Source organism: Paraburkholderia sacchari (assembly GCF_000785435.2).
GTDB classification, from domain to species: Bacteria; Pseudomonadota; Gammaproteobacteria; order Burkholderiales; family Burkholderiaceae; genus Paraburkholderia; species Paraburkholderia sacchari.
Genome location: NZ_JTDB02000002.1, coordinates 1,194,128 through 1,234,625 on the forward strand (window position 1 = coordinate 1,194,128; position 40,498 = coordinate 1,234,625).

42 protein-coding genes (1 of these 42 only partly in view) are annotated in these 40,498 nt (G+C 67.4%); 20 read left to right on the forward strand and 22 right to left on the reverse strand.

Going from position 1 to position 40,498, the window contains the following annotated elements; genetic code table 11:
• From rlmH to upp, 7 genes are all read right to left on the reverse strand, one after another.
• Positions 1-455: the 5' portion of a 23S rRNA (pseudouridine(1915)-N(3))-methyltransferase RlmH gene (gene rlmH, locus NH14_RS12030; protein ID WP_035527573.1), read on the reverse strand. It extends 16 nt beyond the left edge of the window; 455 of the gene's 471 nt are visible here — the first part of the coding sequence; the start codon lies at positions 453-455; the stop codon falls past the left edge of the window.
• Between the two features lie 111 nt (positions 456-566).
• Positions 567-1,034, reverse strand: coding sequence for a ribosome silencing factor (gene rsfS, locus NH14_RS12035; protein WP_035527188.1), 468 nt, complete (start codon positions 1,032-1,034; stop codon positions 567-569).
• A gap of 2 nt (positions 1,035-1,036) precedes the next feature.
• Positions 1,037-1,867 (reverse strand): nicotinate-nucleotide adenylyltransferase, encoded by an 831-nt coding sequence (locus NH14_RS12040; protein WP_052148078.1) that lies wholly within the window; start codon positions 1,865-1,867, stop codon positions 1,037-1,039.
• Positions 1,868-1,871: 4 nt separating this feature from the next.
• Positions 1,872-2,858 carry an oxygen-dependent coproporphyrinogen oxidase gene (gene hemF / locus NH14_RS12045; RefSeq protein ID WP_152617159.1) on the reverse strand — a complete coding sequence of 329 codons (987 nt, stop codon included), beginning with the start codon at positions 2,856-2,858 and terminating at the stop codon, positions 1,872-1,874.
• 356 nt (positions 2,859-3,214) lie between these two features.
• Positions 3,215-4,489 (reverse strand): phosphoribosylamine--glycine ligase, encoded by a 1,275-nt coding sequence (gene purD / locus NH14_RS12050; RefSeq protein ID WP_035527180.1) that lies wholly within the window; start codon positions 4,487-4,489, stop codon positions 3,215-3,217.
• A gap of 174 nt (positions 4,490-4,663) precedes the next feature.
• A complete protein-coding gene (locus NH14_RS12055; RefSeq protein WP_035527176.1) occupies positions 4,664-5,392 on the reverse strand; it encodes a YebC/PmpR family DNA-binding transcriptional regulator in 729 nt (242 codons plus the stop codon).
• A 482-nt stretch (positions 5,393-5,874) separates the two neighbouring features.
• A complete protein-coding gene (gene upp, locus NH14_RS12060; protein WP_035527173.1) occupies positions 5,875-6,525 on the reverse strand; it encodes a uracil phosphoribosyltransferase in 651 nt (216 codons plus the stop codon).
• Between the two features lie 334 nt (positions 6,526-6,859).
• Here upp and NH14_RS12065 point away from each other — a divergent pair, with 334 nt between their 5' ends.
• The 14 genes from NH14_RS12065 (at position 6,860) to NH14_RS12130 (ending at position 22,304) form a co-directional block, all read left to right on the forward strand.
• Positions 6,860-7,639 carry an SDR family oxidoreductase gene (locus tag NH14_RS12065; RefSeq protein WP_035527170.1) on the forward strand — a complete coding sequence of 260 codons (780 nt, stop codon included), beginning with the start codon at positions 6,860-6,862 and terminating at the stop codon, positions 7,637-7,639.
• Between the two features lie 80 nt (positions 7,640-7,719).
• Complete coding sequence (locus NH14_RS12070) at positions 7,720-8,109, forward strand: methylglyoxal synthase (protein ID WP_035527167.1); 390 nt, start codon at positions 7,720-7,722, stop codon at positions 8,107-8,109.
• 72 nt (positions 8,110-8,181) lie between these two features.
• On the forward strand, positions 8,182-9,156 hold the full coding sequence (locus tag NH14_RS12075; RefSeq protein WP_035527163.1) for a quinone oxidoreductase family protein: 975 nt from the start codon (positions 8,182-8,184) through the stop codon (positions 9,154-9,156).
• Positions 9,157-9,315: 159 nt separating this feature from the next.
• Entirely contained in the window at positions 9,316-9,441 is a 126-nt protein-coding gene (locus tag NH14_RS12080; RefSeq protein WP_035527161.1) for a hypothetical protein, read from the forward strand.
• A complete protein-coding gene (locus NH14_RS12085; RefSeq protein WP_152617158.1) occupies positions 9,438-9,530 on the forward strand; it encodes a potassium-transporting ATPase subunit F in 93 nt (30 codons plus the stop codon). The genes NH14_RS12080 and NH14_RS12085 overlap by 4 nt, the downstream gene beginning before the upstream one ends.
• The gene (gene kdpA / locus NH14_RS12090) at positions 9,527-11,341 is read left to right on the forward strand and encodes a potassium-transporting ATPase subunit KdpA (protein ID WP_035527159.1); all 1,815 of its coding nucleotides are present in this window, start codon (positions 9,527-9,529) and stop codon (positions 11,339-11,341) included. The genes NH14_RS12085 and kdpA overlap by 4 nt, the downstream gene beginning before the upstream one ends.
• Positions 11,342-11,357: 16 nt before the next feature.
• Entirely contained in the window at positions 11,358-13,469 is a 2,112-nt protein-coding gene (gene kdpB, locus NH14_RS12095) for a potassium-transporting ATPase subunit KdpB (protein ID WP_084225455.1), read from the forward strand.
• Positions 13,470-13,503: 34 nt separating this feature from the next.
• Positions 13,504-14,082, forward strand: coding sequence for a potassium-transporting ATPase subunit KdpC (gene kdpC, locus NH14_RS12100; RefSeq protein ID WP_035527154.1), 579 nt, complete (start codon positions 13,504-13,506; stop codon positions 14,080-14,082).
• Positions 14,083-14,197: 115 nt separating this feature from the next.
• Positions 14,198-17,029: a DUF4118 domain-containing protein gene (locus tag NH14_RS12105; protein WP_052148077.1), complete on the forward strand. Its 2,832-nt coding sequence runs from the start codon at positions 14,198-14,200 to the stop codon at positions 17,027-17,029.
• Positions 17,022-17,720, forward strand: a complete 699-nt coding sequence (kdpE, locus tag NH14_RS12110) for a two-component system response regulator KdpE (RefSeq protein WP_035527152.1) — start codon at positions 17,022-17,024, stop codon at positions 17,718-17,720. The genes NH14_RS12105 and kdpE overlap by 8 nt, the downstream gene beginning before the upstream one ends.
• A gap of 134 nt (positions 17,721-17,854) precedes the next feature.
• Complete coding sequence (locus NH14_RS12115) at positions 17,855-18,175, forward strand: DMT family transporter (protein ID WP_035527150.1); 321 nt, start codon at positions 17,855-17,857, stop codon at positions 18,173-18,175.
• Between the two features lie 185 nt (positions 18,176-18,360).
• On the forward strand, positions 18,361-18,975 hold the full coding sequence (locus NH14_RS12120; RefSeq protein ID WP_035527147.1) for a DUF4126 domain-containing protein: 615 nt from the start codon (positions 18,361-18,363) through the stop codon (positions 18,973-18,975).
• A 197-nt stretch (positions 18,976-19,172) separates the two neighbouring features.
• Complete coding sequence (locus NH14_RS12125) at positions 19,173-21,704, forward strand: ABC transporter permease (RefSeq protein ID WP_035527560.1); 2,532 nt, start codon at positions 19,173-19,175, stop codon at positions 21,702-21,704.
• A gap of 90 nt (positions 21,705-21,794) precedes the next feature.
• The gene (locus tag NH14_RS12130; RefSeq protein WP_052148076.1) at positions 21,795-22,304 is read left to right on the forward strand and encodes a MarR family winged helix-turn-helix transcriptional regulator; all 510 of its coding nucleotides are present in this window, start codon (positions 21,795-21,797) and stop codon (positions 22,302-22,304) included.
• 16 nt (positions 22,305-22,320) lie between these two features.
• On the opposite strand, the gene NH14_RS12135 is transcribed toward NH14_RS12130, so the two are convergent.
• The 5 genes from NH14_RS12135 to NH14_RS12155 form a co-directional block, all read right to left on the reverse strand.
• On the reverse strand, positions 22,321-23,073 hold the full coding sequence (locus NH14_RS12135; protein ID WP_237179585.1) for an SDR family NAD(P)-dependent oxidoreductase: 753 nt from the start codon (positions 23,071-23,073) through the stop codon (positions 22,321-22,323).
• Position 23,074: 1 nt separating this feature from the next.
• A complete protein-coding gene (locus NH14_RS12140; protein ID WP_407947137.1) occupies positions 23,075-24,733 on the reverse strand; it encodes an AMP-binding protein in 1,659 nt (552 codons plus the stop codon).
• An 8-nt stretch (positions 24,734-24,741) separates the two neighbouring features.
• Positions 24,742-25,230, reverse strand: coding sequence for an aromatic-ring-hydroxylating dioxygenase subunit beta (locus NH14_RS12145; RefSeq protein ID WP_035527145.1), 489 nt, complete (start codon positions 25,228-25,230; stop codon positions 24,742-24,744).
• A gap of 17 nt (positions 25,231-25,247) precedes the next feature.
• Positions 25,248-26,567 (reverse strand): aromatic ring-hydroxylating dioxygenase subunit alpha, encoded by a 1,320-nt coding sequence (locus tag NH14_RS12150; protein WP_035527142.1) that lies wholly within the window; start codon positions 26,565-26,567, stop codon positions 25,248-25,250.
• Positions 26,568-26,653: 86 nt separating this feature from the next.
• Positions 26,654-27,652: a PDR/VanB family oxidoreductase gene (locus NH14_RS12155; RefSeq protein ID WP_035527138.1), complete on the reverse strand. Its 999-nt coding sequence runs from the start codon at positions 27,650-27,652 to the stop codon at positions 26,654-26,656.
• 234 nt (positions 27,653-27,886) lie between these two features.
• Here NH14_RS12155 and NH14_RS12160 point away from each other — a divergent pair, with 234 nt between their 5' ends.
• The 5 genes from NH14_RS12160 to NH14_RS12180 all read left to right on the forward strand — a co-directional run bounded on the left by NH14_RS12160 (position 27,887) and on the right by NH14_RS12180 (position 31,427).
• Positions 27,887-29,056, forward strand: a complete 1,170-nt coding sequence (locus NH14_RS12160; RefSeq protein WP_035527135.1) for a thiolase family protein — start codon at positions 27,887-27,889, stop codon at positions 29,054-29,056.
• Entirely contained in the window at positions 29,053-29,364 is a 312-nt protein-coding gene (locus NH14_RS12165) for a Zn-ribbon domain-containing OB-fold protein (RefSeq protein WP_035527132.1), read from the forward strand. Before NH14_RS12160 ends, NH14_RS12165 begins: the two co-directional genes overlap by 4 nt.
• 153 nt (positions 29,365-29,517) lie before the next feature.
• A complete protein-coding gene (locus tag NH14_RS12170; protein WP_035527129.1) occupies positions 29,518-29,928 on the forward strand; it encodes a group II truncated hemoglobin in 411 nt (136 codons plus the stop codon).
• Positions 29,929-30,066: 138 nt separating this feature from the next.
• Positions 30,067-30,810, forward strand: coding sequence for an alanyl-tRNA editing protein (locus NH14_RS12175; RefSeq protein ID WP_035527126.1), 744 nt, complete (start codon positions 30,067-30,069; stop codon positions 30,808-30,810).
• Positions 30,807-31,427, forward strand: a complete 621-nt coding sequence (locus NH14_RS12180) for a DUF924 family protein (protein WP_035527123.1) — start codon at positions 30,807-30,809, stop codon at positions 31,425-31,427. Before NH14_RS12175 ends, NH14_RS12180 begins: the two co-directional genes overlap by 4 nt.
• Positions 31,428-31,443: 16 nt before the next feature.
• Here the strand turns inward: NH14_RS12180 and NH14_RS12185 are convergent, their stop codons facing one another.
• The 10 genes from NH14_RS12185 to NH14_RS12230 form a co-directional block, all read right to left on the reverse strand.
• Positions 31,444-32,190 (reverse strand): SDR family oxidoreductase, encoded by a 747-nt coding sequence (locus NH14_RS12185; protein ID WP_035527121.1) that lies wholly within the window; start codon positions 32,188-32,190, stop codon positions 31,444-31,446.
• A gap of 71 nt (positions 32,191-32,261) precedes the next feature.
• Entirely contained in the window at positions 32,262-32,846 is a 585-nt protein-coding gene (locus NH14_RS12190) for an LOG family protein (RefSeq protein ID WP_035527118.1), read from the reverse strand.
• A complete protein-coding gene (locus tag NH14_RS12195) occupies positions 32,843-33,601 on the reverse strand; it encodes a TetR/AcrR family transcriptional regulator (RefSeq protein ID WP_035527115.1) in 759 nt (252 codons plus the stop codon). The genes NH14_RS12190 and NH14_RS12195 overlap by 4 nt, the downstream gene beginning before the upstream one ends.
• Positions 33,602-33,802: 201 nt before the next feature.
• Positions 33,803-34,375: a diacylglycerol kinase gene (locus tag NH14_RS12200; RefSeq protein WP_035527550.1), complete on the reverse strand. Its 573-nt coding sequence runs from the start codon at positions 34,373-34,375 to the stop codon at positions 33,803-33,805.
• Positions 34,376-34,558: 183 nt separating this feature from the next.
• Positions 34,559-35,590, reverse strand: a complete 1,032-nt coding sequence (locus NH14_RS12205; protein WP_035527112.1) for a glycosyltransferase family 4 protein — start codon at positions 35,588-35,590, stop codon at positions 34,559-34,561.
• A gap of 87 nt (positions 35,591-35,677) precedes the next feature.
• Positions 35,678-36,631 carry a UDP-2,3-diacylglucosamine diphosphatase gene (locus NH14_RS12210; protein WP_035527109.1) on the reverse strand — a complete coding sequence of 318 codons (954 nt, stop codon included), beginning with the start codon at positions 36,629-36,631 and terminating at the stop codon, positions 35,678-35,680.
• 225 nt (positions 36,632-36,856) lie between these two features.
• On the reverse strand, positions 36,857-37,348 hold the full coding sequence (locus NH14_RS12215) for an RDD family protein (RefSeq protein ID WP_035527547.1): 492 nt from the start codon (positions 37,346-37,348) through the stop codon (positions 36,857-36,859).
• A gap of 221 nt (positions 37,349-37,569) precedes the next feature.
• On the reverse strand, positions 37,570-38,376 hold the full coding sequence (locus tag NH14_RS12220; protein WP_035527106.1) for a DUF3106 domain-containing protein: 807 nt from the start codon (positions 38,374-38,376) through the stop codon (positions 37,570-37,572).
• A 17-nt stretch (positions 38,377-38,393) separates the two neighbouring features.
• Entirely contained in the window at positions 38,394-38,831 is a 438-nt protein-coding gene (locus tag NH14_RS12225) for a DUF3619 family protein (protein ID WP_035527103.1), read from the reverse strand.
• Positions 38,828-39,391: an RNA polymerase sigma factor gene (locus tag NH14_RS12230; RefSeq protein WP_035527100.1), complete on the reverse strand. Its 564-nt coding sequence runs from the start codon at positions 39,389-39,391 to the stop codon at positions 38,828-38,830. Before NH14_RS12230 ends, NH14_RS12225 begins: the two co-directional genes overlap by 4 nt.
• A 425-nt stretch (positions 39,392-39,816) precedes the next feature.
• Here NH14_RS12230 and NH14_RS12235 point away from each other — a divergent pair.
• Positions 39,817-40,498 (forward strand): thiamine pyrophosphate-binding protein (locus tag NH14_RS12235; protein WP_269151822.1); only part of this gene is annotated, 682 nt, incomplete at its 3' end.

Sequence of the window (40,498 nt, forward strand, 5' to 3'; positions counted from 1 at the left end):
GGGTGATTCTGCGTGATGGTCCACGCGCGGTAAAGTTGCTCGGCAAGCAGCACGCGCACCATCGCATGGGGCAGCGTGAGCGAGGACAGGCGCAGCAGCGTGTCGGCGCGCGCCTTGATCTGCGGATCGAGCCCGTCCGCGCCGCCGATCAGGAACGCCACGTCGCGCCCGTCCTGCTGCCATCCGGGCAGCGCCTGGGCGAGCTGCATCGTGGTCCAGTCCTTGCCGCGCTCGTCTAGCGCGACGATGCGCGCGTTCTTCGGCAACGCGGCTTCGATGCGGGTGCGCTCGGCGGCCATCACGCTTTCGGCGGAACGCCCCGACGAGCGCTGCTCGGGCTTCACCTCGCGCAACTCGATGCGCAACTCGGGCGGCATGCGCTTCGTGTATTCCTCGAAGCCAACGGCCACCCAGTCCGGCATCTTGTGCCCAACGGCGACGATATGCAATTTCATGGTGCTAAACGAATCCGTGTGGCACATGTGACGCGCTTGGGAGATCGCTGCGTGCTCAACGTGCTCATCGACGTGTTGAGCGCGCGCGTTCCCTTCGCGTGGATGGCGGATTTACTTCGCGCTGCGACGCGATGCGGCCTTGCGCGCGGGCTTCTTCACGGCGGCCAGGTCGACTTCTTCGTCGTCTTCGTCGTCGATCGGCTCGCTCGGGCGCGCGCCCGTGAATCCCGTGTTGGCCGCGAGCTTCACGCGCACCGGCTTGTCGCCCCAGATTTCTTCGAGGTTGTAGTACTGGCGCAGCGCGGGCTGCAGGATGTGGACGACCGCGTCGCCGCAATCCACCAGCACCCATTCGCCGATGTCCTCGCCTTCGGTGCTGACGATGTCGCCGCCGGCTTCCTTGACCTTCTCGCGCACGCTGTTGGCGAGCGCCTTGGTCTGGCGGTTCGAGGTGCCGCTCGCGACGATCACGCGATCGAACAGCTCGGTCAGATGGCTGGTGTTGAAGACACGAATGTCCTGTGCCTTGACGTCTTCCAGACCGTCGACGATGGCGCGTTGAAGTTTGCGGATGTCCATATTTACCCGTGTTGCCTGTACAAATGATGTTGAAGGATATAGTCCCACACTGCCGTGGGGACCTTGTCCGCGGCGCTGCCGCCGCGTGGTTCAGTCGTTGCGGGCGCGGCTGTGTGCGCCGTTGTGTGCCCCGTTTTGTGCCCGGTCGCGGGCGCCTTGGCCTGTGCCGCCTGCGTTGTTTGCGCCGCCACCCGCGCGCCCAGTTCGCGCCGGATTTCAGTAGCCGAAATATCGAGCGCGAGCGTTGCGTCGATCAGCAGATGCCCGCAGCGCGTGGCCGCGAGCGTGGCGGCGCTGGCGCGCCGCGCGGCCACTTCCGCCGTCACGGCGTCCGGCAGCGCCGTGAAGTCGAAGCCGGGCCGGCTCGCCACGCCCAGATGCGCGAGCGCGAACAGCTCGCGCCATGCGTGCCAGGAATCGAGGTGCACCAGCTGATCGGCGCCCATCAGCAGCGTGAGCGCAGCCTGCGCGTTGCTTTCGCTGCGTGCGCGCCAGCGGCGCAGCGTCTCTACCGTATAGGTGGGGCCGTCGTGCTCGATCTCGTCGGTGTCTACGCTCACCGTTACGCCCGGCAGCACGAGCGAGGCCGCTGCCGCGCGCGTCATCGCGAGGCGATGTTCTGCGGCGCTCACTTCGGGTTTCTGCCAGGGCTGGCCGGCGGGCAGCAGGATCAGCTCGGTCAAGCCGAGCACGCGCGCGAAATGGCGCGCGAGCGCGAGATGGCCCTCGTGAATCGGATCGAAGGTGCCGCCGAGCACACCCACACGGCGCGCGAGCGCGTGAGAGGGCGCGCCGGCTGGCGCACTCGCGGAGGCGGTCGGGGCTTGCGTCACGGTGTCAGATCCAGTCGCGCACCGGCAGGAAGTCGGTGTACAGGCGCGCTTCCGGCGTGCCCGGTTGCGGCTGCCAGTCGTAGCGCCAGTTCGCGGAGGGCGGCATCGACATGAGGATCGACTCGCTGCGCCCGCCGCTTTGCAGGCCGAAGTGCGTGCCGCGGTCCCAGACCAGATTGAACTCGACGTAGCGGCCGCGCCGGTACGCCTGGAATTCGCGTTCGGCTTCGCCATAAGGCGTGGCGCGGCGCTTTTCGATGATCGGCAAATACGCTTTCAGGAAGCCGTCGCCCACGCTGCGCAGCATCGCGAACGCCTGGTCGAAGCCGCCTTCGGCGTAGTCGTCGAAGAAGATGCCGCCCACGCCGCGCGCCTCGTTGCGGTGCTTGAGGAAGAAATATTCGTCGCACCAGCGCTTGAAGCGCGGGTAGAGATCCGCGCCGTAGGGCGCGAGCGCGTCGCGGCAGACGCGGTGGAAATGCTGCGCGTCTTCCTCGAAGCCGTAATAGGGCGTGAGGTCCATGCCGCCGCCGAACCAGAACACCGGCGCTTCGCCCGCTTTCGTGGCGAGCAACATGCGCACGTTCATGTGCACGGTCGGGCAGTACGGATTGCGCGGATGCAGCACGAGCGAGACGCCCATCGCCTCGAAGCCGCGCCCGTTGAGTTCGGGGCGCGCGGCCGTGGCCGAGGGCGGCAAGGCGTCGCCCGCGACGTCGGAAAAGCCGATGCCGCCGCGCTCGAAGAACTGGCCGCCTTCGAGAATGCGCGTGCAGCCGCCCCCGCGCAGTTTCTCGCCGGGTTCGCGCTGCCATGTGTCGGTGGCGAAGGGCGTGCCGTCGAAGGCGCCGAGCGTGTCGGCGATCCGCGTCTGCAGGCCCGAGAGCCAGGCGCGCACGGCGGCGCTGTCGTGGGTTGCGCCAGCGGTTGCGCCTGCGGGCGTCACGGGGGTAGAGCCGGGGGTAGAGCCGTTTTGAGTCGGTTCGGTCATCGGTGGGCGGGCGAGGCGGCGGGGCCGGAACTGCGCCAGGATTGGTTCGGAATCGGGGTGCGGGTCGCGCGGTGCGGCCGCTAGCGGCAAGCTTACGCCGTTCGGCGCGGCTTCGCGGTTATGCCGCCCATGCCGCGGCCGCTCGTTGTGCCGCCTGGGGGCGGGCCGGCGCTGCGGCGCTTCGCCTTGCCCGCGCTGCGGGCAAGGGCCGGTTTGCCCGCTGTCGCCGGCCGGCGTGCGCTGGCTTCATGGCGACGCGCCATGGCGAGCGCGCCGCCATGCGGCAAGGCACCCGCCACGCATGCCCGGCCAACACTGGCCAGGCCGCGTCGAGCGCCTTTTCTGCGCCTGGGACCTTACTGCTTGCGCCCTGCGGCGCGATAGCCGATGTCGTGGCGATACTGCATGCCGTCGAACGAGATGCGGTTCACGGTCTCGTAAGCCACCTTCTGCGCGCTGCGCACGGAATCGGCGAGGCCCACCACGCACAGCACACGGCCGCCCGAGGTCACGAGCTTGCCGTCCACGAACTGCGTGCCCGCATGGAACGTGACCGAATCGGCGGTCTCGGCGGGGATGTCGTTGATGCGGTCGCCCTTGCGCGGCGTGTCCGGGTAGTTGTGCGCGGCCAGCACGACGCCGAGTGCGGTGCGGCGGTCCCATTCGAGCTCGACCTGGTCGAGCGAGCCGGCAATCGCATGCTCCACGACCTTCGAGAAGTCGCCCTTCAGGCGCGCCATGATCGGCTGCGTTTCCGGATCGCCCATGCGGCAGTTGAATTCGAGCGTCTTCGGGTTGCCCTGCGCGTCGATCATCAGGCCCGCGTAGAGGAAGCCCGTGTAGCGGATGCCTTCCTTCTCCATGCCCGCCACGGTCGGCAGGATGATTTCGCGCATCACGCGCGCGTGCAGCTGCGGCGTGACGATGGGCGCGGGCGAGTAGGCGCCCATGCCGCCCGTGTTCGGGCCCTGATCGCCGTCTTGCAGGCGCTTGTGGTCCTGGCTCGAGGCGAGCGCGAGCACGTGCTTGCCGTCCACCATGACGATGAAGCTCGCTTCCTCGCCCGCGAGGAATTCCTCGATCACCACGCGCGCGCCGGCGTCGCCGAGCTTGTTGTCGGCGAGCATCATGTCGATGGCCTGATGCGCTTCTTCCAGCGACATCGCCACCACCACGCCCTTGCCCGCGGCGAGGCCGTCGGCCTTGATCACGATGGGCGCGCCGTTTTTCTCGACATAGGCGTGCGCGGCCGTGGCGTCCGAGAACGTCTCGTAGGCGGCCGTGGGGATGTTGTGGCGCTTCATGAACGCCTTCGCGAAGTCCTTCGAGCTTTCGAGCTGAGCGGCTTCCTTCGTGGGGCCGAACACCTTCAGGCCGCGCTGGCGGAATACGTTGACGATGCCGGCCGCGAGCGGCGCTTCCGGCCCGACCACGGTGAGGGCGACCTGTTCGCGCTCGGCGAAATCGGCGAGCTCGTTGATGTCCGTGATGTCGACGTTGGCGAGCCGCTCGTCCTGCGCGGTGCCGCCGTTGCCCGGTGCGACGTAGACGAGCTGGACGCGCGGCGCCTGCGCGAGCTTCCACGCCAGCGCATGTTCGCGGCCGCCAGAACCGACGACGAGTAACTTCATGTAAATCCCCGAAAGACCAGAACCAGAAACAGTTGCGGCCGGCGCTTCGATGCGCCGGCCGTGAAGGCGTTGGTGCCGCGAACCGCGGAACCGCGGAACCGCGGAACCGCGACTCAAGCGCGCCCGAGCGTGGCGCGGCCGGTCAGCCGCAGCGCCCGCTCGCGCCAAAGCCGCTTATTCCTCGTCGATCGACGCGTTGGTGTACACCTCCTGGACATCGTCCAGGTTTTCGAGCGCGTCGAGCAGCTTTTGCATCTTCACCGCGTCGTCGCCCGTGAATTCGACTTCCGTTTGCGGCTTCATCGTGACTTCGGCCATTTCGGCCTTGAAGCCCGCGCCTTCGAGCGCGTCCTTCACCTTCTGGAAGTCGTTGGGCTGGCAGATCACCTCGATGCTGCCGTCCTCGTTCGTGACGACGTCGTCGGCGCCCGCTTCGAGCGCGGCGTCCATCAGCTTGTCCTCCGGCGTGCCGGGGGCGAAGAGGAACTGGCCGACGTGATCGAACATGAACGACACCGAGCCGTCCGTGCCCATGTTGCCGCCGAACTTCGAGAACGCGTGGCGCACTTCCGCGACGGTGCGGGTGCGGTTGTCGGTCATGGTGTCGACGATCACCGCCGCGCCGCCGATGCCGTAGCCTTCGTAGCGGATTTCCTCGTAGTTCGCGCCGTCGACGCCGCCCACGCCGCGCTGGATCGCGCGGTTGATGTTGTCCTTGGGCATGTTGGCGTCGTAGGCCTTGTCCACGGCCAGGCGCAGGCGCGGGTTCGAGTCGATCTCGCCGCCGCCCATGCGCGCCGCAACCTGGATTTCCTTGATGAGCCGCGTCCAGACCTTGCCGCGCTTCGCGTCAGCAGCTGCCTTCTTGTGCTTGATGTTGGCCCATTTCGAATGACCCGCCATACCTTTCTCCGTCGCACGCTTCACGCGTGCATGGTGCAGTTGTCGTTACCGCAGTTTTCAATACGATGCCGGGGCCGGCGTGGCGCGCTCGTTTGTGCGCGGCCCATGCTTGCGTGCCGGTGTGCCCATCCGCGATTGTCTGTCCGTCCGATGCCTCGACCGCAGCCGGCTTGTCGCGCGCGCGGCCGGGCTTGCCGGTGGCGCTTTGTGCGGGACGTGCGCCGGGGGCGCGTCGGCGCATTGGGGCGCGCTTCGCGAAGTCCAGGGGACTTTTGGGGACAGTCAGGCAGACCCGGTCGGGAAGAGGTGAATTTTATCACGCCGGGAGCGCTCGGCCTCACCCCTCGATGGTCTGGATGCGCCGGAGCGCGGATTTTTCGCGCGCGCGAACGGCTGCGAAGAGGGGAGGCAAAGGGGGGGCGGCGAAGATGGACCGAGGAGGACCGAAGCGTGGCGGCCAGGACGCCGCCCCCCAAGCGGCATCAGTTCTTGGTGCCGAACAGACGGTCGCCGGCGTCGCCGAGACCCGGGACGATATAAGCGTGCTCGTTCAGGTGCGTGTCGAGCGAGGCCACGTAGAGCCGCACGTCCGGATGCGCCTGCTGGAACACCTCGACGCCTTCGGGCGCGGCCACCAGCGCGAGGAAGCGGATGCGCTCGCCGGGCACGCCGCGGCGCTTGAGCACGTCGATTGCGTGCGCGGCCGAGTAGCCGGTCGCAACCATCGGGTCGCACAGGATGAAGGTGCGGTCCTCGAGGTCGGGCAGGCGCACGAGGTACTCGACCGGGCGGTGGTCGTCGGCGCGATAGACGCCGATGTGGCCCACGCGTGCCGACGGGATCAGTTCGAGCAGCCCGTCGGACATGCCTACGCCCGCGCGCAGCACCGGCACGATCGCGAGCTTCTTGCCGGCGATCACTGGCGCGTCGATCTCGACGAGCGGAGTTTGCACGCGGCGCGTCGTGACCGGCAGCTCGCGCGTGATTTCGTAGCCCATCAGTAGCGTGATCTCGCGCAGCAGCTCGCGGAACGTGCGCGTGGACGTGTCCTTGTCGCGCATGTGGCTGAGCTTGTGCTGGATCAGCGGGTGATCGAGGATGAAGAGATTCGGAAAGCGGCTGTCCTGTTTCATGGCGGGGCGCACGAGGCTGCAAGGGGTGTTGGGGTGTCGGCCGCGGCGCTGCCGGCTGCCTGGTTCCGGCGGGGCTCGCGCGAGCGCTGGGCCGCGCTACAGGCGCAAGTATACGAGAACCGGGCAAGAACAGGAGCGCGATTGAGGCCGCGCTGGGGCCACCCTGGGGCCACGGCGGGCCAGTCCGCGCTACCCGCGGCTCGCAGCGTCCCACGCGCGCCGCCCGATTCTTCTAGAATCGCAAAATTGGGCGCGCGGGCCGCCGCCATTGCGCGGCGGCTTCGCAACCACGCGCCGTCACCGATTCGTCACGCCAATCACAAGGACCGTAAAGATGGACATGGGCATCGCAGGACGCAGCGCGCTGGTGTGCGCCGCAAGCAAGGGACTGGGGCGCGGTTGCGCCGAGGCGCTCGCGGCTGAGGGCGTGAACGTGACGATCGTCGCGCGCACGGCGCAAACGCTCGAGGAAACCGCCGCGCGGATTCGCGCAAATACCGGCGTCGAGGTCAAGGCCGTGGCCTGCGACATCACCACCGAGGCCGGCCGCGCCGCCGCGCTCGCCGCCTGCCCGTCGCCGGACATCCTCGTGAACAATGCGGGCGGCCCGCCGCCGGGAGACTTTCGCACCTACACGCACGAAGCCTGGCTCGCCGCGCTCGAAGCGAACATGCTCACGCCGATCGCGCTGATCCAGGCCACCATCGACGCCATGAGCCAGCGTGGCTTCGGGCGCATCGTCAACATCACGAGTTCCTCGGTGAAGGCGCCTATCGACGTGCTCGGCCTCTCGAACGGCGCACGCTCGGGCCTCACGGGCTTCGTCGCGGGCGTCGCGCGCCAGGTCGCGGGCACGGGCGTGACGATCAACAACCTGTTGCCGGGCTCGTTCGACACCGACCGCATCCAGGCCACCAACGTCGCGCAATCGAAGGCGAGCAATTTGTCGCTCGAGGAAGTGCGCGCGCGCCGCGTGAAAGCGATTCCGGCAGGCCGCTTCGGCACGCCCGAGGAATTCGGCCGCGCCTGTGCGTTCCTGTGCAGCGTCCATGCGGGCTATATCACAGGACAAAACTGGCTGATCGACGGCGGTGCGTATCCGGGAACGTTCTGATCCGGTACGTTCTGTTCGGCGCGCAGCCGCGCGCACGACACACGCAAACCTCATCGAAACAAGAAACAAGGAAGAAGGCCATGCCCACCCGCGTCGCGCTGATCGCGCACGACCACAAGAAGGACGACATCATCAGGCTCACCGGCGAGTACGTCGACACGCTGCGCCGCTGCGAGCTGCTCGCGACCGGCACGACGGGCGGACGCATCGCGGCGGCGCATGGCCTGAACGTCGAGCGCATGCTCTCGGGCCCGCACGGCGGCGACCTGCAGATCGGCGCGCAACTCGCCGAAGGCAATGTCGACGTGGTGATCTTCCTGCGCGATCCCATGACCCCGCAGCCGCACGAGCCCGACATCAACGCGCTCGTGCGTGCCTGCGACGTGCACGACGTACCGTGCGCGACCAACATCTCGACGGCACGCATGATCCTCGACGTGCTCACGCTACGTCTGAAAGACGAGATCTGAGCGCCGCGCGCTGGGCGCGAGCCCCAGACTCACTGGACTGACTCGCAGTACTCACAGAACGAAGGAGGCAGCATGACCAAGGCAATCCGTTACGAGAAGACCGGCGGCCCCGAAGTGATGAAGTGGGTGGACGTCACGGTGGGCGAGCCGGGCGAGGGCGAGATCCGCGTGAAGCAGAGCGCCTGCGGGCTCAATTACATCGACGTGTACTTCCGCAGCGGGCTCTATCCGCAGCCGCTGCCGGCCGGTCTCGGCATGGAGGCTGCGGGCGAAGTCGTGGCCGTGGGCCCGGGCGTCGCGCTCGTGAAGCCCGGCGATCGCGTGGCGTATGTCGCGCGTCCGCCGGGTGCGTATGCGCAGGAGCGCGTGCTGCGCGCGGATCAGGTGATCCGCCTGCCCGACGCGATCAGCGACGAGCAGGCCGCCTCCATCATGCTGCAAGGCCTGACCGCGCAATATCTGCTGCGCCGCACGTACCGCGTGAAGGCGGGCGACACGATCCTGATCCAGGCCGCCGCGGGCGGCGTGGGCCTCATCGTGTGCCAGTGGGCCAAGGCGCTGGGCGCGACCGTGATCGGCACGGTGGGCTCGGACGAGAAGGCCGAAGTCGCGAAGGCGCATGGCTGCGATTACCCGATCGTCTATACGGGCGAGGACTTCACCGCGCGCGTGCGCGAGATCACGAACGGCGCGGGCGTGCCCGTGGTGTACGACTCGATCGGCAAGGACACTTATACGAAGTCGCTCGACTGCCTGGCTCCCCTCGGCCTGTTCGTGAGTTTCGGCAATGCGTCGGGGCCGCTGCCGCCCATCGATTCGTCGGAGTTCGCGGGGCGCGGCTCGCTGTTCTTCACGCGTCCGACGCTCTTCACCTACATCGCGAAGCGTGCCGATTATGAGGCGATGAGCGCCGAGTTGTTCGAAGTGGTCGCCTCGGGCAAGGTCAAGACCTCGATCAACCAGCGCTATGCGCTGCAGGACGTGGGCCAGGCTCACGCCGATCTCGAAGCGCGCCGCACGACCGGCTCGACCATTCTGCTGCCGTAATTTAGCGGCATTCACCTGACGGGGGCGCGCGTGCCTGCCATGCGCGCCCCCGTCCGCGTTTACGTGATTTTTATACGCGCACCAAAACCTTTGATCCGGATTTAATGCAATAACCACTACCTTACGGCCATCCGTCATCCGTGAATGGAGAACACGACAATGGATGTGCTGTATATCGGGGGGCTGGCGGTCTTCGCCGCGCTCACTTACGCGTTGATCGCCGGCTGCGGGAAGCTCATGCAGTACCGCCGCGCGGATCGGGGCGATACGGGGGCGCGCTCATGACCTGGATTTTCTGGCTAGCGGGGGCGGCGACACTGTTGCTGTTCGTTTATCTCTTCAATGCGCTGCTGCGCGCGGAGGAGATCGAATGAACGCCAACAATCTGCTGCAAGCGGGGATTTTCATCGTCGTCCTGCTCGCGCTCGCGGTGCCGGTCGCGGGCTATATCACGCGCGTGCTCGATGGGCGCTCGCGCGTCGTGCGTCTGTTCGCACCGCTCGAGAATCTGCTTTACCGCATCGCCGGTGTCGACCCGAGCGCCGAGATGAGCTGGAAGCGCTACGCGCTCGCCACACTCTCGTTCAACGTGCTGGGCGTGGGTTTTCTTTACGTGCTGCTGCGCATTCAAGGCTGGCTGCCCGATAACCTCGGCAATCCGCAGCGCTTGGGCGCGATGACGGCGGACGGCGCGTTCAACACCGCCGTGAGCTTCGTCACCAACACGAACTGGCAGGACTACACGCCCGAGCAGACCGTGAGCTATCTCACGCAGATGCTCGGCTTGACGGTGCAGAACTTCCTCTCGGCGGCCACCGGCATCGTCGTGGTGATCGCGCTGATTCGCGGCTTTGCGCGCCACTCGGCGCAAACCATCGGCAACTTCTGGGTCGACCTCACGCGCACGACGCTCTACATCCTCGTGCCGATGGCGGCGATCGTCGCGGCGTTGCTGATGAGCCAGGGCATGATCCAGAACTTCAAGTCGTATCAGGACGTGCCGACGCTCCAGACCACCACCTATGCGGCGCCGAAGCTCGACGCGCAGGGGAATCCGGTCAAGGACGCGAAGGGCAATCCCGTCACCGTCGATACGAAAGCAACCACGCAGACGCTTGCCATGGGCCCGGTCGCCTCGCAGGTCGCGATCAAGATGCTCGGCACCAACGGCGGCGGCTTCTTCAATGCGAACTCGGCGCATCCGTACGAGAATCCCACGCCGTTCTCGAACTTCGTCGAAATGTTGGCGATCCTGATCATTCCGGCGGCGTTGTGTCTCGTGTTCGGCAACGTCGTGGGCGACCGCAGGCAGGGCGTGGCGGTGCTCGCGGTGATGGGAATCGCGTTCGCCGTCGCGGTGGGCGTCGAGCTCTCGGCGGAGCAGGCGGGCAATCCGCTGCTCGCATCGCTGAACGTCGATCAGCACGCGAGCGCGCTGCAAGCCGGCGGCAACATGGAAGGCAAGGAAACGCGTTTCAGCATCGCGCAGACGGGCATCTTCGTCGTGGCGACCACGGCGGCTTCGTGCGGCGCCGTGAATGCGATGCACGACTCGCTCACGCCGCTCGGCGGCCTCGTGCCGATGCTCTTCATCCAGCTTGGCGAGGTGATCTTCGGCGGGGTGGGCTCGGGCCTCTACGGCATGCTCGTGTTCGCGCTTCTGGCGGTGTTCGTGGCGGGCCTGATGATCGGGCGCACGCCCGAGTACGTGGGCAAGAAGATCGAGTCGTTCGAGATGAAGATGGTTGCCATCGTCGTGCTGCTCACGCCGATGCTGGTGCTGCTCGGCACCTCGATCGCCGTGCTGGCCGACGCGGGCAAGGCCGGCATCGCCAACCCCGGCGCGCATGGCTTCTCCGAAATCCTCTACGCGTTCAGCTCCGCCGCGAACAACAACGGCAGCGCGTTCGCGGGCCTCACGGTCAACACGCCGTTCTACAACTCGCTGCTCGGCATCGCGATGTGGTTCGGCCGCTTCGGCACCATCGTGCCGGTGCTCGCCATCGCGGGCTCGCTCGCGGCCAAGAAGCGCATTGCCGTGACGGGCGGCACGTTGCCCACGCATGGGCCGCTTTTTGTCGTGCTGCTGCTCGGCACCGTGCTGCTGGTGGGCGCGCTCACCTATGTGCCGGCGCTCGCGCTCGGCCCCGGTGTGGAGCATCTGATCATGATGGGCGTGCATTGAACGGGAACATCATCAAATGACACAACATAGTGCAACACGATCCATGTTCGATCCGGCGCTCGTGCGTCCGGCTATCGTGGACTCGTTCAGGAAACTCAATCCGCGCACCCAGTTGCGCAACCCGGTGATGTTCTGCGTCTACGTGGGCAGCGTGCTCACGACGATCCTCTGGGTCGCGGCGCTGATGGGCCAGGCCGAGGCGCCCGCGGGCTTCATTCTCGCGATCGCGCTGTGGCTGTGGTTCACGGTGCTGTTCGCGAACTTCGCCGAGGCGCTCGCCGAAGGGCGCTCGAAGGCGCAGGCCGCATCGCTGCGCCAGGCCAAGCGCGATGTGATGGCCAAGAAGCTCAACGAGCCGCATCCGAAGGCGCCCATCCGCATCATGACCGCGACCGATTTGCGGCGCGGCGACGTGGTGCTGGTCGAGACCGGCGACACCATTCCCGCGGACGGCGAGGTGATCGACGGCGTGGCCTCGGTGGACGAATCGGCGATTACGGGCGAATCGGCGCCGGTGATCCGCGAATCGGGCGGCGACTTTTCGTCGGTCACGGGCGGCACGCGCGTGCTCTCGGACTGGATCGTCGTGCGCGTGACGGCCAACCCCGGCGAGGCGTTTCTCGACCGCATGATCGCGATGGTCGAGGGCGCCAAGCGCCAGAAGACGCCCAACGAGATCGCGCTCACGATTCTGCTCGTCGCGCTGACCATCGTGCTGCTGCTCGCGACGGCGACGCTGTTGCCGTTCTCGATGTTCTCGGTGGAAGCCGCGAAGATGGGCCACGTGGTCACGATCACGGTGCTCGTCGCGCTGCTCGTGTGCCTGATTCCGACCACCATCGGCGGGCTGCTTTCGGCGATCGGCGTGGCGGGCATGAGCCGCATGATGCAGGCCAACGTGATCGCCACCTCGGGCCGCGCGGTGGAAGCCGCCGGCGACGTGGACGTGCTGCTGCTCGACAAGACCGGCACGATCACACTCGGCAATCGTCAGGCGTCGGCGTTCGTGCCCGCGCCCGGCGTGACCGAGGAAGCGCTCGCGGACGCCGCGCAACTCGCCTCGCTCGCCGACGAAACGCCCGAGGGCCGCAGCATCGTGGTGCTCGCGAAGCAGCGTTTCAACATTCGCCAGCGCGACATGGGCTCGCTGCACGCGGTGTTCCTCGCCTTCAGCGCGCAAACTCGCATGAGCGGCGTCGACCTCTCGCCCGAAGGCACGGCGCCCGGCACGCATGCCCGCGAGATTCGCAAGGGCGCAGCCGATGCGGTCAAGCAATACGTCGCGGCCCACGGCGGCCGTTTCCCCTCGGAAGTCGACACGGCTGTGGACGACATCGCGCGCCGCGGCAGCACGCCGCTCGTGGTCGCGGAGATGCACGACAAGGTCGCGCGCGTGCTCGGCGTGATCGAATTGAAGGACGTGGTGAAGGGCGGCATCAAGGAGCGTTTTGCCGAACTGCGCAAGATGGGCATCAAGACCGTGATGGTGACGGGCGACAACCGCCTGACCGCCGCCGCTATTGCCGCCGAAGCCGGCGTGGACGATTTCCTCGCGCAAGCGACGCCCGAGACCAAGCTCGCGACAATTCGCGAGCACCAGGCCCAGGGCAAGCTCGTGGCGATGACCGGCGACGGCACCAACGATGCACCGGCGCTCGCCCAGGCCGACGTGGCGGTCGCGATGAACACCGGCACCCAGGCCGCGAAGGAAGCGGGCAACATGGTCGACCTCGACTCGAACCCGACCAAGCTCATCGAGATCGTGGAGATCGGCAAGCAGATGCTCATGACGCGCGGCTCGCTCACGACCTTCTCGATCGCCAACGACGTCGCCAAGTACTTCGCGATCATTCCGGCGGCGTTCGCGACGACCTATCCGCAACTGTGCGTGCTCGATGTCATGCATCTGAGCTCGCCGTCGTCTGCGATTCTTTCGGCCGTGATCTTCAACGCGCTCATCATCGTGATGCTGATACCGCTCGCGCTCAAGGGCGTGAAGTACCGGCCGCTAGGCGCCGCGACGCTGCTGCGCCGCAATCTGCTGGTCTACGGCCTCGGTGGCATTCTCCTGCCGTTCCCATGCATCAAGCTGATCGACATGGTGCTCACCGCATTCGGCTGGGTTTGACAGTCGCGTGTTATCTGATGAACAGGAATCCAGAATGAAAGCGCAATTTCGACCTCTCATCGTGATCTTCGCCGTGCTCGCCGCGATCACGGGTCTCGTGTATCCCGCCGTGATGACCGCGTTCGGCCAGGCCGTGTTTCATCGCCAGGTGAACGGCAGTCTTGTCGAGGTGAACGGCAAGGTGGTGGGCAGCAAGCTGATCGGCCAGCAGTTCGACGCGCCCCAGTACTTCTGGGGCCGTCTCTCGGCCACCGCGCCGAATCCGTACAACGCGACGAGCTCGGGCGGCTCGAACCTGGGCCCGACCAACCCGGCGCTCGCCGACGAAGTCAAAGGCCGCATCGCAGCGCTCAAGGCTGCGGGCACCGATGTTTCTCTGCCGATCCCCGCCGATCTCGTGACCTCGTCGGCGAGCGGGCTCGATCCCGAGATCTCGCCGGCCGCCGCCGCGTACCAGGTAGCGCGCGTGGCCAGGGCGCGCCACCTGAGCACGAACGACGTGCAAGCGCTCGTGGACCGCTATACCCAGGGCCGCCAGTTCGGCGTGCTCGGCGAGCCGCGCGTGAACGTGCTCGAACTGAACCTCGCGCTCGACAGCAAGGCGGCGAGCTGAGCCATTGCGCGACGCCGAAGGCTGAAGGCTGAAGGCTGAAGGCGACCAGGTACGGCTGTTTGCTTATTCACGGCCGCGGTGAGACGATCTTCCATGAACCCTCCATGAAATCCGCATGAACCGCCCCGATCCCGACGAACTCCTCGACCGGCTCCAGCGCGACGAAGAAAAACGCCGCCGCGGCAAGCTGAAGATTTTCTTTGGCGCGTCGGCGGGCGTCGGCAAGACCTACGCGATGCTCCAGGCCGCGCGCCGCCGCAAGGAAGAGGGCGTGGACGTGGTGGTCGGCGTCGTCGAGACCCATGGGCGCAGCGAGACCGCCGCGCTCACGAGCGGCCTCGAAGAGCTGCCGCGCCAGCGCATTGCTTACCGCGGGCGTACGCTCGAAGAGTTCGATCTGGACGCCGCACTCGAGCGCAAGCCGCAACTCGTGCTGGTCGACGAACTCGCGCATTCGAACGTGCAGGGCGCGCGCCACATGAAGCGCTGGCAGGACGTGTACGAACTGCTCGATGCGGGCATCGACGTCTACACGACCGTCAACGTCCAGCACCTCGATAGCCTCAATGACGTGGTGGGCCAGATCACCGGCATCCGCGTCTGGGAGACGGTGCCCGACCGTGTGTTCGACGGCGCCGACGAAGTCACGCTCGTCGACCTGCCCGCCGAGGAACTGCTCGACCGCATGCGCGACGGCAAGGTGTACATGCCCGCGCAGGCCGAGCGCGCGGTGCGCAATTTCTTCCGCAAGGGCAACCTGATCGCGCTGCGCGAACTGGCGCTGCGCCGCACGGCCGACCGCGTCGACGCGCAGATGCACGAGTACCGCGCCGACCGCTCGATCCAGCATGTGTGGCAGGCGCGCGAGCGGCTGCTCGTGTGCGTGGGCCCGGGCCCCGAGGCGAGCGCGCTGGTGCGCGCGTCGGCGCGGCTCGCGGCGAGCCTGAAGGCCGACTGGATCGCTGTGTACGTAGAGACGCCCAGGCTTCAGCGCCTGCCCGACGAAGTGCGTCAGCGCACGCTCGGTGCGCTCAAGCTTGCCTCCGAACTGGGCGCGGAAACCGCCACGCTCGCCGGCGAGGACGCGGCCGTCACGCTCGCGGGCTATGCGCGGCTGCGCAACGTCTCGAAGCTCGTGGCGGGCGCTCCGGCGCGCAGCGGCGCATCGTGGTGGCGCTGGCTGCGCCGGCCGTTCGGCGAGCGCCTGGCCGTTAAGGCCGAGGATGTCGACCTGACCCTGGTGCGCGCGAGCGCCGCCGACAACGACCGGCTTGCAGGCACGCAGCGTGAGGCGTCGGCCGCTGCGCGCGCCGCCAACGCCTGGCGCGCGGCCATCTCCAGCGGCGCGGCGAACCGCTCGCCGCCGCGCGCCTACGCGGCGGCGCTGCTGATCTGCGCGTCCATCACGGTGCTCGCGAGCACCGTGATGGACCGCATCGCGCTCGCCAATCTCGTGATGCTGTATCTGCTCGGCGTGATTTTCACGGCGACGAAACTCGGGCGCGGCCCCGGCGTGCTGCTGTCGTTCGCGAGCGTGGCCGCCTACGACTTTTTCTTCGTGCCGCCGCGCCTGTCGTTCTCGGTGAGCGACACGCAGTACCTGCTGACCTTCGTGGGCATGCTGCTCACCTCGCTCGTCATCAGCCATCTCACTTCGAGCCTGCGCCGCGAGGCGAGCGTCGCCCAGCGGCGCGAGCAGCGCACAGGCGCGATGTACGCGATGGCGCGCGAGCTGGCGGCCGCGCTCACCACCGAGCAGATCGTGGCGATCGGCAGCCGCCATGTGAGCGAAGTGTTCGGCGCGCGCGTGGCGATGCTGCTTCCGGACAGCGCCGACAAGGTCCAGCAGAAGATCGAGGACCCCGATCCGCAGATCATGCTCGAGCCGGGGAGTCTCGACATCGACGTGGGCCAGTGGGTCTATGACCAGCAAAAGCCCGCGGGCCACGGCACCGACACGCTGCCCGCGGCGGCGGCGCGCTACCTGCCGCTCAAGGCGCCGATGCGCACGCGCGGCGTGCTGGCCGTGGTCACGCGCGACGCGCGCGAGTTGCAGGTGCCCGAGCAGCAGCGCATGCTCGACGCGTTCGCCGCGCAGATCGCGCTCGCGCTCGAACGCGTGCACTACGTGGAGATCGCGCGCGACGCGCTCGTCAACATGGAGTCCGAACGATTGCGCAACTCGCTGCTCTCGGCGATTTCGCACGACCTGCGCACGCCGCTCACGGCCATCGTCGGTTTTTCGTCGATGCTCGCGCAGACGCACGAGCCCGATGCGAGCGGCACGCCCGCCGACGAACGGAATGCACGCTCGGGCGAGCTCATCGAGGCGATCCACGACGAAGCGCTGCGCATGACCGGCATCGTCACGAATCTGCTCGACATGGCGCGCCTGCAGGCGGGCAGCCTCAAGCTCAACCGGCAATGGACGCTGCTCGAGGAAACCGTGGGCGCGGCGCTGGCCGCGTGCCGCCGCGTGCTGGTGCGGCACCCGGTCCAGGTGCAGCTCGAAGAGGGTTTGCCCTTGCTGCAGCTCGACGCCGTGCTCATGGAGCGGCTCTTCTCGAACCTGCTGGAAAACGCCGCCAAGTACACGCCGCCCGACACGCCGCTCACGATCGCGGCGCGCCGCATCGAGCAGAACGGTCAGCCGTTCGTGCGCGTGAGCATCGACGACAGTGGCCCGGGCTTGCCGCACAACATGGGCGAGCGCGTATTCGAGAAGTTCACGCGCGGCGAGAAGGAATCGGCCAAGCCCGGCATCGGCCTCGGGCTGGCGATCTGCCGGGCGATCGTGGAGGCGCACGACGGTACAATCGGCGCAACCAATCGCGTGGCCGCCGATGGCCACGTCGAAGGCGCGTCGTTCTGGTTCGCGCTGCCGGTGCAGACGCCGCCGCCGTTGCCGACCGATGAACCCGCCGATCTCAAGCCCGCCCATGAGTGATCCGAGCCTCGCCGTTGTCCTGATCGAAGACGAAAAGCAGATCCGCCGCTTCGTGCGCGCATCGCTGGAGGGAGAGGGCATTACCGTCTACGACGCCGAAACCGGCAAGCAGGGGCTCGTCGAGGCGGCGACGCGCAAGCCCGACCTCGTGATCGTCGATCTGGGCCTGCCCGATACGGATGGGCTCGACGTGATCCGCGAGCTGCGTGGCTGGAGCGATTTGCCGGTGATCGTGCTGTCGGCGCGCACGCAGGAGAGCGAGAAGGTTGCCGCGCTCGACGCCGGCGCCGACGATTACCTCACCAAGCCGTTTGGCGTCTCCGAGCTGCTCGCGCGTATTCGCGCGCATCTGCGCCGGCGTAACCGGGGTGGCGCGAACGAAGCGCCACAAGTGAGCTTCGGCGCGGTGACCGTCGACTTGGGCCTGCGGCAGGTGACGCGCGATGGCGCGCCCGTGCACCTCACGCCGATCGAGTACCGCCTGCTCGCGACGCTCGTGCGCGACGCGGGCCGCGTGTTGACCCACCGGCAATTGCTGCGCGAGGTCTGGGGGCCTTCGCATGTCGAGAGCAGCCACTATCTGCGCATCTACATGGCGCATCTACGGCAGAAATTGGAGCGCGATCCCGCGCAGCCGGAGCACATCGTCACCGAGACCGGTGTGGGGTATCGGCTGGTGGGCGTGCAGTAGTTCGGCAGGGGCGCAGCGGGCGGCCCGCCAGGCCCGGCCGCGGGGCCTCCCGTGATATACTTACAAATGCGTAAGGACGACCTTGCGTCTCATCTTCAAACGGGGACGGCCCCACTTCTCAGGGGAGCGTTCTCGTGGCCTGGATTTACCTCCTTATTGCCGGTGTGCTCGAAGTCGCATGGGCGTCCGGTCTCAAACTGTCCGAAGGATTCACCAAGCTCGGCTGGTCGGCGTTCACCATCGTGACGGCGCTCGGCAGCTTCTGGCTGCTCGCACTCGCCATGCGCCAACTGCCGCTCGGCACCGCGTACGCGGTGTGGACCGGCATCGGCGCGGTGGGCGCGTTCATCCTCGGCATCATCGTGATGGGCGAAGCCGCAAGCGTCGCGCGCGTGGCCAGCGCCGCGCTGATCGTGCTGGGGCTCGTCGGGCTCAAGCTTGCGTCGGCGGCCTGAGGCGCTTGTTTCAGTGCGGGTTGCCGTGCCGGGCGCGCCACGTCTGGTGCGCTCGTGCAACGCAGCAGCGGAGCGGTGGTTTGCGTGGCTATAATGGAACGACATAGCTCGATAAAACCCAACACTCCGCACCACGTCTGATTCGTGGGGACGGCGCCGCACGCGCCTCGCGCGAGGAGGCAGTCATGCTGGAACCACTTTCGCTTGCCGCGGGCCTGTCCTGGGGCAGCGGTCTGCGCCTCTACCTCACGGTTCTGATAGCCGGCGTGCTGCAGCGTCTCGGCTTCATCCATTTGCCCGACACGCTGGCGATTCTCGCTTCGCCCTGGGTGATCGGCATTGCCGCCGCGTTCACGGTGCTCGAATTCCTCGCCGATAAAGTCCCCGCGTTCGACTCGCTGTGGGACGCCGTGCATACCTTCATCCGCATTCCGGCTGGCGCGGTGCTGGCGGTCGGCGCGCTCGGCCATGCCGACCCGGCGCTGCTCACCGTCGCGGCGCTCGCCGGCGGCACGCTCGCCGGCACTGCGCATCTGGCCAAGGCCGGCACGCGCGCGCTCATCAATCTTTCGCCCGAGCCGGTGTCGAACGTCGTCACGTCCGGCGCGGAGGACGGCATGACCTTTATTGGCGTGCTGCTCGCGCTGTTCGCGCCGTTGCTGTTTCTGGTGATGCTCGTGCCCTTCCTGCTGGTGGCTGCCTGGGCGTTGCCGCGCTTGTGGCGCGGCGTGCAGGGCGGGTTTCGCGGCATGGCGACGCATATGGTCTCGCGCTTCTCGCTGCGGAGCCGCCACGATTGAGCGGTACCGGGCCTTCCTCGTCTGCTTCCAGCGCCGCGCCGGGCGCCAAACCGGGCCGGACCGGGCCCAGGCCGCCACGCGCGGGCAGTGAGCAGCCGCGCGGCGGCGGGGCGGGCGCTGCCCCGCCTACCGTCCCCACACCGCATACCCCCCGCGCCACGCTCGGCTGGCCCGACCTCGTGCGCCTCGCCGCGCGCATGAGCGCGCGCGACTGGCGCGCGGGCGAGCTGACCATGCTGCTGATGGCGCTCGTGCTGGCGGTAGCGGCGCTCGCGAGCGTGGGTTTTCTCGCCGACCGGCTCCAGCGCGGTCTGGAACGCGACGCCAGGGGTATGATCGCCGCCGACTTCATCGTGCGCGCCGACCATCCTGTCGATCCCGCTTTCGCGCAAGAGGCGCAGTCGCTGGCCTTGCACACCGCGAACACGGCGATTTTCCCGAGCATGGTGAGCGCGGAAGGGGCCGCGGGTGCGCCCGACGCTCGGGCGGCCACGCGCCTCGCCGCGGTCAAGTCGGTCTCGTCGGGCTACCCGCTGCGCGGGGCGTTGCGTCTCGCCTCCGCGCCTGGCGCACCCGAACGCGAGGTGCAGGGCATCCCGCCGCCCGGCACGGTCTGGGTCGACCAGCAACTGCTCGATGCGCTCAAGGTTCATGTGGGCAGCCGGGTGAAGGTCGGCACCCGCACTTTCACGATCGGCGCGCTCATCACGCGCGAACTCGATCGCGGCTTTTCGTTCGTGAACTTCTCGCCGCGCCTGATGCTCAACGCCGCCGATCTGCCCTCGACCGGCCTCACGGGCTACGGCAGCCGCGTCACGTACCGGCTGCTCGTGGCGGGCCCCGATTCCGCCGTCGCGCGGTTCGCCGGGTGGGCGCACGCGCGCGTGGACGGCGGCAAGCTGCGCGGCGTCGGCCTTGAATCGCTGCAGGACGGGCAGCCGCAGGTGCGCCAGGCGCTCGACCGCGCGCGCCACTTTCTCACGCTCGTCTCGCTGCTTACGGCGCTGCTGGCGGCCGTGGCGATCGCGATGGCGGCGCACCGCTACACGCGCCGCCATCTCGACGGCTGCGCCGCGATGCGCTGCCTCGGCGCGAGCCAGCGCACGCTGCGCGCGCTGTTCGTGCTCGAATTCACGGGCCTCGGGCTGGTGGGCGGCGCGCTGGGCGTGGCGTTGGGCTATGCGGGCCATCTCGCGCTGCTCGCCTGGCTTGGCACGCTGATCGATGTGGTGCTGCCGCGCCCCGGGCCGCTGCCCGCGCTCGAAGGCATCGCGGCGGGCCTCGTGCTGCTGCTCGGCTTCGCGCTGCCGCCGCTCCTGCCGCTCACGCGCGTGCCGCCCGTGCGCGTGCTGCGCCGCGAGTGGGGCGACGAGGGCCGCACGGCATGGGCTGCTTACGCCGTTGGCATCGCGCTGTTTGCGGGGCTGCTCATAATCGCGGCGGGCGAGCTCAAGCTCGGGGGCATCGTCGCGGGCGGTTTTGCGCTGGGCCTCGTCGTGTTCGCGGGCGTTGCGCGGGTCGCGCTGTGGGGCGCGGCGCGCGTGGCGCGCAGCCAGCGCAACGGCTTCGAGGCGCGTGCGGGCGTGGGCTGGCGCTACGCGCTCGCGTCGCTCGAACGGCGGCCCGGTGCGAGCGCGCTGCAGATCACCTCGCTCGCGATCGGCCTGATGTGCCTGCTGCTCATCGCGATGACGCGCAACGACCTGATCGACGGCTGGCGCAAATCCACGCCGCCCGATGCGCCCAATGAATTCCTCATCGACATCCAGCCCGAGCAGCGCGACGCCGTGGCCGCGTGGCTCACGGCGCATGGCATCGCGAATCCCGATCTGGAACCGATGGTGCGCGGGCGTCTCGTCACGATCAACGGCAAGCCCGTCGATCCCGCGAAGTACAAGAGCGAGGATGCACGCCGTCTCGTCGATCGCGAGTTCAACCTCTCGTACACGACGCAATTGCCCGAGGACAACCGCATCGAGGCAGGCGCGTGGTACGGCGAGTCGAGCGCGCCGCAGCTTTCGATCGAGCAGGGCCTCGCGAAGCTTATCGACGTGAAGCCCGGCGACGTGCTCACCTTCGACGTGACCGGCCTCGAAGTGACGGCGCCCGTGACGAGCGTGCGCCAGCTCGACTGGGGCTCGTTCAAGGTGAACTTCTTCGTCTTGATGCCGCCCGCGCTGCTGCGCGATTTTCCGGCCACCTACATCACGAGTTTTCATCTTCCCCGCAGTGAATCAAGCGCACAGCGCGCCGTGGTGGACGGGCTCGTGGCGCAGTATCCGAACGTGACCGCCATCGACGTCGGGCCGATTCTCGCGCAGGTCCAGCGCATGCTGGAGCAGGTGATCAACGCGGTGCAGTTCCTGTTTCTGTTCACGCTCGCGGCGGGCGTGCTGGTGCTCTACGCGGCGCTCGCGGGCACGCGCGACGAGCGCATGCGCGAGTCGGCGCTGCTGCGCGCGCTGGGTGCCTCGCATGCGCAGGTGCGCGCGGTGCAGGTGGCCGAGTTCGTTGCGGTGGGCGCGCTCGCGGGGTTGATGGCGGCGGTGGGCGCGCTGGTCGTGGGGTCGGTGCTGGCCTCGAAAGTGTTTGCGTTCCATCTCGCGTTTGATCCATGGCTCCTGCCTGCGGGCGTCGTGGCGGGTGTGGCCTGCGCGGGCGTGGGCGGGTGGATCAGCCTGCGGCATGTGCTCGCGCGGCCCGCGCTGCAATCGCTGCGCGATGCGTGAAGGAAGAGTGCGCTGCGGTTCAGTGAAGCGCGAGGCCTGCCATCGGCGTGGATTTCGGCATATGATGCCAGGGCTTTTTTCGCCCATGCCATGAATACAGAATCGACTCCAAAGCGCACACTTAAGCGTGCGAGCGCGCCCACCACGAAGCCGACCACGTCCGCCGCCGCCGCGCCGATGCGCTTTCTCGACACTTATCTCGCCGCGCTGCTCGCGCGCGCGAGCAGCCTCATTTCCGACGAATTCCACGCCACGCTCGCGCGCAAGAAGATTCCGGTGCTGCAATGGCGCGTGCTCGCGTGTCTTTCCGACGGCTCGCTGCCGATGGGCGATCTGGGCCGCGTGATTCTCGCGAAGCAGCCCACGGTGAGCAAGCTGATCGACCGCATGGAGGCGGCGGGGCTGGTCGTGCGTCAGGAGGATCCGGCGAGCCGCCGCCGCACGCTCGTGGCGCTCACGCCGCATGGCAGCACGCTCGCCGCGGAACTGGTGGTGCTCGCGCTGGAGCACGAGGCTTCAGTGCTGCTGCCGTTCGAGCCCGAGACGGCGAAGATTTTTGTCGACGTGCTGCGCAAGCTGATCGAGCAGCACGCGAAGTGAGTCGGGCCGAGGCCCATCAAAGCGCGAGACTGCCCGTGCTCGTGCCGCCGCACACATAAAGCGTCTGCCCCGTGACGAAGCCGTTCTCCGGCGCCGCGAAGAACATCGCGGCGCGCGCGATGTCGTCGGGCTGGCCGAGGCGGCCCACGGGAATGCCGGCCGCGATTTGCGCGACCTTCGGGCTGTCGGCGGGCACGATCTCATGGAACATGTCGGTCTGGATCGGGCCGGGCGCAATCGCGTTCGCGGTGACGCCGAGCGGCCCGAGTTCGAGCGCCCAGGTGCGTACAAGGCCGAGCATGCCCGCCTTGGTCGCCGAGTAGGCCGTGCGGGTGGCGAGCCCGAGCGCCGCGCGCGACGAAACCAGCACGAGACGGCCGAAATGCAGCGCGCGCATGGCGGGCAGCATGGCCTGCGCGAGCGCGATGGGCGCGGCGAGATGCAGGTTCGTGAGCGCGAGCAGGTCCTCGTGTGCGACGTCGGGCAGGAGTGCCGGGCGAATCGCGCCGGCGTTGTGGATCAGCGTGGTGGGCGCATGGCGCGCCGCGATTTCGGCTGCGGCTTCGCGCGTGGCTGCGGCGTCGCAAAGATCGACCTCGACGGTATGAAGGCGCGCATGCCCCGGCGCGTTCGCGCGCAGGTCGAGCGAGATCACTTCATAGCCGGCTTCGAGCAGATGCTCGACGATTGCCCGGCCGATGCCGGCATTGCCGCCGGTGACGATGGCCGCGCGCCGCATCGCGTTATTGGAACTGGTGTTCGTCGTCATGTCAGTCCTGGCGTTTTTTCATGGTGCGCGTGTCGATGCAGCCCGGCGTGCCGGGCAGCGTGCGCGCGAGGTCCTTGAGGGCGGCGCGCTGCACCTTCTGCGTGCCGGTGAGCGGCAGCGCGTCGACGAACGCGACATAGCCGGGCGCCTTGAAGTACGCGAGCTGCACGAGGCAGAGCTGCACGAGCTCGGCGGCGCACGCGGCGCGTTCTGCTTCGCGCAGCGGCTCGCGCGCGACGACGCAGGCGAGCACTTCGTCGCCGCGCACCGCATCGGGCGTGGCCGCAACGGCCACGTCGGCCACGCACGGATGTTTGCGCAGCACGCTCTCAACCTCGACCGCCGAGATGTTCTCGCCGCTGCGGCGAATCACGTTCTTCTTGCGGTCGACGAAGTACATCTGGCCGTCGGCGTCCTGCCTCACGATGTCGCCGGTATGGAACCAGCCGCCTTCCCATGCCGCCGCCGTTGCTTCGGGATCCTTGAGGTATTCGCGGAAGAATCCCCGGCGCGGAGCCTCTCCGCTCGCACGCACGAGCAATTCGCCGGGCTCGCCCACGGCCACAGGCTGCCCATCGTCGCCGACGATCCGGACCTCCAGCGCCGCCTCGGGCTTGCCGAAGCACGACATGCCGATGTTGCGCGGTTCGCGGTTGGCGATCACCACGGCGCCCGCGCCGGTTTCGGTCATCGCCCAGGCTTCGAGCAGCGGAATGCCGAAGCGGGTTTCGAATGGCGCGTGCAGGGTCTTGTCGACGCCCGCGCCAAAGCCGAAGCGCACCGCGTGATCGCGGTCGTGCGCGGTTTCCAGCGCGCCGAGCAGCATGGCCGGCATCACGCCGAGATAGTGGATCACGGTTGCGCGCGCATCGCGCACGCTCGCCCACCAGCTGCGCGGATGAAAGCGGTCGAGCGCGACGATGGCGCCGCCCGCGAGGATCATCGCCATGGTCGAGTACGCCATCGCGTTCATGTGCGTCATCGGCAGTGGCGTGACGAGGCGCTCGACGCCGGGCCGCAATGCGCACAAACCGCCGATGCGGTTGTACCAGAGGCCCGCGAGCAGAAAGTACTCGTTGGGCAGCACGCACGCTTTCGGGCGGCCGGTCGTGCCCGAGGTGTAGAGCAGGGCGCATTCGGTGTTGACGTCGGGTGCGTGCGCTCGAGCTTCGGTGGCGGCGCGCGGGATAGCGTTCGCATCGGCGTCGGCGTCGTGGAGCGTGACGCTGCGTTGCGCGGCAAGCGCCGCCGCGCGCAGATCGGCATGACGCGCTGAAGGCGCGACCGCGAGATCGAGTTCGCTGTGGCCCGTGATGTATTCGAGTTCGGCGGCGCGCAACTCGGTGGAGAGCGGCACGACCGAGACGCCGAGCGCATTCAGCGCGAGCCAGTGCAGGAAGAACGCGGGCCGGTTTTCGAGCATCAGCCCCGCTCGATGGCCGAGGCCAAAGCCGGCGGCGCGGTAGTGCGCGGCGAGTGCGTCGACCCGGGCGAGCGCTTCGCCATAGCGCAGCGTTTGTGCGTCGATGCCGTAGATCTGCGCGGTTTCCGGCAGCACGACGAGGAAGTCGTGATCGGTGTAGCGCGTGGCGCTCGCGGCAAAGGCCGCGTAAACGGAAGGGAAGGGCAACGGATCGGAATGGTGTTGTGCGTGGTTCACCGCATGCCTCACATGAAAAGCTGGACCGACGGCAGCGCCGCGTCGCAATTGAGCAGATCGATGCGCTTTTCGCGGATGCGCAGCGCGCCGCCTTCCTCGACGAGGTGATGACGCACCACGCCCGTGAAGACCAGTTGCTCGTCGCCGCGCGCTTCGGCGTAGAAGAACGGCGTGCGCAGGCGATAGCCGCCGGCGCCGGCGGACTCGATCTCGGGGCGCTGCAGCACGTGCTGGCAGCGGCTCTCGGGCTGCTGCGAGAACGCGCGCGGCTGCTTCAGGCGCTCGACGCGCAGCTTGAGCAGCAGGCGGTCCTCGTACATCAGCGAGGCGTGATTGAGGCCGTCGCGCTGATCGGGCGCGAGCGGAATCCAATAGAGGCCGTCTTCGGCGAATAGCTCGTACCACGCGTCGAGCTGCTTTTCGTCGATGAGGCGCGCCTCGCGGTAGACGAAATCGGCGAGCGTCTCGCGCAGGGCCGTGTCAGGTGTGGCGTTCATCGCTGGGTCCCCCGGAATTATTTCGACGCTTGCGGCGCCATATAGCGCGCCCATGCGCGGAACTGGTTGCGCATCGAGATCTCGCTCGTGCCGTTGACGGTGAGGTCGCGCGCCTCGCCTTCGTCGGCTCGATAGTCGCGGTGCAGGCTCACCCATGCGTTGCCGTTCGCGGCGAGGCCTTCCTGGATCGCGCGGTAAGCGTGCAGGTCGTCGTGGCCCACCACCGACATCGGCGAGTTGATGAGGCGCGAATACGTGAGCGTGCGTTGCAGCAGCACCTCGGGCGCGCCCTTGAGGCGGAACGTCCATGACTCGATCACCGTCTTGTCCGGTGCGATCGGGCGCACCACGCGGATCGCCTGGATCGCGCCCTTGATCGTGAGGCTCGGGTAGTAGACCGTGTTGTGGCGCGAGGTGCCGAGCACCTGCTTCGCCTTTTCCTCGCCCCAGGCGGCGGCCAGTTGCTGCTCGTATTCGGGCAGCGCCGCATAGCTCGAATGAATCGAGAAGTTCACGCCCGTGTAGCTGTGGCCGTTCTCGAACACGCGCACGCCCATGCCGTCGAAGAACGCGTAGTCGGACACGAACGGCACGAACTGTTCGATGGCCATGGGCTTGGGCTCGTCGGCGCTCTTGCCGTCCCAGAGCTTTTTCGCCGTGCCCGCCGACGACTCGTGCGCCACCATCGGGTGCATCGTGTCGTTGAGGTTTTCGACGAACATCTTCCAGTTGCAGTTATGCACGTAGCGCAGACAGCCGCCCGCGATTTCCAGCTCGCCTTCAGGCGAGCGGTCGGCCATGTTGTCGATGGACGAAAGCGAATCGCCGAAATAGTCGCTGAACGACGGGCCTTCGTCCGAGAGGCGCACGAACACGAAACCGCGATACGTCTCCATGTTGGCGACGGCGGTGAGGCCTTGCCCCGACGGGCATTCGCTCATGCGCGTGCCTTCGTAGCCGTTCTTCAGCGGAACTGCGAGCGGCTTGCCATCGGTCCTGTAGGTCCACGCATGATAAGGACAGCGGAAGAATTTGCCGGTATTGCCGGTGGGCGCGCTCACGAGCTTCGCGCCCTTGTGCGCGCAGCGGTTCTTCAGCACGCGCACGCTGCCGTCGGCCTGGCGCACCATCACGAGCGGCTCTTTGGCGACGTCGACGGTGAGGTAGTCGCCGGCATTGGGCACCTGGCTCGTGTGGCCGAGGTAGACCCAGGTGCGGTGAAAGAGCCGCTCCATTTCGAGGTCGAATACTTCCTGGTCCAGATAGACGTCGCGGTGGACCTGGTCTGGCTCGACGAGCGCGGCGAGCGCTGCGGCGTCTTCGCGATAGCGGGGCATGGCGGGCTCCTTGGCTGGGGCGTAATGCGTTTTGTGGTGCGCTTTGTACGGCGCCTGGATTCAGGCGTCGCGCTTATGCGTCGCGCTTATGCGTCGATAACGAGGCGGTCCGCGCGGGCGCGCGACACGCAGATATGCATCACCTTGCCCGAGCACATTTCCGCTTCGCTCAGGCAGTAATCGCGGTGATCGACTGCGCCCTCGATCACACCCACCTGGCACACGCCGCATTCGCCGCGCTTGCAGTCGTAGAGCGGATCGAGTCCGGCGTCGAGCATGGCGTCGAGGATCGTCTGCGCGGGGGGCACGGTGAGCGTCATGCCGCTCTGGCGCAACTCGACTTCGAATGCGGCGTCGCCGGCTTGGGGCGCGGCGGCTGCGAACAGCTCCGAGCGGATGCGCTCGCGCGGCCAGCCGCGTTCGGTGGCGAACGCGATGACCGCGTCGATCAGGCCTTGCGGACCGCACACATAGAGCGGCTGGCCTGGCGTGAGCGTGGCGAACAGGCGCGCGAGGTCGAAACGGTTGGTTTCGCTGGCTTCGCCGTCGCCGTAGAGGTGCAGGTGCTCGCCCGCGAGCGCGCGCAATGCGTCGACGAAGGCGAGTTGCGCGATCGAGCGCCCCGTGTAGTGCAACTTGTAGCGGGCCGCCCGCGCGGCGAGCGAGGCGGCCATCGATGCAATCGGCGTGATGCCGATACCGCCGGCGATCAGCACGGCGTCAGCGGCATCGACATCGAGCGCGAACGCGTTGACGGGCGGCGCGATGCGCAGCGTGGTTCCCGCTCGCACCTGCGTGTGCATCCACAGCGACCCGCCCGCGCCCGAGTCTTCCCGGCGTACCGCGATCAGGTAGTGATCGGGCGCGTGTTCGCACGGGGCGCAGGTTTCGGATGCGAGATTGATGAGCGAATAAGCGCGCCAGTCACCGCCTCCCACTTGCACGCGGATATGCGCGCCCGCCGTGAAGCCGGGCAGTGCACGGCCATCGGGCGCGCGCAGGCGAAACGCGGTGACGTGCGACGTAAGCGGCTCGACGGCTTCGACGATGACGTCGAAGGCATCGGCGACGGGCGCGTTGCTCATTGCGGGGCTCCTTGTTCGATCAGCAGGATCGACGCGCTGCGAAAGTGATCTGCGCGTAAACCCTTTAGATTCGAAAATATGAAAATTCATGTGTTTTATTGGATAATGAAAAAAACCGGCTGTCAAGGCGGGGGCTCCCGAGGCCGGGGCGGTGCGAATCGTCTTACGAGAGGAGTCGAGGCAAGATGAACGCGGACAGGACACGCGCGGCGGCATGCCGTGCGAGGAGAGGACATGGAATCTGATTTCGGCGGCGCTGCCGTGGTTTGCGGCGTCGAGGTGCCATATCGACGCCAGGCGCCAGAGCACACGACCGGCGATTTGCTGGCCCAGGCGTTCGCGCTGGCGCTCGAGCAATCGGGGTTCGAGGCGCGCGAGGTGGACGGCCTTGGCGTGGCGTCTTTCACGCTCGCCCCCGATCATGCGATCGACATGGCCTGGCGGCTGGGCATCAGCCCGCGCTGGTGCATGGACGATTGCCACGGCGGCGCGAGCGCGATCAACCTGCTGCAGCACGCGATCCGCGCGGTGCAGCACGGCGACGCCTCAGTGATCGTGCTGCTTTCCGGCGACCGCTTCGAGGCCGCCGATTTCCGGCAACTGGTCGAGCACTACAACCTCACGACGCGCACCTATCTGCGGCCGCTCGAAAACGGCGGGCCGAACAGCCTGTTCGCGATGCTCACGCAGCGCCACTCGCGCCGCTACGGGCTGGACGCGCGCGATTACGGCGCATTGTGCGTGGCGCAGCGCGAGTGGGCCGCACTCAATCCGGGCGCGGTGTACCGCGCGCCGCTCACGCTCGACGAGTACCTCGCGGCGCCGCGCGTGGCCGACCCGCTCGGGCGCTTCGATTGCGTGCCCGTGGTGTGCGGGGCGAACGCCGTCGTGGTGGCGCGCGCGGATCTCGTGAAAGCGCAGGCCGAACACGCGCATGCGCCGCTTCATGTGCGCGCCTTGCAGTGCCGCTACAACCCCGATCATCAGACGGGCGACGGCCTGGAGACGGGCCTCGCCGCGCTCGCCGGCGCGCTCTGGGCGCAGGCCGGCGCCGCGCCGGCCGACATCGACGTGATTTCGGTCTACGACGACTACCCGGTGATGACGCTGATCCAGCTCGCCGATCTCGGCTACGCGCCCGGCGGCGACCTGCGCGCGCTGATCGCGCGCATCGCGTCGCGCGAGCTGGTGGTGAACACCTCGGGCGGGCAGTTATCGGCGGGGCAGGCGGGCGCGGCGGGCGGCATGCACGGGCTTGTCGAAGCGATCCGGCAGCTTCAGGGCCTGGCTGGCGCGCGTCAGGTGCATGAGGCGCGGCTCGCGCTCGTGAGCGGCTACGGCATGGTGCAGTATCGCTACGGCATGTGTGCGAATGCCGTCGTGCTCGAAAGGAGGTCGGCATGAGCGAGACGGTTCTGATGATCCCGCGCTGCAATGCGTGCGGCGAGGCGGTGTTCCCGGCGCGTTACCGCTGTCCGCGCTGCGGCGCGGCGGATTGGGCGAGCGAGGCCGCACGTGGCGGCTGGGTGGAGGAAAGCACGGTGGTGCGCCATCGCGTGGGGGCCAAGGGCGGGGGCGACGTGTATCTCGCCAGCGTGCGCGCCGAGGCGGGCCCTGTGGTGATCGCGCGCAGCGACACGGCGCTGCGCGAGGGCGAAACGGTGGCGCTTGTCATCGACGAGACCATGCGGGTGTGGGCGCGAGGGCGCTAGCGGTCCACCGCCAGGACTGCATGGGAAGGGACGGTGCGCGCCGCTTGCGCCGCCATGCGAAAATGTCTCCCTCCCCGGCAGGACGCCATGCGCCTTGCCGCCACCGCTTTTACAACCGAATTCAGCAACCGAATTCAGCAACGATTGAACCGTATGACCGATCCAGCCGACGAAGCGCCCCAGCAGCCTACGGCCTTCGAACTCGTCGGCGGCGAGGCGCGCGTGCGCGAACTCGTCGACCGTTTTTATGACCTGATGGACCTCGAGCCCGAGTTTGCCGGCATCCGCGCGATACACCCGCAGACGCTGGACGGCTCGCGCGACAAATTGTTCTGGTTCCTGTGCGGCTGGCTCGGCGGCCCCGACCACTACATCGAGCGCTTCGGCCATCCGCGCCTGCGCGCGCGTCACCTGCCGTTCGCCATCGCCTCGTCCGAGCGCGACCAGTGGCTGCGCTGCATGGCGTGGGCGATGGAGGATGTCGGGCTGTCCGAGGCGCTGCGCGAGCGCTTGCTGCATTCGTTTTTCGATACCGCCGACTGGATGCGCAATCATCCGGGCTGATTCCGGTTCTGACAGCCGATTGGCCCGGAGAACGTACCGATACAGTCCGGCGGCGCTGTGCGCGGAGTCTCTATTTCGGGCGGGTGCGCGTGTCGCCATAATGCAGGATTTGGCACCAAAGGCAGGAGATTAAGCCCCATGACGACACCTCCCACCCGCGCACTCTTTCGCGAAGACGCCTATCTCACCCAATGCGACGCCACGGTGATCGCCGTCGGCGACGATGGCGTGCGGCTCGACCAGACCGTGTTCTATCCGCTCGGCGGCGGCCAGGCCGGCGACACGGGCGCGCTCGTGCTCGCCGACGGCACGCGCATCGAGATCGCCGATACGCGCAAGGCCAAATTCGAAGGCGCGACGCCCGACGACGCGCTGCACGTCCCCGCACCTGGCCAGGAGGCGCTGCTCGCGCGCCTCGCCGCCGGCGAGCGCGTGCGCGCGGAAATCGACTGGGCGCGCCGGCATCGGCATATGCGGCTGCATACGGCGAGCCATCTGATGTGCGCGGTGCTGCCCTATGCGGTCGACGGCTGCAGCATCACGACCGACTACGCGCGCCTGGATTTTGCGACCGTCGAGCCGATCGAGCGCGAGATGGTCGAGGCGCGCCTCGCCGAACTGGTGGCCGGGGCACATGACGTCGCCACCGAATGGATCACCGACGAGCAGATGCAGCAGCGCCCCGAACTCGTGCGCACGATGAGCGTGAAGCCGCCGATGGGGCTTGGGCGCGTGCGTCTGCTGCGCATCGAGAACGTCGACCTCCAGCCTTGCGGCGGCACACACGTACGCAACACCGAAGAGATCGGCCGCTTGCGCGTGGCGAAGCTCGAAAAGAAGAGCGCGCGCACGCGCCGGCTCGTGCTGGAGCTGGCCGAATGAGCGCCGCGCCCGACGCCGCTCGCGCGCACCACGGGCTCGATCCGCGCGCGCGTGAGGTGCTCGACTTCTGGTTCGGCCCGCCGGGCTCGGCGGAATTCGGCCGCGAGCGCAAGGTGTGGTTCCGCAAGGATGGGGGGTTCGATGCGCGGTTGCGCGAACGCTTCGGCGCGCTGCTCGACGCCGCGTGCGCGGGCGAACTCGATGCCTGGTGCGCGACGCCCGAGGGCGCATTGGCTCTTGTGATTGTGCTCGACCAGTTCTCGCGCAACTGCCATCGCGGCACGCCGCGTGCGTTTTCCTCGGACGACAAGGCGCTCGGCATTGCGCGCGCGATGGTGGAGAGCGGCGCCGATCGGCATTTGCCGAGCCTCCAGCATCGCGTGTTTGCATATCTGCCGTTCGAGCATGCCGAATCCGCCGAAGCGCAGCGCGAGTCGCTACGGCTTTTCGCGGAACTCGCGCACGATCCGGAATGCAAGGGCTATTACGATTACGCGCTGCGCCACGCGGCCGTCATCGAACGCTTCGGACGGTTCCCGCACCGCAATGCGCAGCTAGGGCGCGCGACCACCAGCGCCGAAGCCGCGTTTCTGCGCGAGCCGGGCTCGTCGTTCTAACGCGCCGGGCGGACGCTCAGCGTCCGCCGCTCACGTCGAGCAGGGCGCCCGTCACGTACGACGCCGCATCGCTCAAAAGCCACACGATCGTTTGCGCCACTTCATCGGCGCTGCCCGGACGCCCGAGCGGCGTTTGCGCGCCAAGCACGGCCGCGCGCTCAGGCCGGCCGCCGCTCGCATGGATTTCGGTGTCGATGAGGCCGGGGCGCACCGCATTCACGCGCACGCCCTGCGGACCGAGTTCCTTGGCGAGGCCGATCGTCATCGTGTCGATGGCGCCCTTGGACGACGCATAGTCGACGTACTCGTTGGGCGAACCGAGGCGCGACGCCGCCGAAGACACGTTCACGATTGCGCCGCCGTCGCCGCCGCGATCCTTCGACATGCGCCGCGCCGCTTCGCGCGCGCACAGGAAGGCGCCGTAGACGTTCACGTCGAACATGCGTTTGAGGCGCGCGGCGTCCATGTCGGCGACCTGCGAGCCGGGCGCGACAATGCCCGCGTTGTTCACGAGCGCATCGATGCGCCCGTACGCCGATTCGAGCGTGTCGAACATCGCGACCACGTCGGCTTCGCTGGCGACGTCGCCGCGCAGCACGCGCGCGTGGCCGCCCGCGCGGCCCACCTCGGCCGCGGTTTCCTCGGCGGCCGGTTCGTTGTGCAGATAATTCACGCCCACGGTCCAGCCGTGCGCGCCGAGCAGCCGCGCGCACGCGCGGCCGATGCCGCGGCTCGCGCCCGTGATCAGAACGACTTTGCCCATCTGGATGTCACCTCCTGTCGATGGCGCCCATGCGAAGCATCAGGATGCGCGTGCGGCGCGGGCTCAAACGCTTAAACGTTCTCGCGCTGATCGGCCCACTTGTCCTTGGCGGGCGCGTGGTAGTGCTTGAGCTTGCCGATCAGTGCGGCGGGGTCGCTGTCGATCTGCAGCAGATCGAAATAGGTCTGGCGCATGAAGCCTTCTCGCACGGTGTGATCGAGCAGTGCGATGAGCGGGTCGTAGAAGCGGTCGATATTGAGCACGCCAACCGGCTTGTGGTGATAGCCGAGCTGCGCCCACGTGTAGACCTCGAACAGCTCTTCGAGCGTGCCCGCGCCGCCCGGCATCGCGACGAACGCATCGGAGAGGTCGGCCATCATCTTCTTGCGCTGATGCATGTCGGGCACGACGTGCAGCTCGGTCAAGCCGTTGTGGCCGACTTCCTTGTCCACCAGCAGCTCGGGAATCACGCCGATCGCGCGGCCGCCATGGGCCATCACGGTGTCGGCGATCACGCCCATCAGGCCCACCTTGCCGCCGCCGTAGACGAGCGCGAGATTGGCATCGACGAGCGCGCGCCCGAACGCCTGCGCCGCTTCGTGATAGACCGGTCGAGCTCCCATCGAGGAGCCGCAATATACGCAGACTGCTTTCATGCGCGGGAATCCTTGTTGTCGTTGGCGCCTGCCACGCCTGCCACGCCTGTCGCTCCCGCCGCGCCTTCGCGCGGCGGCAGGTAATCGTAGAACTGCCGCTTGGGCAGCTTGCCCGAGACGAGATCGTCGAAGAGCTGCCGTGCGCGGCCGCGCAGATAAGGCGCCATCAGCGAGATGATCTGCACGCTCACCTGGTGCAGCTCGCTCTGGATCGCATCCTGATCGTTGTACTTGCGCGGGTTCATCACGAACTGGTACGAGAGCCAGTAGGTGGCAATGACGCCGATATTGGTCGAGATCACGTCGATCTCGGCAGGCGTGGCGACCATTTCGCCGTCTTCCACGAGCTGCTCGCAGAACTGCTTCGCGAAGTGCACCTTGTGGCTGATGATCTGCTTGAAATGCATCTCCAGCGTGCGATTGCGCGCGAGCAGGTCGTTCAGGTCGCGGTAGAGGAAGCGGTAGCGCCACGTGAAATCGACCATGTATTGCAGGTACGCCCACATTTCATCGATGGTGGCGCGATGGTCGTCCGGGAAACGCAGACGCTTTTCGATCTCCTGCTCGAACTGGCCGAAGATGCTGTTGATGATGTCGTCTTTGTTGCGGAAGTGGTAGTACAGGTTGCCTGGACTGATCTCCATTTCCTCGGCGATGGTCGTCGTGGTGACGTTGGGCTCGCCGATCTCGTTGAACAGTTTCAACGACAGCTCAAGAATCCGTTCGCGTGTACGGCGGGGAGGTTTTGAATCCATGTCGTCCGGCCTGGGATGTGCGGCGCGGGGCCGGCGATGCTACGCGCAAGTGCGAAGCGTCGCGTGCCCGGTCGCGGGTGGTCGTTTTTTAAGACTGTCGTTCGATTATAAACCGACGATCCCGGCGCACATCCAACCTGGCCCGCAAGCGCGGGCATGTACGCCGGGAAAGGGGCGTGCGGCGCGGGAGAGGTTCGGGGTTCAGCGCGCGCCGAGCCAGTGCAGCAGCGCGGGGCCGAAGCGCGGCACGAGGATCAAGCCCCATGCCATCACGCAGGTGAGGAGCGCGACCGTGACGGCAGCGCTGCCGAGATCCTTGGCGCGGCCCGAAAGCTCGTTGCGTTCGAGCCCGATGCGGTCGACTGCGTTTTCGATGCTCGAATTGAGCAGCTCGACGATCAGCACCAGCATCACCGAGCCGAGCAGCAGCACGCGCTCGACGGGCTCGACCGGCACCAGCACGCCGATGGGCACGAGGATCGCCGCGAGCGTGAGCTCCTGGCGAAACGCGCTTTCCTCGCGAATGGCGACGCGAAAACCCTTGATCGAATATTTGAGCGCGTGCCACGCGCGCATCACGCCACGGTTGCCCTTGTAGGGGTTGAACGGCAGCGGGGCCAGCGGATCGTCGGGGCCGAGCGGCTCGTGCAGATGCGCGGGCTCAGGCGGCTCGGGGGCGCCGTGTGGTTCGCGAGGCGGCGCGGAGCGTTCGCCCGCGTGCGATGACGAGGACGGTGTGGGCGCCTTGGAAGGGGATGAAGGACGTGGGGCCATAACAGACGAAGTCGATGCCGCAGTATCGCACGCGTCTTCGCCCGCCGCGCGGGGCGCGGCGGCGAGCGTCTGGCCGCCATCGTCGGCGTCGCTGGGGGCGGGGGTGTCGAGCGCGGGGCGGGTGCGGGTCATCGGCTTCGCTGCGGGCTGCAGGCGGTGCTCAAGGGCCGTTCGAGGCGGCGCTCAGGCCGCCGCGCTCGATTCCTGCATCTGCGCGCGCGAGCGCGGCTTCAGGTGCGAGGCGAACTGCTCCGATGCGGCCATCCACGAGAAGCGCTCGGCCCACGCGCGCGCGGTGGCGCGATCGATCTTGAGCGCTTCGAGGCAGGCTTCGCGCAGATTCTCGTTCATCGCGCCCGCGCCGCCCGTGCCCAGCACGTCGATCGGGCCCGTCACGGGGTAGGCGGCCACCGGCGTGCCGCAGGCTAGCGCTTCGAGCAGCACGAGGCCGAAGGTGTCGGTGCGGCTCGGGAACACGAACACGTCGGCGGCGGCGTAGACCTTCGCGAGTTCGGGCTGGCTCAGCACGCCCAGATAGTTGGCCTGCGGATAGCGCGACTTGAGCTCGGCAAGCGCCGGGCCTTCGCCGCAGACCCACTTCGAGCCCGGCAGATCGAGCTTGAGGAAGGCTTCGACGTTCTTTTCCACGGCCACGCGCCCGACGTAGAGGAAGATCGGGCGCGCGGTGTTGAGCACCTTCGACTCCATCGGCCGGAAGATTTCGAGATCGACGCCGCGCGTCCACAGCACGACGTTGGTGAAGCCGAACTTCTCGAGATCCGTCTTCACGACGGGCGTGGGCGCCATGACCGCGAGCGAGGGCTTGTGGAACCAGCGCAGGAAGCGGTAGGTCGCTTCGAGCGGAATGCCGAAGCGCGCCTGCACGTACTCGGGAAAGCGCGTGTGATAGGCGGTCGTGAACGGCAGGTCGTGGTCGATCGCGTAGCGGCGCGCGGCGAGCCCGAGCGGGCCTTCGGTGGCGACGTGGATGGCGTCGGGGCCGAACGCGTCGATGCGCTTGCGCAGATGGCGCCGCGGCATCAGTGAGAGCCGGATTTCCGGGTAGGTCGGGCATGGCACGGTGCGGAACTCGAGCGGCGTGAGCAATTCGACCTGATGCCCGAGCGCGATGAGCTCGCGCGTGGTGTTCTTCAGGGTCCGTACCACGCCGTTGACTTGCGGCTCCCATGCATCGGTCACGATCATCACTTTCATTGGTCGTCGGCTCTCGGGTTACGTGGGTGGGAATGGAGGTGTTGCCGGGTGCGGCTTAAGCGTGGTCAAGCATGGTTCAGGCGTTGTTCAGGCCGCGCTCACGCGCTGCTTGCGCGCCGCGCCTTGTGCTTGGGGCGCCTGCATCACGGTCCAGTAGACGATGCGCAGTTCGCCCTCGAAGGTTTCGACGAGCGCCGAAAGGCTTTCCACCCAGTCGCCGTCGTTGCAATAGAGCATGTCGTCGATCTCGCGGATCTCGGCTTTGTGGATGTGGCCGCAGACCACGCCGTCGCAGCCGCGCCGGCGCGCTTCGTCGGTCATCACGCCCTCGAACGACGAGATGAAGTTCACGGCGTTCTTGACCTGGTGCTTGAGGTACTGCGAGAGCGACCAGTACTGGAAGCCCATGCGCGCGCGAATGCGGTTGAACCAGCGGTTCAGCACCAGGATCATCGTGTAGGCCGAGTCGCCGAGATAGGCGAGCCATTTGGCGTGCTGGATCACGCCATCGAAGAGATCGCCGTGCACGACCCACAGACGCTTGCCGGAGAGCGTCGTATGGAACGCTTCCTCGCGCACGTGGATGTCGCCGAACGCGAGGTTGCAGAACTGACGCGCGCCTTCGTCGTGATTGCCGGGGATGTAGACCACCTGGGTGCCCTTGCGCGCCTTGCGCAGGATTTTCTGCACGACGTCGTTGTGCGCCTGCGGCCAGTACCAGCCTTTGCGCAGCTGCCAGCCGTCGATGATGTCGCCCACCAGATACAGATACTCCGACTCGTTGTGGCGCAGAAAGTCGAGCAGATAGTTCGCCTGGCAGCCGTTGGTGCCCAGATGAATGTCCGAGAGCCAGATCGTGCGGTAGCGGTGCGGGGCGGGGTGATCGTCGTCGTGGGCAGCGGGAGAAGGCGCGCAGTTCAGGGGCAAAGGCAGGGGCAGCGTGGGCGCGGCTGCGCCCGGACCGGGGTGGAAGGCGGCGGGGTCGGCGCCCGGCCCGGTGGTTTGCCGGAATAAGGAGGTCGCGGACGTCTTCTGGGCCATGGCACACGTGGCAGGTTGCAATACGCGCATTGCGCCATGAGGCCGTGACGTCGACGTGACAGTCACAAGAAGGTCTTGTTACGCAGTCCTTGTGAGATTAGCAGGCAGGCTGCGAAGCCGCGCGGGGTCTCGCGTCAGCCTCGTGGCGCGCGCGGACGGCAGCGTACGCGCGAGGTGCCGTGACGGTTTGATGACGTGTTGCGCGGCGGCGCTGGCATCTGGGCTTTACCTCGGCACGGCGACGATGCGCGTCCCGGCGATCCGGTCGTGCAGGAACTGGCGTCCGGGCGCGAAGCGCGCGCTCGCGGCCCACAACACGAACCAGGCGGCTTCGAGCACGAGCGTGTGCGGCACCGAAAGGTTCAGGAGCGGATGCAGTGCGAGCGGCGGCATGAACCACAGCCACGCAGCGAAGTAGCGCAGCGTGGCGCGGGGGAGCGAGGGCGGGGCGCCGTCGGGGCCGGTCACGCGCAGGCGCCAGGTTTTCATCGGCAGCGTTTGCCCGCCTCGATGCCAGAAGCCGACGAAATAGACGCCCGCCACGAGAGCGATCCACGCGGCCATCAGCCGATGATGGGTGTAGCCGTTGCGTTGTTGCAAAACGAGGCTGAACGCGAGCCCGGCGGCGAAGATCACGCCAAAGAGCAGCACGGCTTCGTAGACGAGTGCAGCGAGCCGCCGGCGCACGGTAACGGGTGGCAAGGACGAGGGCGGCAGCGCATCAGGCGGTGCTTCGTTTGCGGAGGGCGAGCGTGGTGCGACGCTCGCGGCAGGCACAGTGGCTGAGACGGGTTCGGTCACGGCGGCGTCGCGATGCAGATAAGGGACGGGACACCGTGAGGATAAACGCGAAGCGCTGCAATGAGTAACGCGGGAAAACGCGCTGGCGCGTGCGAAGAGAGATATGCGGAGACGCACGGAGACACCCAGGCGCGCGCTCAGGATCCCTTGAATGCCGCAGGCGCCTCGGCGGGCGATACCGGTATCGGAATGGCCGGTACGAAGCTGCCTGCCGCGGGGATGCTGGCCGGGAGCGCGGCAGCGGGCGTCGTCGGGGGCTGCCCGGAACTACCGGATGGACCCGGCTGCGCCGGCGAGGACGCGCCTTGCGTGCCGGAAGCGCCCGACGCCGTGCGAGCCCGCACGCCGTGCTCGCGCTCATTCACGAGCCGTCCGATGTCGCGAATCTCGCTCTTGTTGCCGCTCGGCGGCGCGCTGACCACGGTGCGGCGCTTGCGCTCGCTGGCGGCGAGGTGCTCTTTCTGCTCTTCCGGAAGCTGCTGATAGGCCCTCCAGGCACGCTGGCGCGCCTGCGCGGTCATCTCCTTGGACACCTGGTAGTTCTCGCGCGCCACGCGACGCTGCTCAGGCGTCATGCGCACCCATTCGGTCATGCGTTCCTGGAGGCGCTTTTGCGCTTCCGGCGACATCTTCGGGTAACGTGCGGCGATTCTCAGCCATTTGCGCTTGCGCGCGTCGCTGAACGTGTCCCATTCGCCGGCAAAGGGCGCGAGCGCGGCGCGCTGGGCGTCGGTGAGGCGCGCCCAGGACAGCGGCCCGGCGTTTTCGGGCTGCGCAGGGGCGGCCGCCGGGGCACCGGCGATGGAGGCCTGGGATTGCACTGGCGCCGCCGCGGCGGGCTCGGTGGCCGGCGCGGGATGAAAGCGCGGATACGTCGCCACATACGATACGAGCGCCGCGACTACGGTTCCAATGACAACGGCCAAGCCGCGCTTGTAACTCACCCCGTGAATCCCCCGCTTCAGTGCGCGCGCGACAGGTACGCGTTGAACCCGTGGTCGAGGTAGGCCGTGAGCGGCAGATCGTCGCTCAGCATGGCCGCGTCGATATCGGCAAGTTCCGCGGTACGTTGTTGGTCTTCGAAGTACGCAATGGCGAACAGGCCCGCCACCAGTGCCGCGAGCGGCCAGGCGAGTGCGAAGCGCGCGAGCGCGGAGCGCCGGCGCGGCGGCTTGAGGCCGCCCTGCGCGGCGCCGGCAAGCGTGCCCGCGCCCGCAGCCGCGAACGACGGCACGCGCACGAACACCGGTTGCTCGGCTTTCTTGCGGCTCAGCGCGACCTTGCGGGCAGCGGCGAGACGGGCGGTAGTGGCAGCGGGCAGGTCCGCGGCGCTCTCGTCGAGCGCGCGGCGCATCGCTCGCACGAATTCTGTTTCTTTATTGTCAAGGGCGGAGCTCATAGCGTGATTCCTTTGGCCTTGAGCGCTTGAGCCAGCGTGTGGGTGGCCCGCGAACAGTGCGTTTTCACGCTCCCTTCGGAACAGCCCATGGCGGCGGCGGTTTCGGCGACATCCATATCTTCCCAGTAACGCATCAGAAACGCTTCGCGTTGACGTGCCGGTAATTTCTGGACCTCTTCGTCGATCAGGTTGAGCACCTGCGCGCGTTCGATCTGCTGCTCGCTGCTTTCCGCGCCCGCCGAACCCGACTCGGCCTCGAAGGTTTCGAGGATATCGAATTCCTCATCCTCGGAGTTGCCGAGCGAAGAGAAGAGGCTCACCCAGGTATTGCGCACCTTCTGCCGACGGAAATAGTCGTGCATGGTGTTCTGCAGGATGCGCTGGAAGAGCAGGGGCAGTTCGGCGGCGGGGCGGTCTCCGTACTTTTCCGCGAGCTTGATCATCGCGTCTTGCACGATATCTAGCGAGGCGTCGTCGTCGCGCACGGCGTAGACCGTCTGCTTGAACGCGCGTCTTTCGACGCCCGCCAGGAAGTCGGCGAGTTCCTTGTCTGATGCCATCCGTTGCAGGCGCCGCCACCAGCGTACGCGTAATCGTTCGAAAAATGTCGTAAAACTCGCGGATGCTAGCAAATTTTCATGGCATCCGGGTAGCCGGCGGCCAGTGCGCTGCGTCAAGTCAAGGTGACGCACGCCGTGCGGACACTGCCGGCGCACGGTGTAGCAGGGCCCGTCGTGCCCCGGGCTGCGAGCGGGTTGGGCCTGCGCGCAACATTTATGCCCGATACGCTCGAAAGTTCCAGGAATTGCTTGACCAAACAATGACTAACCGATATCGTCGATGGTTCGCAACATAAGTGACTTGTCTCAATTCAGGTGTGGCCCATGAGGCTCATCTGTCAACTGGACGCGCCGCTTGAACCCGAGCCACAAGCCCGGCAGAGAGCACCCGATCAATTTTTTGCCGAAAATTCGAAAGGTGAATGATGAATATGCCCAGCGCGGAATTCTCCACGTCGGTCCCCCCCTCGCAAGAACCTGACTCCCAAGCTCATACGTCCATCGGCGGAACCGTGCTGATGAAGGCGCTCGCCGACGAGCAGGTCGAATTCATTTGGGGCTACCCCGGCGGCTCGGTACTTTACATTTACGACGAGCTGTACAAGCAGGACAAAATTCAGCACGTTCTCGTGCGCCACGAACAGGCAGCCGTGCATGCGGCCGATGCCTATGCGCGTTCGACCGGCAAGGTCGGCGTGTGTCTCGTGACCTCGGGACCTGGCGTCACCAATGCGGTGACGGGCATCGCGACGGCCTATATGGATTCGATCCCGATGGTGATCATCAGCGGCCAGGTGCCTACCGCCGCGATTGGTCAGGACGCCTTCCAGGAGTGCGACACGGTCGGCATCACGCGTCCTTGCGTGAAGCACAACTTCCTCGTGAAGGACGTGCGCGATCTCGCCGCTACCGTCAAAAAAGCTTTCTACATTGCGCGCACCGGCCGTCCCGGCCCCGTGCTGATCGACATTCCGAAAGACGTGTCGCGCACGCCGTGCGCGTATGAGCAGGTCAAGAACATTGCGCTGCGCTCGTACAACCCGGTCACCAAGGGCCACTCGGGACAGATCCGCAAGGCGGTCTCGCTGCTCCTCTCGGCCAAGCGTC

Coding starts and splice junctions, on each gene's coding strand:
- rsfS (WP_035527188.1), bottom strand. CDS start 1,034: ATGGACATCCGCAAACTTCAACGCGCCATCGTCGACGGTCTGGAAGAC.
- NH14_RS12185 (WP_035527121.1), bottom strand. CDS start 32,190: ATGGGCAAAGTCGTTCTGATCACGGGCGCGAGCCGCGGCATCGGCCGC.
- NH14_RS12160 (WP_035527135.1), top strand. CDS start 27,887: ATGGAATCTGATTTCGGCGGCGCTGCCGTGGTTTGCGGCGTCGAGGTG.
- NH14_RS12080 (WP_035527161.1), top strand. CDS start 9,316: ATGGATGTGCTGTATATCGGGGGGCTGGCGGTCTTCGCCGCGCTCACT.
- NH14_RS12070 (WP_035527167.1), top strand. CDS start 7,720: ATGCCCACCCGCGTCGCGCTGATCGCGCACGACCACAAGAAGGACGAC.
- NH14_RS12205 (WP_035527112.1), bottom strand. CDS start 35,590: ATGAAAGTGATGATCGTGACCGATGCATGGGAGCCGCAAGTCAACGGC.
- NH14_RS12155 (WP_035527138.1), bottom strand. CDS start 27,652: ATGAGCAACGCGCCCGTCGCCGATGCCTTCGACGTCATCGTCGAAGCC.
- NH14_RS12210 (WP_035527109.1), bottom strand. CDS start 36,631: ATGGCCCAGAAGACGTCCGCGACCTCCTTATTCCGGCAAACCACCGGG.
- kdpC (WP_035527154.1), top strand. CDS start 13,504: ATGAAAGCGCAATTTCGACCTCTCATCGTGATCTTCGCCGTGCTCGCC.
- purD (WP_035527180.1), bottom strand. CDS start 4,489: ATGAAGTTACTCGTCGTCGGTTCTGGCGGCCGCGAACATGCGCTGGCG.
- hemF (WP_152617159.1), bottom strand. CDS start 2,858: ATGACCGAACCGACTCAAAACGGCTCTACCCCCGGCTCTACCCCCGTG.
- NH14_RS12135 (WP_237179585.1), bottom strand. CDS start 23,073: ATGACGACGAACACCAGTTCCAATAACGCGATGCGGCGCGCGGCCATC.
- NH14_RS12105 (WP_052148077.1), top strand. CDS start 14,198: ATGAACCGCCCCGATCCCGACGAACTCCTCGACCGGCTCCAGCGCGAC.
- kdpE (WP_035527152.1), top strand. CDS start 17,022: ATGAGTGATCCGAGCCTCGCCGTTGTCCTGATCGAAGACGAAAAGCAG.
- NH14_RS12055 (WP_035527176.1), bottom strand. CDS start 5,392: ATGGCGGGTCATTCGAAATGGGCCAACATCAAGCACAAGAAGGCAGCT.
- NH14_RS12150 (WP_035527142.1), bottom strand. CDS start 26,567: ATGCCCCGCTATCGCGAAGACGCCGCAGCGCTCGCCGCGCTCGTCGAG.
- NH14_RS12190 (WP_035527118.1), bottom strand. CDS start 32,846: ATGAAAGCAGTCTGCGTATATTGCGGCTCCTCGATGGGAGCTCGACCG.
- NH14_RS12165 (WP_035527132.1), top strand. CDS start 29,053: ATGAGCGAGACGGTTCTGATGATCCCGCGCTGCAATGCGTGCGGCGAG.
- NH14_RS12225 (WP_035527103.1), bottom strand. CDS start 38,831: ATGAGCTCCGCCCTTGACAATAAAGAAACAGAATTCGTGCGAGCGATG.
- NH14_RS12145 (WP_035527145.1), bottom strand. CDS start 25,230: ATGAACGCCACACCTGACACGGCCCTGCGCGAGACGCTCGCCGATTTC.
- NH14_RS12230 (WP_035527100.1), bottom strand. CDS start 39,391: ATGGCATCAGACAAGGAACTCGCCGACTTCCTGGCGGGCGTCGAAAGA.
- NH14_RS12075 (WP_035527163.1), top strand. CDS start 8,182: ATGACCAAGGCAATCCGTTACGAGAAGACCGGCGGCCCCGAAGTGATG.
- kdpB (WP_084225455.1), top strand. CDS start 11,358: ATGACACAACATAGTGCAACACGATCCATGTTCGATCCGGCGCTCGTG.
- NH14_RS12120 (WP_035527147.1), top strand. CDS start 18,361: ATGCTGGAACCACTTTCGCTTGCCGCGGGCCTGTCCTGGGGCAGCGGT.
- NH14_RS12125 (WP_035527560.1), top strand. CDS start 19,173: ATGAGCGCGCGCGACTGGCGCGCGGGCGAGCTGACCATGCTGCTGATG.
- NH14_RS12065 (WP_035527170.1), top strand. CDS start 6,860: ATGGACATGGGCATCGCAGGACGCAGCGCGCTGGTGTGCGCCGCAAGC.
- NH14_RS12175 (WP_035527126.1), top strand. CDS start 30,067: ATGACGACACCTCCCACCCGCGCACTCTTTCGCGAAGACGCCTATCTC.
- NH14_RS12170 (WP_035527129.1), top strand. CDS start 29,518: ATGACCGATCCAGCCGACGAAGCGCCCCAGCAGCCTACGGCCTTCGAA.
- kdpA (WP_035527159.1), top strand. CDS start 9,527: ATGAACGCCAACAATCTGCTGCAAGCGGGGATTTTCATCGTCGTCCTG.
- NH14_RS12130 (WP_052148076.1), top strand. CDS start 21,795: ATGAATACAGAATCGACTCCAAAGCGCACACTTAAGCGTGCGAGCGCG.
- NH14_RS12195 (WP_035527115.1), bottom strand. CDS start 33,601: ATGGATTCAAAACCTCCCCGCCGTACACGCGAACGGATTCTTGAGCTG.
- NH14_RS12180 (WP_035527123.1), top strand. CDS start 30,807: ATGAGCGCCGCGCCCGACGCCGCTCGCGCGCACCACGGGCTCGATCCG.
- NH14_RS12200 (WP_035527550.1), bottom strand. CDS start 34,375: ATGGCCCCACGTCCTTCATCCCCTTCCAAGGCGCCCACACCGTCCTCG.
- upp (WP_035527173.1), bottom strand. CDS start 6,525: ATGAAACAGGACAGCCGCTTTCCGAATCTCTTCATCCTCGATCACCCG.
- NH14_RS12085 (WP_152617158.1), top strand. CDS start 9,438: ATGACCTGGATTTTCTGGCTAGCGGGGGCGGCGACACTGTTGCTGTTC.